At 72.1% G+C, this 56086-nt stretch carries 51 protein-coding genes and 1 pseudogene (2 of these 52 cut by a window edge); 28 read left to right on the top strand and 24 right to left on the bottom strand.

Translation table 11 applies throughout. The features are described 5' to 3' along the window. The 3 genes from ilvA to ACZ3YL_RS20155 all read left to right on the top strand — a co-directional run. Positions 1-1075 carry the 3' portion of a threonine ammonia-lyase gene (ilvA, locus tag ACZ3YL_RS20165; RefSeq protein WP_465658807.1) on the top strand. It extends 137 nt beyond the left edge of the window, so 1075 of the gene's 1212 nt are visible here — the last part of the coding sequence; the start codon falls outside the window, past its left edge; its stop codon occupies positions 1073-1075. A gap of 205 nt (positions 1076-1280) precedes the next feature. After that, a complete protein-coding gene (locus ACZ3YL_RS20160; protein ID WP_465658805.1) occupies positions 1281-2372 on the top strand; it encodes an ATP-binding cassette domain-containing protein in 1092 nt (363 codons plus the stop codon). Between the two features lies 1 nt (position 2373). Beyond that, on the top strand, positions 2374-3231 hold the full coding sequence (locus ACZ3YL_RS20155; RefSeq protein WP_188303144.1) for an ABC transporter permease: 858 nt from the start codon (positions 2374-2376) through the stop codon (positions 3229-3231). Positions 3232-3375: 144 nt separating this feature from the next. On the opposite strand, the gene greA is transcribed toward ACZ3YL_RS20155, so the two are convergent. Then, complete coding sequence (greA, locus tag ACZ3YL_RS20150) at positions 3376-3876, bottom strand: transcription elongation factor GreA (RefSeq protein ID WP_188303145.1); 501 nt, start codon at positions 3874-3876, stop codon at positions 3376-3378. A gap of 406 nt (positions 3877-4282) precedes the next feature. Further along, positions 4283-4696 carry a DUF4307 domain-containing protein gene (locus ACZ3YL_RS20145; protein ID WP_188303146.1) on the bottom strand — a complete coding sequence of 138 codons (414 nt, stop codon included), beginning with the start codon at positions 4694-4696 and terminating at the stop codon, positions 4283-4285. Between the two features lie 242 nt (positions 4697-4938). Between ACZ3YL_RS20145 and mca the strand changes: the two genes are divergently transcribed. The 3 genes and pseudogenes from mca to ACZ3YL_RS20130 form a co-directional block, all read left to right on the top strand. Continuing rightward, complete coding sequence (mca, locus tag ACZ3YL_RS20140) at positions 4939-5844, top strand: mycothiol conjugate amidase Mca (RefSeq protein WP_188303147.1); 906 nt, start codon at positions 4939-4941, stop codon at positions 5842-5844. 48 nt (positions 5845-5892) lie between these two features. Continuing rightward, on the top strand, positions 5893-6084 hold the full coding sequence (locus ACZ3YL_RS20135; protein WP_188303148.1) for a hypothetical protein: 192 nt from the start codon (positions 5893-5895) through the stop codon (positions 6082-6084). A 175-nt stretch (positions 6085-6259) separates the two neighbouring features. Then, positions 6260-6385 (top strand): annotated as a pseudogene (locus ACZ3YL_RS20130) (DUF255 domain-containing protein); the annotation flags it as partial. A 159-nt stretch (positions 6386-6544) separates the two neighbouring features. Here the strand turns inward: ACZ3YL_RS20130 and ACZ3YL_RS20125 are convergent. Beyond that, complete coding sequence (locus ACZ3YL_RS20125; RefSeq protein WP_465658802.1) at positions 6545-7231, bottom strand: response regulator; 687 nt, start codon at positions 7229-7231, stop codon at positions 6545-6547. Then, complete coding sequence (locus ACZ3YL_RS20120) at positions 7228-8673, bottom strand: sensor histidine kinase (RefSeq protein ID WP_465658800.1); 1446 nt, start codon at positions 8671-8673, stop codon at positions 7228-7230. Before ACZ3YL_RS20120 ends, ACZ3YL_RS20125 begins: the two co-directional genes overlap by 4 nt. A 204-nt stretch (positions 8674-8877) precedes the next feature. Between ACZ3YL_RS20120 and ACZ3YL_RS20115 the strand changes: the two genes are divergently transcribed. From ACZ3YL_RS20115 to ACZ3YL_RS20090, 6 genes are all read left to right on the top strand, one after another. Next, positions 8878-9447 carry a hypothetical protein gene (locus tag ACZ3YL_RS20115; protein ID WP_223241827.1) on the top strand — a complete coding sequence of 190 codons (570 nt, stop codon included), beginning with the start codon at positions 8878-8880 and terminating at the stop codon, positions 9445-9447. Continuing rightward, positions 9444-10118, top strand: a complete 675-nt coding sequence (locus ACZ3YL_RS20110) for a class I SAM-dependent methyltransferase (protein WP_465658798.1) — start codon at positions 9444-9446, stop codon at positions 10116-10118. Before ACZ3YL_RS20115 ends, ACZ3YL_RS20110 begins: the two co-directional genes overlap by 4 nt. 112 nt (positions 10119-10230) lie before the next feature. Beyond that, a complete protein-coding gene (locus tag ACZ3YL_RS20105) occupies positions 10231-12327 on the top strand; it encodes a thioredoxin domain-containing protein (RefSeq protein ID WP_465658796.1) in 2097 nt (698 codons plus the stop codon). A 139-nt stretch (positions 12328-12466) separates the two neighbouring features. Further along, positions 12467-13720, top strand: a complete 1254-nt coding sequence (locus ACZ3YL_RS20100; protein WP_465658794.1) for a GNAT family N-acetyltransferase — start codon at positions 12467-12469, stop codon at positions 13718-13720. A gap of 83 nt (positions 13721-13803) precedes the next feature. Then, positions 13804-15480 carry an alpha/beta hydrolase gene (locus tag ACZ3YL_RS20095; RefSeq protein ID WP_465658792.1) on the top strand — a complete coding sequence of 559 codons (1677 nt, stop codon included), beginning with the start codon at positions 13804-13806 and terminating at the stop codon, positions 15478-15480. A gap of 38 nt (positions 15481-15518) precedes the next feature. Next, positions 15519-16091, top strand: coding sequence for a hypothetical protein (locus tag ACZ3YL_RS20090; RefSeq protein WP_465658790.1), 573 nt, complete (start codon positions 15519-15521; stop codon positions 16089-16091). 10 nt (positions 16092-16101) lie between these two features. On the opposite strand, the gene ACZ3YL_RS20085 is transcribed toward ACZ3YL_RS20090, so the two are convergent. Further along, positions 16102-17070, bottom strand: a complete 969-nt coding sequence (locus tag ACZ3YL_RS20085) for a hypothetical protein (protein WP_317621120.1) — start codon at positions 17068-17070, stop codon at positions 16102-16104. Between the two features lie 216 nt (positions 17071-17286). Here ACZ3YL_RS20085 and ACZ3YL_RS20080 point away from each other — a divergent pair, with 216 nt between their 5' ends. Together ACZ3YL_RS20080 and ACZ3YL_RS20075 are read left to right on the top strand one after the other, a co-directional pair. Then, on the top strand, positions 17287-17946 hold the full coding sequence (locus tag ACZ3YL_RS20080) for a papain-like cysteine protease family protein (protein WP_188305509.1): 660 nt from the start codon (positions 17287-17289) through the stop codon (positions 17944-17946). 8 nt (positions 17947-17954) lie between these two features. After that, the gene (locus ACZ3YL_RS20075; RefSeq protein ID WP_465658788.1) at positions 17955-18806 is read left to right on the top strand and encodes a hypothetical protein; all 852 of its coding nucleotides are present in this window, start codon (positions 17955-17957) and stop codon (positions 18804-18806) included. A 95-nt stretch (positions 18807-18901) separates the two neighbouring features. On the opposite strand, the gene ACZ3YL_RS20070 is transcribed toward ACZ3YL_RS20075, so the two are convergent. Beyond that, positions 18902-19201 carry an acyl-CoA-like ligand-binding transcription factor gene (locus ACZ3YL_RS20070; RefSeq protein WP_223242420.1) on the bottom strand — a complete coding sequence of 100 codons (300 nt, stop codon included), beginning with the start codon at positions 19199-19201 and terminating at the stop codon, positions 18902-18904. Positions 19202-19451: 250 nt separating this feature from the next. Between ACZ3YL_RS20070 and ACZ3YL_RS20065 the strand changes: the two genes are divergently transcribed. Continuing rightward, positions 19452-20069, top strand: a complete 618-nt coding sequence (locus ACZ3YL_RS20065) for a hypothetical protein (protein WP_465658786.1) — start codon at positions 19452-19454, stop codon at positions 20067-20069. Here the strand turns inward: ACZ3YL_RS20065 and trhA are convergent. Then, positions 20040-20732, bottom strand: coding sequence for a PAQR family membrane homeostasis protein TrhA (gene trhA, locus ACZ3YL_RS20060; RefSeq protein ID WP_188305505.1), 693 nt, complete (start codon positions 20730-20732; stop codon positions 20040-20042). The two genes, ACZ3YL_RS20065 and trhA, sit on opposite strands and share 30 nt — an antisense overlap. A gap of 285 nt (positions 20733-21017) precedes the next feature. On the opposite strand from trhA, the gene ACZ3YL_RS20055 reads away from it, so the two are divergent. After that, the gene (locus ACZ3YL_RS20055) at positions 21018-22859 is read left to right on the top strand and encodes a phosphoenolpyruvate carboxykinase (GTP) (RefSeq protein WP_188305504.1); all 1842 of its coding nucleotides are present in this window, start codon (positions 21018-21020) and stop codon (positions 22857-22859) included. Positions 22860-23016: 157 nt separating this feature from the next. On the opposite strand, the gene ACZ3YL_RS20050 is transcribed toward ACZ3YL_RS20055, so the two are convergent. Continuing rightward, positions 23017-24231, bottom strand: coding sequence for a pyridoxal phosphate-dependent aminotransferase (locus tag ACZ3YL_RS20050; protein WP_465658784.1), 1215 nt, complete (start codon positions 24229-24231; stop codon positions 23017-23019). Between the two features lie 272 nt (positions 24232-24503). Between ACZ3YL_RS20050 and ACZ3YL_RS20045 the strand changes: the two genes are divergently transcribed. After that, positions 24504-25217: a prepilin peptidase gene (locus ACZ3YL_RS20045; protein ID WP_465658782.1), complete on the top strand. Its 714-nt coding sequence runs from the start codon at positions 24504-24506 to the stop codon at positions 25215-25217. Positions 25218-25392: 175 nt separating this feature from the next. Here the strand turns inward: ACZ3YL_RS20045 and ACZ3YL_RS20040 are convergent, their stop codons facing one another. Next, the gene (locus ACZ3YL_RS20040; RefSeq protein WP_465658780.1) at positions 25393-26994 is read right to left on the bottom strand and encodes a chitinase; all 1602 of its coding nucleotides are present in this window, start codon (positions 26992-26994) and stop codon (positions 25393-25395) included. A 400-nt stretch (positions 26995-27394) separates the two neighbouring features. Here ACZ3YL_RS20040 and ACZ3YL_RS20035 point away from each other — a divergent pair, with 400 nt between their 5' ends. From ACZ3YL_RS20035 to ACZ3YL_RS20020, 4 genes are all read left to right on the top strand, one after another. Next, entirely contained in the window at positions 27395-28189 is a 795-nt protein-coding gene (locus ACZ3YL_RS20035) for an isoprenyl transferase (RefSeq protein WP_188306933.1), read from the top strand. 306 nt (positions 28190-28495) lie between these two features. Then, on the top strand, positions 28496-29830 hold the full coding sequence (locus ACZ3YL_RS20030; protein WP_188306934.1) for a PhoH family protein: 1335 nt from the start codon (positions 28496-28498) through the stop codon (positions 29828-29830). Positions 29831-30280: 450 nt separating this feature from the next. After that, the gene (locus tag ACZ3YL_RS20025) at positions 30281-31021 is read left to right on the top strand and encodes an aggregation-promoting factor C-terminal-like domain-containing protein (RefSeq protein ID WP_188306935.1); all 741 of its coding nucleotides are present in this window, start codon (positions 30281-30283) and stop codon (positions 31019-31021) included. A 531-nt stretch (positions 31022-31552) separates the two neighbouring features. Further along, positions 31553-33082, top strand: coding sequence for an AI-2E family transporter (locus ACZ3YL_RS20020; RefSeq protein ID WP_465658775.1), 1530 nt, complete (start codon positions 31553-31555; stop codon positions 33080-33082). Here ACZ3YL_RS20020 and ACZ3YL_RS20015 read toward each other — a convergent pair. The 5 genes from ACZ3YL_RS20015 to ACZ3YL_RS19995 all read right to left on the bottom strand — a co-directional run bounded on the left by ACZ3YL_RS20015 (position 33079) and on the right by ACZ3YL_RS19995 (position 36717). Next, on the bottom strand, positions 33079-33366 hold the full coding sequence (locus ACZ3YL_RS20015) for a hypothetical protein (RefSeq protein WP_188308242.1): 288 nt from the start codon (positions 33364-33366) through the stop codon (positions 33079-33081). The genes ACZ3YL_RS20020 and ACZ3YL_RS20015 overlap by 4 nt on opposite strands. Positions 33367-33483: 117 nt before the next feature. After that, positions 33484-35091 carry an alpha/beta hydrolase gene (locus tag ACZ3YL_RS20010; RefSeq protein ID WP_465658772.1) on the bottom strand — a complete coding sequence of 536 codons (1608 nt, stop codon included), beginning with the start codon at positions 35089-35091 and terminating at the stop codon, positions 33484-33486. 12 nt (positions 35092-35103) lie between these two features. After that, positions 35104-35484 carry a WXG100 family type VII secretion target gene (locus ACZ3YL_RS20005; RefSeq protein ID WP_188309592.1) on the bottom strand — a complete coding sequence of 127 codons (381 nt, stop codon included), beginning with the start codon at positions 35482-35484 and terminating at the stop codon, positions 35104-35106. 135 nt (positions 35485-35619) lie between these two features. Then, positions 35620-36162, bottom strand: a complete 543-nt coding sequence (locus tag ACZ3YL_RS20000) for an alkyl hydroperoxide reductase (RefSeq protein WP_465658770.1) — start codon at positions 36160-36162, stop codon at positions 35620-35622. 3 nt (positions 36163-36165) lie between these two features. Further along, a complete protein-coding gene (locus ACZ3YL_RS19995) occupies positions 36166-36717 on the bottom strand; it encodes a peroxiredoxin (RefSeq protein WP_188309594.1) in 552 nt (183 codons plus the stop codon). 209 nt (positions 36718-36926) lie between these two features. On the opposite strand from ACZ3YL_RS19995, the gene ACZ3YL_RS19990 reads away from it, so the two are divergent. Then, entirely contained in the window at positions 36927-37862 is a 936-nt protein-coding gene (locus tag ACZ3YL_RS19990; RefSeq protein WP_188309595.1) for a LysR substrate-binding domain-containing protein, read from the top strand. Positions 37863-37871: 9 nt separating this feature from the next. On the opposite strand, the gene ACZ3YL_RS19985 is transcribed toward ACZ3YL_RS19990, so the two are convergent. Further along, positions 37872-38495 carry a TetR/AcrR family transcriptional regulator gene (locus tag ACZ3YL_RS19985; protein ID WP_188309596.1) on the bottom strand — a complete coding sequence of 208 codons (624 nt, stop codon included), beginning with the start codon at positions 38493-38495 and terminating at the stop codon, positions 37872-37874. Between the two features lie 144 nt (positions 38496-38639). Between ACZ3YL_RS19985 and ACZ3YL_RS19980 the strand changes: the two genes are divergently transcribed. Then, the gene (locus tag ACZ3YL_RS19980; RefSeq protein WP_188309597.1) at positions 38640-40823 is read left to right on the top strand and encodes an MMPL family transporter; all 2184 of its coding nucleotides are present in this window, start codon (positions 38640-38642) and stop codon (positions 40821-40823) included. A gap of 41 nt (positions 40824-40864) precedes the next feature. On the opposite strand, the gene ACZ3YL_RS19975 is transcribed toward ACZ3YL_RS19980, so the two are convergent. The 3 genes from ACZ3YL_RS19975 to ACZ3YL_RS19965 form a co-directional block, all read right to left on the bottom strand. Further along, the gene (locus tag ACZ3YL_RS19975; protein WP_188309598.1) at positions 40865-42709 is read right to left on the bottom strand and encodes an ATP-binding SpoIIE family protein phosphatase; all 1845 of its coding nucleotides are present in this window, start codon (positions 42707-42709) and stop codon (positions 40865-40867) included. A gap of 68 nt (positions 42710-42777) precedes the next feature. Next, on the bottom strand, positions 42778-43542 hold the full coding sequence (locus ACZ3YL_RS19970; RefSeq protein WP_465658767.1) for a class I SAM-dependent methyltransferase: 765 nt from the start codon (positions 43540-43542) through the stop codon (positions 42778-42780). Positions 43543-44024: 482 nt separating this feature from the next. Beyond that, on the bottom strand, positions 44025-46988 hold the full coding sequence (locus tag ACZ3YL_RS19965; RefSeq protein ID WP_465658765.1) for an AfsR/SARP family transcriptional regulator: 2964 nt from the start codon (positions 46986-46988) through the stop codon (positions 44025-44027). Positions 46989-47203: 215 nt separating this feature from the next. Between ACZ3YL_RS19965 and ACZ3YL_RS19960 the strand changes: the two genes are divergently transcribed. After that, a complete protein-coding gene (locus ACZ3YL_RS19960) occupies positions 47204-47482 on the top strand; it encodes a hypothetical protein (RefSeq protein WP_188309600.1) in 279 nt (92 codons plus the stop codon). A 488-nt stretch (positions 47483-47970) separates the two neighbouring features. Here ACZ3YL_RS19960 and ACZ3YL_RS19955 read toward each other — a convergent pair whose 3' ends face one another. After that, positions 47971-48189, bottom strand: a complete 219-nt coding sequence (locus ACZ3YL_RS19955; RefSeq protein WP_465658763.1) for a hypothetical protein — start codon at positions 48187-48189, stop codon at positions 47971-47973. A gap of 137 nt (positions 48190-48326) precedes the next feature. Here ACZ3YL_RS19955 and ACZ3YL_RS19950 point away from each other — a divergent pair, with 137 nt between their 5' ends. Further along, complete coding sequence (locus ACZ3YL_RS19950) at positions 48327-49085, top strand: GntR family transcriptional regulator (RefSeq protein ID WP_188309602.1); 759 nt, start codon at positions 48327-48329, stop codon at positions 49083-49085. A gap of 87 nt (positions 49086-49172) precedes the next feature. Here ACZ3YL_RS19950 and ACZ3YL_RS19945 read toward each other — a convergent pair whose 3' ends face one another. Then, positions 49173-50840: a fumarate hydratase gene (locus tag ACZ3YL_RS19945; RefSeq protein ID WP_188309603.1), complete on the bottom strand. Its 1668-nt coding sequence runs from the start codon at positions 50838-50840 to the stop codon at positions 49173-49175. 146 nt (positions 50841-50986) lie between these two features. Between ACZ3YL_RS19945 and ACZ3YL_RS19940 the strand changes: the two genes are divergently transcribed. Then, positions 50987-51742: a DUF1707 SHOCT-like domain-containing protein gene (locus ACZ3YL_RS19940; RefSeq protein WP_317621490.1), complete on the top strand. Its 756-nt coding sequence runs from the start codon at positions 50987-50989 to the stop codon at positions 51740-51742. Between the two features lie 262 nt (positions 51743-52004). After that, entirely contained in the window at positions 52005-52433 is a 429-nt protein-coding gene (locus ACZ3YL_RS19935; protein WP_317621491.1) for a WhiB family transcriptional regulator, read from the top strand. A gap of 144 nt (positions 52434-52577) precedes the next feature. Here ACZ3YL_RS19935 and glpX read toward each other — a convergent pair whose 3' ends face one another. Next, positions 52578-53618 (bottom strand): class II fructose-bisphosphatase, encoded by a 1041-nt coding sequence (gene glpX / locus ACZ3YL_RS19930; protein WP_188309604.1) that lies wholly within the window; start codon positions 53616-53618, stop codon positions 52578-52580. A gap of 215 nt (positions 53619-53833) precedes the next feature. On the opposite strand from glpX, the gene ACZ3YL_RS19925 reads away from it, so the two are divergent. Further along, positions 53834-54370: a DUF4245 domain-containing protein gene (locus tag ACZ3YL_RS19925; protein ID WP_317621492.1), complete on the top strand. Its 537-nt coding sequence runs from the start codon at positions 53834-53836 to the stop codon at positions 54368-54370. Positions 54371-54444: 74 nt separating this feature from the next. Here the strand turns inward: ACZ3YL_RS19925 and ACZ3YL_RS19920 are convergent, their stop codons facing one another. The 3 genes from ACZ3YL_RS19920 to xseA all read right to left on the bottom strand — a co-directional run. After that, entirely contained in the window at positions 54445-55047 is a 603-nt protein-coding gene (locus tag ACZ3YL_RS19920; RefSeq protein ID WP_188309605.1) for a malonic semialdehyde reductase, read from the bottom strand. A gap of 141 nt (positions 55048-55188) precedes the next feature. Then, the gene (locus ACZ3YL_RS19915; RefSeq protein WP_465658759.1) at positions 55189-55449 is read right to left on the bottom strand and encodes an exodeoxyribonuclease VII small subunit; all 261 of its coding nucleotides are present in this window, start codon (positions 55447-55449) and stop codon (positions 55189-55191) included. Between the two features lie 152 nt (positions 55450-55601). Next, positions 55602-56086 carry the 3' portion of an exodeoxyribonuclease VII large subunit gene (xseA, locus tag ACZ3YL_RS19910; protein ID WP_188309607.1) on the bottom strand. 754 nt of this gene lie beyond the right edge of the window, so only the last 485 of its 1239 coding nucleotides appear in the window; its start codon lies off the right edge, out of view; it ends in the stop codon at positions 55602-55604.

The raw sequence follows: 56086 nt of genomic DNA, 5'->3' as shown, positions 1-56086 counted from the left end.
GAACCTCCAGCGCACCGGGTCGTTCAAACTGCGCGGGGCGTACGTGCGGATCGCGGGACTCTCGCCGGTGCAGCGGGCCGGCGGGGTGGTGGCGGCCAGCGCCGGGAACCACGCCCAGGGGGTGGCCTTGGCGGCCTCGCTGCTGGGGGTGCGCTCGACCGTGTTCATGCCGGTCGCGGCGCCGCTGCCGAAGGTCGCCGCCACCCGCGACTACGGTGCCGAGGTGCGGTTGCACGGCACCACCGTGGACGAGGCGCTGCAGGCCGCGCAGCGGTACGCGGAGGCGACCGGCGCGGTGTTCATCCACCCCTTCGACCACTGGGACGTGGTCACCGGCCAGGCGACCGTCGGCCTGGAGATCCTGGAGCAGTGCCCCGAGGTGCGCACCATCCTGGTCGGGGTGGGCGGTGGCGGGCTGCTGGCCGGGATCGCGGCGGCGGTCAAGCCGCTGCGGCCGGACGTCCGGGTGATCGGGGTGCAGGCGGCGGCCGCGGCCGCGTACCCGCCCTCGCTGGCGGCCGGGCGGCCGGTGTCGCTGGAGCACTACGCCACCATGGCCGACGGGATCATGGTCGGGCGCCCCGGGGACATCCCGTTCGAGGTGGTCAACACGCTGGCGGACGGCGTCCGGACGGTCTCCGAGGACGCCCTGTCGCGTGCCCTGCTGCTCGGGCTGGAGCGGTTGAAGCTGGTGGTCGAGCCGGCCGGGGCGGCCCCGATCGCGGCGCTGCTGGAACAGCCCGACTCCTTCGAGGGCCCGGTGGTGGCGGTGCTGTCCGGTGGCAACATCGACCCGCAGCTGATGCAGCGGGTGCTGCGGCACGGGTTGGCGGCGGCCGGGCGCTACCTGTCGCTGCGGGTGCGGCTGGCGGACAAGCCGGGCTCGCTGGCGGACCTGCTGGGGGTGCTGACCAGGGTGGACGCCAATGTGCTGGACGTCGCGCACGTCCGGACCGACCCGCGGCTGGGGCTGACCGAGGTCGAGGTGGACCTGCACCTGGAGACCAAGGGGCCGGAGCACTGCGCGCTGGTGGTCGGCGAGTTGCGGGACGCGGGGTACGTGGTCGCCGGCTGAGCGCCCGGCTGCGCCGGCGGATCCCCCTTTCCGCCGGGCCCGTCCGGTCAATCCCCTTGACGCGATGTATCGCGAGTTGCCAGACTCGCGATACATCGCGTTCGCGTTCTGTGTCGGTGGCCGAGAACCGAGTCGCCCATGCGCCCGTTCGAGGGGCAAAGTGGGACAGATCGCTCACATTCGTCCGAGGAGATGAGGCAGGCCCATGGCGCCAGCCATCCAAGCCGAGAACCTGGTGAAGACCTTCGGCGACGTACGAGCCCTGGACGGCGTCAGCCTCGACGTCCCCGAGGGCACGGTGCTCGGGCTGCTCGGCCCGAACGGCGCCGGGAAGACCACCACCGTGCGCGTCCTCACCACCCTGCTCCGTCCCGACTCCGGCCGCGCGGTGGTGGCCGGCGTGGACGTCCTCAAGCGCCCGAACCAGGTCCGCAGCCTGATCGGACTCTCCGGCCAGTACGCGGCGGTCGACGAGTACCTGACCGGCTTCGAGAACCTCACCATGGTCGGCGAGCTGTACCAGATGCGCACCCGCGACGCGAAGGCCCGCGCGCTGGAGCTGTTGGAGTGGTTCAACCTCACCGAGGCCAAGGACCGCACCGCCAAGACCTACTCCGGCGGCATGCGCCGCCGCCTCGACCTCGCCGCCGCGCTGGTCGTCCGCCCGCCGGTGATGTTCCTGGACGAGCCGACCACCGGCCTCGACCCGCGCAACCGGCTCGCGCTCTGGGAGGTCATCGAGACGCTGGTCGAGCAGGGCACCACGCTGCTGCTCACCACCCAGTACCTGGAGGAGGCCGACCGGCTCGCCCACGACATCGCGGTGGTCGACCACGGGCGGGTGATCGCCCGCGGCACCGCCGACCAGCTCAAGGCGCAGATCGGCGGCGAGCGGATCGAGGTCGTGGTGCACGACCCGGGCCTGGTGGCGGACGCCGTCGCGGCCCTCTCCGGGTACGCGCTGGGCGAGCCGGCGGTGGAGAGGAACACCCGGAAGATCACCGTGCCGGTCAGCGGCGGCGCCCGGGTGCTCGCCGACGCGATCCGCGAGCTGGACGGCCGGGGCATCGAGATCGACGACATCGGCCTGCGCCGCCCGACCCTGGACGACGTCTTCATCACCCTCACCGGCCACGTCGCCGAGGCGGCCGAGGAGGACGACGGCGCCGGCGCCAAGGGCCGCGGCCGGGGTGGCCGGGGCCGGGGAAAGAGCGGCGGCGGAGCGGACGGCGGCGAGGGCGGCGAGGGCCAGGGGCCCGACCAGCAGCAGGCCGTCACGGCCGGAACGGAGCGCTGAGATGAGCACCGCCACCGAGCACGCCATCGGCGCACCGATGCCGACGCCCCGCCGGGGCCTGTCCGCGACCCTGCACGACTCCTGGGTGGTCGCCAAGCGCAACCTGCGCCGGATGTCCCGGATCCCCGAGATCGTGGTGTTCGGGCTCATGCAGCCGGTCATGTTCGTGCTGCTGTTCTCGTACGTCATGGGCGGGGCGATCAAGATCCCCGGGACGAACTCCAGCTCCGACACGTACATCCAGTACCTGATGGCCGGCATCTTCGCCCAGACCGTCACCTTCGCCGTCGCCGGCGCCTCGGCCGGCATCGCGGAGGACATGACCAAGGGCCTGGTGGACCGCTTCCGCTCGCTGCCGATGGCCCGCTCGGCGGTGCTGGTCGGCCGCACCCTCGCCGACCTGTGCCAGACCGCGTTCACCCTGGTCGTGCTGGCGCTGGTCGCGCTGCTGGTCGGCTGGCGGATCCACGAGGGGGCGCTCAAGGCGCTCGGCGCCTTCGGACTGCTGCTCCTGCTCGGCTACGCCTTCTCCTGGATCGGCGCGCTGATCGGCCTGTCGGTGCGCAGCCCCGAGGCGGCCACCTCGGCCGGGCTGATCTGGCTGTTCCCGCTGACCTTCGTGTCCAACGCCTTCGTGCCGGTCAGCTCGATGCCGAGCTGGCTGCAGGGCGTGGCGTACTGGAACCCGTTCAGCGCGACGGTGCAGGCCTGCCGGGACCTCTTCGGCAACCAGGTCGGGCCGGTGGACAGCGCCTGGCCGATGCAGCACGCGGCGCTGGTGTCGGTGCTGTGGTCGCTGGTGATCACGGCGGTGTTCTCCTGGCTGTCGGTGCGCAAGTACCGCTCGGCCGTGGGGTGAACCGCTTCCTCGGACGTGGAACGCCGTGAACGGGCTGAACGCCTGAGGGCGGCTGCGGGTCCAGGGGACTCCGCAGCCGCCCTCGGCGGTGCAGTGGTGCAGTGGTGCGGTGGTGCAGTGAAGCGTCAGGGGTCGGGGGCCGGATCAGCCGGCGTGCGGCACGACCTTGACGACCTTCACCATGGCCGGCTTGCCGTTCGGCAGCTCGTAGGTGGCCTCGTCGCCGATCTTCTTGCCGTCGATCGCGCGGCCCAGCGGCGACTGCGGCGAGTAGACGTCCAGGTCGTCGGCGCCCGCCACCTCGCGCGAGGCGAGCAGGAACTCCATCAGGTCGTCCTCGTCACCGTCGAACGCGACCGTGACGATCATGCCCGGGGCCACCACACCGGAGTCGGCCGGGGCCTCGCCGACCTTGGCACGCTCCAGCAGCTGGGTCAGCTGGCGGATGCGGAGCTCGTACTTGCCCTGCTCCTCCTTCGCCGCGTGGTAGCCGGCGTTCTCCTTGAGGTCGCCCTCCTCGCGCGCCGCCTCGATCTTCTGGGCGATCTCGATGCGCCAGGGTCCGGTCAGGTGATCCAGCTCCGCCTTGAGCTGGTCATAGCCGGCCTGAGTGAGCCAGGTCACGTTCTCGCTGGTCTGGGTCACAGGTGCTCCTCGTAGGTGCTGGGGCTGTGCTGAGGGTGTGCGTCGTCAGCAGGGTCGACGGTGATTTCGGTCTTAACTACAAAGCAACGCCCGCTCCCGTACCATCCGGTGCGGAAAGGGCGAAACCACGAGCCTAACAAGTCCTGCCGACAAGCGGGAGAGGCGTTGTCGTGGCATTGACGGTGGCGTTGCGCCACGGTGTACGGCAACCGGGTGCGGGACTCCCTACGGATGCCCGTTCTGCCGAACGAATATGCGTCGCCGGGCCGTTCCCGGTCGCTGCGCGGGCCGTCGCCCGCTCGCCGTGCAAGCCGTCGCCCGCCCACCGTTCGGGCCGTTCCCCGGCCGGGCCGTTCCCCGGTCGATGTGCAGACCGCTCCCCGGCCACTTCACGGACCGTCCCCGGTCACTTCGCCGGGGTGCAGCCCAGCAGTTCGGCGGTGGTCCCCCGGGCGGTGGTGCGCAGGGTGACGGTGGCCTCGTAGCTCGACCCGGCCGCCGGGACCGGGAAGTCGGCCACCCCGACCACCGCGTGGTCGTCGCTCTGCGAGCGGACCGTACAGGTGCCGGCCGTCCCGTCGCCCTTGCGCACGGTCAGGTGCAGCTGCACCTCGGAGTCGGAGAGCACCTGGAAGGTCGGCACCGAACCGTTGATCTTCGACTCGCGCAGCAGGTAGGAGCCGCCCAGCCAGGCGATCAGACCCAGGCCGAGCACACCGCAGACCGCGCCGATCGTCTTCAGACGGCGGTCCGACTCGCTGTCGCCGCTGCGGCCGTAGCGGCCCTCGGGCAGCCGCGGGGCGGTGCTCTGTGCAGTCATCGGACTCCGTCCTTTCCTGGGGAGGGACCGTGCGGGCGGTGCGGGGGAATGCGACGGACCTCCAGTCCGTCACTATAGGAGGGGCTCGCCCGCGGCCGGTCCGGCGGGGGCGGGGCTCGGCCGCGCCGGAGTCCGGCGCCGAAGGCCGGCCTTGCGGCGACGCGGTCCCGAAGTGAGCGGTTCGTACGGTGGGCAGACCGGACTTCGCGGAACGCCCGACGATGTGGAAGGAACGCAAGGCGTTGACTGAGCAGTTGCGACTGATGGCGGTGCACGCCCACCCGGACGACGAGTCCAGCAAGGGCGCGGCCACCATGGCCATGTACATCGAGCAGGGTGTGGACGTGCTCGTGGCCACCTGCACGGGGGGCGAGCGCGGGTCGGTTCTCAACCCCAAGCTCCAGGGGGACCCGTACATCGAGGCGAACATCCACGAGGTGCGCCGCAAGGAGATGGACGAGGCGCGGGCGATCCTCGGCATCAAGCAGGCCTGGCTGGGCTTCGTCGACTCCGGCCTGCCGGAGGGCGACCCGCTGCCCCCGCTGCCCGAGGGCTGCTTCGCCCTGCAGGACGTCAAGGAGGCGGCCGAGCCGCTGGTCCGGCTGATCCGCGAGTTCAAGCCGCAGGTCATCACGACCTACGACGAGAACGGCGGCTACCCGCACCCGGACCACATCATGACCCACAAGATCACCATGCTGGCCTTCGACGCCGCCGGTGACCCGGACGCCTACCCCGAGGCCGGCGAGCCCTGGCAGCCGCTCAAGCTCTACTACAACCACGGCTTCCCGATGGGCCGCATCCGCGCCCTGCACCAGTACCTCACCGAGCACGGCCACGACTCCCCGTACGGTGAGTGGATCGCCGGCTGGGAGAAGAGCGGCCGCAAGGAGCGCGAGATCACCACCCGGGTGCGCTGCGACGACTGGTTCGAGACCCGCGACCGCGCCCTGATCGCCCACGCCACCCAGATCGACCCGGACGGCCCGTGGTTCCGCGTCCCGCTCGACGTCCAGCGCGAGGTCTGGCCCACCGAGGACTACGAACTCGCCCGTACCCTGATCGACGTGGACCTCCCGGAGGACGACCTGTTCGCCGGACTGCGCACCCCCAGCCTGGCGGCCGAAGCCGCCGACGCGCGCGACTGACCCACCCCCGACGGCCCGGCTCGGCGTGAGCCGGGCCACCATAGAGATATGAGTGCCCCCGTGAACCTCATCCACATCGCCGCTGACCTCGCCGTCGACGACGCCAAGGTCACCCCCGGTCTCCTCGGCTTCGTCGTCTTCGCCGCCCTCGGCGTGGCGACGTGGTTCCTGGCCAAGTCGATGAACCGGCAGTTCAAGAAGGTCGACTTCACGGAGGAGCCGGAGGCCCCCAAGGAGTGACCCCGCGGGCCTGCGGGCCTGCGGCTTCGCGCGTTTGCGAGCTCCGGGCTCTCGGGTCAGGGCGTGACGACAGTCGGACCGGCTTGGGGGAAGCCGGTCCGGCGGGCCGTGCGCCTCGGCCCGGCCGGGGCGGCCTGACGGGTGCGGGGCGTCCGATGCGGGGGATGGGGCGGCGCCGAACCGTCTCGCGGACGCGACCTCGCCGTGCCTGCTGCGGCATGCCGAGAACCCGGTCGACTGGTGGCCCCGGAGGCCCGAGGCGTTCGAGGAGGCGCGGCGGCGTGGGGTGCCGGTGCTGCTGATCCCGGCCCGTGCCGGCGAGATACGCGGCCTTCGGTGTCGATGTCCGGGGCAAGCCGGAGCCGCTTCGACTCGAATCCCGCTGCGGCCGGGGGGGTGAGCCGGCGCATCCGGAGGACGCGGCGAACGCGTGGCCGGCGATCGTTCCTCTCACCCTGCCCTACCGTCTACGCGGCACGAGTCCGGTCTCGTAGGCGATGATCGCCAGGTGGACGCGGTCCCGGGCCTCGAGCTTGGCGAACAGACGCGCGACATGCGTCTTCGCCGTCGCCGCGCTGATCACCAACCGCTCGGCTATCTCAGCGTTCGACAGGCCCTGTCCGACCAGTGCCAGCACCTCGCGCTCCCGGTCGGTGATCCCCGCGATGAGACGTGAGTCCGGGTCGGGCTCGGTGTCCGGTGCGGGGGCCACGGGGGTGGCGGAGGTTCCGGCGAAGTCCGCGATCAGCCGACGGGTCACGCTCGGCGCGATCAACGCGTCGCCGGCCGCCACCACGCGGATCGCGTCCAGGATCGCGTCCAGGGCCATGCTCTTGAGCAGGAATCCGCTGGCACCGGCGCGCAGTGCGCCGTAGACGTACTCGTCGTCGTCGAAGGTCGTCAGCACCAGCACCTTGGGCGGGTCCGGTTCGGCGGTCGCCTGCCGGGTCGCCTCGATCCCGTCCATGCCCGGCATCCGGATGTCCATCACCACGACGTCCGGCCGCAGCTCACGCACCAGGCGCACCGCCTCGCGGCCGTCGCCGGCCTCGCCGACCACCTCCAGGTCGTCGGTGTCGCCGATCAGGATCCCGAGTCCGACCAGCATCAGCGGCTGGTCATCGACCAGCAGTACCCGCACGCTCATGCCGGGAGCCTAGCCGCCACCCGGAATCCGCCCTCCGGACGCCGGCCCGCGCTGAACTGGCCGGACAGCAACGTCACTCGCTCGCGCATGCCGAGCAGGCCGAAGCCGCTCCCGCCGGCCGCCGCCGAGAGCCTCGGACGGCCGGGCCCGTCGGGACCGTCGTCCCCGTCGTCCACCACCTCGATCGTCACTCCTGCCGGCTCGTATCCGACCGCGACCCGGCACGTCCGCGCACCGGAATGCCGCACCACGTTCGTCACCGACTCCTGGACGATCCGGAACGCCGCCAGCTCGATCTCCGGCGGCAGCGGACGCCGCTCGCCCCGCCAGGCCACGTGGACCCGCACCCCGGCGTCGGCCGTGCGTTCGGCGAGCTGCGGGAGATCGGCCAGGCTGCCGGCCGGTGCCAGCGGAGCGGCCTGCGGCATGGCGTCGTCCGGCTCGGCGCGGCGGAGCGCCCCGAGCATGCGCTGCAGTTCGAGCAGCGTCTGGCGGCTGGTGGACTCGATGCCGGTCAGCGCCTGCCGTGTCTGCTCGGGCTTGGTGTCCACGACCCGCGCCGCCGCTCCCGACAGCACCGTGATGATCCCGATGCTGTGCGCGACGCTGTCGTGCAGTTCGCGGGCGATCCGCAGCCGCTCGGCCATGACGACGCGGGCCGCCCTCTGCTCATGCAAGGCTTCGAGGTATTCACGGCGTTTGCGATACACCCCCCCGATGACCCACGCGACCGCGAGCCACAACGCGTACTGCCCGGCCCACCCGGCCGCCTCGCCGACGGAGCCCTCGGGGTTGACGTGGGTGAAGTTGACGAAGGCGGCCGCGACGGCCGCGACGGAGCCGACGGCGGCAGCCTTCGGCCGCCGGACGGCGAGGTACCCGCCCAAGGCGATGAGCAGGATGAACACGGTCAAAGGCCGCGCGCCGAAGATGTCGCTGAGGGCTGCTTCGCCCAGGACCGCCGCGAAGACCGCCGCCGGCAGACGGTGCACCAGCAGAACCGGAAGGGCGAGCACGACGCACAGACCGACCGTCTGGAAGGGCCCGAGGCCGGGAAACCAGAACAGGCCGTCGAAGTACCGAGCCTCAGGGACCGGCATCGTGAAGCAGAGCATCAGCGCGTAAAAGCAGGCGGTGGCCAACACCACGGCCTGTGGCCTCAGCCAGGTCACGCGCTTCGATGTCGGCAGACGCCGGAGAAGCTCATCCATACGGAGATCGTATTCAGCGGCTCCGGCTCCACGCGTCGCCCCGGGGATGTACGCGGGGTACACCCCCGGGCCGAAGGCCCGGGGAACGGTGACATCCGCCGGCCGACGCGACGGATCACGCTCTGTTCGTAGGTTCGTGACCATGACGAACACACCGATGATCGATCTTCGCGACAGGACGAAGAAGTGCGACGGCGGCCCGCCCGCGCCGGCCGGTGTGGCCTTGTCCACGACGATGCGGATGGTCCTGGGCCCGGACGCGCCCGATTCCGGCGCCCCTTTCGCCGATGGACGCCCCCGCACCAGGCGCTGCGACCCGCTCGAGCAGGTCTGGGCGCCCGTGGATGCCACCGCGACGAACCCGTCGCTCGAGCGCCGCGCACCGCACGTCCCGGCCGCAAGTGGCCTGGCATCACTGTGCTCTGAACCAGCGAGGTGACGGCCGTTTCCGGCCTGTCCGGCATCCTGCGCCGCCATGTTGGCGGGTTCTCCGCGGGCATGAAGCGGGGCCTGGAATGGCGGACCACCAACACGATCGATGTGCTCGGCAGCGCTGACCACGTGGGCTGGTCGGCGGTGCCGGACAGACCCGGTACCCGAAGCCCGCGACGTCTCGGCAGGGCCTTCGCCACCGTGGGCCTGATGATGATCCCGTGGGTTCTCTATCTGTCGATGTCCTTGCCGAAGCAGGCGATGGATGGTCACTGGGCCCTGGACTGGGTCGTTCTGGACAGTTGCGAGGCACTGGCCTTGTTCGCCACCGGTCGATTCCTGAAGCGGGCGGATAACCGCTGCACGCTGACCGCCACAGCGGCCGCTGCGCTCTTCCTGACGGACGCCTGGTTCGACGTCACCGCGGCGACACCCGGGGGCGCGTTGGCTGTCGCGATCGTCATGGCCGTATGCGCCGAAATTCCCGTCGCCATCGTGTGCACCGTCTTGGCCTTACGGCTGATCCGCCACCCATTCCCGCAGTCCGAAACCACTGAACAGGAATCACCGTGAACGCCACTATCAGTCGGATGCCGAACCGTACCCACCCGACACGCCACACCAAGATCGCGGCGGCGGCCGGTGTCGCTGCTTTGACGGCGGGAGCCTTGTGGTTCACCGATCAGGCACCCTACCCATACGCACAGCGTCGACTGCTCGATATTCAGCTTCCATTCCTGACCAAGACGGATCTGGACTCGATGCTCCAGCCGCGAGCAGGAGAACGCATCCTCGAACTGGGCCCGGGCACCGGCCTGCAAGCGTTGCACGTCGCACCACAGTTGGGCCCGAGCGGACGCCTGGACATCGTGGACATCCAGCAGGAAATGCTGGACCACGTCATGACACAGGCAGAGCGGGGTGACATCTCCACGATCCACCCGCACCGCGCGGACGCTCGTGAACTGCCCTTCGAGGACCACAGCTTCGACGCGGTCTATTTGGTCACCGCTCTTGGCGAGATCCCTGAACCGGAGCGAGTGCTGAGCGCGGCGACCCGCGTACTGAGGCCCGGCGGGCGATTGGTGGTGGGCGAGTTCTTCGACCGGCACTGGATTTCGTTCGGCCGCCTGCACCGGATGGCCGACCGGAACGGCCTGCACTTCACCGCGCGTCGTGGGCCCAGCTTGGCGTACATGGCCCGATTCCGCCCGTGCGGACGCACGGCGGCCACCAGAGGCTAGCTGCTGCAGCAGCCGACCAAGCGCCTGCTTCGGCGGATGCGCACCTTCGACACCAATCCGGGGATCAGCCGCCAGTCCGTTCCGTGGCCCCGGATACGGGAGGATGGGGGGCATGCCGAACCGTCTCGCGGACGCGACCTCGCCGTACCTGCTGCAGCATGCCGAGAACCCGGTCGACTGGTGGCCCTGGGGGCCCGAGGCGTTCGAGGAGGCGGAGCGGCGTGGAGTGCCGGTACTGCTGAGTGTCGGGTACGCCGCCTGTCACTGGTGTCATGTGATGGCGCACGAGAGTTTCGAGGACGCCGGACTGGCCGGGTACCTGAACGAGCGGTTCGTCGCGGTCAAGGTGGACCGGGAGGAGCGGCCGGACGTCGACGCGGTGTACATGGAGGCCGTGCAGGCCGCGACCGGGCAGGGCGGTTGGCCGATGACGGTCTTCCTCACACCCGACAAGGAGCCGTTCTACTTCGGCACCTACTTCCCGCCCAGCCCCCGGCACGGGATGCCGTCCTTCCGACAGGTGCTGGAAGGCGTGGACGCGGCCTGGCGGGACCGGCGGCAGGAGGTCGGCGAGGTCGCCGCGCGGATCAGGGCCGACCTGGCCGAGCGGGCCGCCGTCTACTCGGCCGGCTCCCACCACCCGCCGGCCGACGCCGACCTGCACCAGGCGCTGGTCGCGCTCAGCCGGGACTTCGACCAGGCCCACGGCGGCTTCGGTGGGGCGCCCAAGTTCCCGCCGGCCATGGTGATCGAGTTCCTGCTGCGCCACCACGCCCGGACCGGCTCCGAGGCGGCGCTGGAGATGGCCGTCCGCACCGGCGAGGCGATGGCCCGCGGCGGCATCCACGACCAGCTCGGCGGCGGCTTCGCCCGGTACGCGGTGGACGCCGGCTGGGTGGTGCCGCACTTCGAGAAGATGCTGTACGACAACGCCCTGCTGCTGCGCGCCTACCTGCACCTGTGGCGGGCCACCGGGTCCGGGCTGTGGCAGCGGGTCGCGCTGTCCACGGCCGACTTCCTGCTGCGCGAACTCCGTACGCCCGAGGGTGCGTTCGCCTCCGCGCTGGACGCGGACAGCCTCGACGAGGAGACCGGGGCGACGGCCGAGGGCGCCTACTACGTGTGGGAGCCGGGCCAGTTGGTCGACCTGCTCGGCCCGGCCGACGCGGCCACCGCGGCCCGGCTGTTCACGGTGACGGCGGAGGGGACCTTCGAGCACGGGACATCCGTTCTCCAACTCCTCACCGAGCCCGAGTCCGAGTCCGGGGCCGTTGCCGAGTTCGGGGCCTTCGCCGAGTCCGGGGCCTTCGCCGAGTACGAGGAGATCCGGCGGCGGATGTTCGAGGCGCGGGCGGCCCGGCCCGCACCCGCCCGGGACGACAAGGTGGTCGCCGCCTGGAACGGCCTCGCCATCGCCGCACTCGCCGAGACCGGCGCCCTGCTGGAGCGCCCCGACCTCATCGAGGCCGCCGAACGCGCCGCCGACCTGCTGCTCGCCGTCCACCTCACCCCCGACGGACGGCTGCTGCGCACCTCCCGGGACGGCCGGCCCGGCACCAACGCCGGCGTCCTGGAGGACTACGCGGACACCGCCGAGGGCTTCCTCGCGCTGTACGCCGTCACCGGCGCGGCCGAGTGGCTCCAACTGGCCGGCGGCCTGCTCGACACCGTGCTCAAGCACTTCACCGACGAGACCTCCGGCGCCCTGTACGACACCGCCGACGACGCCGAGGAACTCATCCGCCGCCCCCAGGACCCGACCGACAACGCCACCCCCTCCGGCTGGACCGCCGCCGCCGGAGCCCTCCTCGGCTACGCCGCGTACACCGGCTCCGACCGGCACCGCACCGCCGCCGAACGCGCCCTCGGCATCGTCGGCGCACTGGCCGGGCGGGCCCCGCGGTTCATCGGCTGGGGCCTGGCCGTCGCCGAGGCCCTGCTGGACGGGCCGCGCGAGATCGCCGTCGTCGGCCCGGCCGGCCACCCGGCGACCGCGGCCCTGCGCCGGGCCGCCCTGCTCGGGACGGCGCCCGGCGCGGTCGTCGCGGTCGGCGAGCCGGGGGAGGCGGCCGCCGAGGTGCCGCTGCTGGCCGACCGGCCGCTGGTCGCCGGCGCGCCCGCGGCCTACGTCTGCCGGCACTTCGCCTGCGAGACGCCGACCACCGACCCGACGGTGCTCGGCGAGCGGCTCGGGGCGGTGCTCGCATAGCCGGGGTTCGAAGGGCCGGGGTCCGAATGGCCGGGTTCGATGAGTCGGGTTCGATGAGTCGGGTTCGAGGAGCCACGCTCGCATGGCCGGGCTCGGATAATCGCTGGCGGGCGGGCGTCGAGCGGGGCGAGGATGGGCCATGACCTGGACCTTCAGCACCTCGCTCGACGACTTCCGGTCTCACACCGGCGCGTTCCTGGCCGCCCGCCCGGCGGAGAACACCGTCCTGCTCACCCTCACCCACCGGCTCGCCGAGGCCGGGCTCGACGCGTTCGGGGAACGGCCGCCGGTCTTCGGCTGGTGGCAGGCCGATCCGGGCGGTCAGGTCCAGGGCGCCTTCCTGCGGACCCCGCCGTACGCCCACCGGCTCTCCTGCATGCCGGAGGCCCTGGCGGCCGAGCTGGCGCTCGAACTGGCCGACGCCGAGGGCGAGTTCGCCGAGGTGACCGGAGTCGGCGGCGGGGCCGGGGCAGTCCGTGCCTTCTCCGACGCCTGGACGGCCGCCACCGGTGCGGTCCGGTCCGGTGGCGTCGAGGAACGGCTCTACCGGCTCGGCGAGTTGACCGACCCGCCGCGCCCGCCCGCCGGCCGCCACCGGCTCGCCGAACCGGCCGACCGCGAACTGCTGATCCGCTGGCACCAGGAGTTCACGGCCGAGGTGAGGGTCCCCGGCAACGCCAACCCGGCCCGGATGGTGGACGACCGGATCGCGGCCGGCGGCTTCCACCTCTGGGAGGACGAAGGCCACCCCGTCGCCATGGCCGCCACCAGCCCCGTCCTCGCCGGAATGTCCCGCATCGGCCCGGTCTACACCCCGCGCGACCACCGCGGCCGCGGCTACGCCAGCGCGGCCACCGCGGCCGCGTCCGCCCACGCGCTCGCCCGGGGGGGCGGCGGAGGTGCTGCTCTACACCGACCTCGCCAACCCGACCAGCAACTCCATCTACCAGCAGATCGGCTACCGGCCGGTGGAGGACTGCCTGGTGGTGGACTTCCGGGCACCGTAGGGCGGTTACGCGTCCCTGGTCAGGTGGCCACCGGTCACACCGACCACCTTCGTCTCGAAGGGGTCGTGGGCCGGCGTCGCGGTCGGCGTCGCGGCCGGCGGCGGCAGGTGGTCGGTGTTCTGGTAGCTCTGGGCACAGGTGATCAGATGGCTCCCGGCCGTCTTCATGTCGGTGGAGAGCCCGTCCAGCAAAGTCTTCCAGGCGCCGCCGCACCCCGTCAGCGCCGCCCCGCTCTGCCAGCCGGCCAGGCTCCCGGCGGCCGTGCTGCTCGGCTCCGCGAGCTTCGCCGTGTCCTCGGGGACCTTCCCGGCCACCGTCAGCGCGTTGTTCCCGGCGGCGGTCAACTCGCCTGGTCTTACGGTGAATCCCGGATCCTGCCCCACTGATTCCCCCTGACATCCGTGTCGGCTGCGGACGCTATGGTAGCTGTGAGTGTCGTGGGGGACACAGGACGCACAGGGGGCCGGGGATGGACATCGCAAGCCTGCGGAACGCCAAACTGGCGGACCTGTACACGGCGGCGGGGGCGTACGACACGTTGGCCGCGGCGTTTCATCAGCACGTCGACGACTGGAAGAGCGGAACGACGGACCGGGTCCACGGATCCCAGTGGACCGGCCCGTCGGCCGACGCCGCGATCCCCGTGCTGGACGGTCACACCGCCAAGATGCGCGCGGCGACGACCGAGCTCAGCCTCATCGGGAAGGAGATCCGCGACTGCGCTGATGCCATGACGCTGGCCCAGGACCGCCTGAGCAAGGCGTTGTCCGACGCTCAGGCCAAGGGCTTCTCGGTCAGCGACACCGGCATGGTGAGCTGGCCGGCATCGACCAACCCCTACCAGGCCACCGACTGGGAGGCCAAGCAGAAGGCTGCTGCTGACGAGATCGGCAAGCAGATCGGCAAGGCGCTGTCCGAAGCGGACGAGGCCGACTCCGCCCTGACCGGCACGCTCAACAGGTTCGCGGGGCATGCCAAGGACAAGTCGGGCCTGGACGAGAAGACAGCCGGCGCCGATGCCTACGTGGACCAGTTCGGTGACGCGTCCAATCCGATGTGGCAGCGGGGCATGCCGGGCAAGGACGCCGCCCCGACGGAGGTCAACTCCTGGTGGAAGGGGCTCGGACCGCAGGGCCAGCAGTGGGTCCTCAGCCACCACCCGGAGGCGCTCGGCAATCTCGACGGCATCCCCGCGGAGATCCGGGACCAGGTGAACCGCAAGCACCTGGAGGACCTGATGGGTCCCATCAGGGTCAAAAAGAAGCTGGGCCAACCACTGGATTCCAGCGACAAGGCGAACCTCGCCCTCTACGGCCCGATCGGCGCCCGCCTCGCCGCGAGCCAGGGCGATCCGCCGATCTACCTGTTGGGCCTCGGCGACGAGGGCCAAGGCCGGGCGGTCCTCTCATACGGGAATCCGGACACCGCCACCGACGTCTCCGCGTACGTGCCGGGGATCACCACCACCATGGACAGCCTCGGGCTGGGGAAGAACGACGGGACCAACGAGGCCGAGAACGGGCTGAACCTCTACCGCGCCGCGAGCGGCAGGGCCCCGGCCGGCCACTCCGTCGCCTCGGTCGTCTGGCTCGGCTACGACTCGCCGGGGATGGACCTCGGAGCCGCGTCGACGAAGGCGGGCAAGGACGGGGCCCCGGCCTACGCGAACTTCCTGAGCGGTGTGCGGGCGAGCCACGAGGGCACCCAGCCTCCCCACGTCACTGCGGTCGGGCACAGTTACGGGTCGTACCTGGTCGGCCAGGCCACCAAGCTCGCCACCCAGCCGGGTTCGCACTACGTGCCTCCGGACGACGTGGTCTTCATCGGAAGCCCGGGCGTCGGTGTGGACAAGGCCTCCGACCTGAGGATGCCCCCCGGCCACGTCTGGGTCGGTGCGGCCGACAACGACATCGTGACGCACGCTCCGTCGAAGTTCAGCATTGACCCGGACGAGCGCTGGTACGGACGGGATCCGTCGAGCAAGCACTTCGGTGCCAACCGCTTCACCGTCGACGACTGGAGTCGCGGCAATCCCATCGACGCGCACACCAAGTACCTGAACGGGCGCGGCGGGCCCTCACTGGACAACATCGCGGCCGTCGTCACCGGCGGCGGGGGCGTCAAGCTCCAGGGGCAGCGCGGGTGAAGCGGCCACGGCGTGCGCTGGGCTGTTCCCTGGGAGCGGTGGTCGTGCTGGCCGCGGGGGCGGGGCTGTTCTACCACGGGTACGGTCCGATGGCACTGATGGACCGGGACTCCGTCCGGAGCGCGAGTGAGGCGAAGGGACAGCTCGACGACACCCTGCGGGCTGCCACGGGCGCGATCAGCCCGTCGCTGAGCTACTTCGGCGGTGTGTACGTCGTTGAGCGCGCTCCGGAGCACGCCGACGGCGAGCCGAGCCTGCGGTCCAGTGTCACGGCCTCGGTCTCCGTCCGGACGAGGGTGGCCCCGGCGAAGGTTCCGGTGCTGCTGGACCGGATGAAGCAGCTCTGGGACGGGCAGTGTCATTCCGGAGGCGCCTCGGAAGTCGGAGTGAAGCGCTACACGGACCTGTACTGTTCCGGGCGCGGAGACACTCTGTTCACGCTGTCGGTGGTCAGTTCCACGACCGACTTGACCGTGCAGGTGCTCATGAGCGCAGAGGCCTTCACGGTGCGCTACCAGCCCGACCGGGACTACGGCACCCCTCCGACCGGCGAGCTGCTGACCGGCCACGAGCCCGCCCCCGACGTCGACGATCCGTACTGGTCGCACTGACCGGGCCGGGTCACTCCCAGTCCCACCGGATCCCCAGGATGCACGGCCGGATCGCCGTCGCCACCAGGTGGACGCAGCGGTGCCCGTCGAGGGTCAGTTCCTCCGTCTCGTAGGGGGGTTGGCCGGGGGCGCGGAGGGCGATGCGGTGGCAGCGGACGGGGAGGGCGGTGGGGTGGAAGGTGATCTGGAGGACGTACTGGCCGGCGCCGGAGTTGAAGCCGCGGACATACTCGCAGGTGGGGGTCGGGGAGGGGGCGTCGTCGAAGCCGTAGCCGAGGAGGTGGGTGTCGCCGGCGCGGAGGCGGCGGTCGAGGAGGAGTTCGGCGGCGATCAGATGGTGGGTCTGGTCGCGGCGGATGCGGCCGGGGCGGCAGTTCTCCTCGGCGCGGACGCCGACGAGGGTGGTGTCGCTGCCGGGGTCGCCCTGGTGGAGGGCGAGGTAGCGGTCGATGCCGTCGCGGTGGGCGCGCAGGGCGTGTTGGGAGTCGCGGCGGGTGAGTTGGCGGTCGGGGCCGATGCGGATGCGTTCGATGTGGGTGATGGTGTGGAGGCCGGTGTCGCGGGGGCCGGCGAGGGTGGCGAGGAGGTCGTCGACGGCGGTGGGCGGGGAGATCAGGTCGCGGTAGGGGCGTACGGGTGGCCCGGCGGCGGTGGCGGTGCGGCGGGGGCCGAGGAGTCGGGTGAGGGAGTGTTCGGGCAGGTCGAGGACGTGTTCGAGGGCGGCGACGGCGCGCAGGGATTCGGGGCGTTCGGGGCGGCGTAGGCCCTGTTGCCAGTAACTGAGACTGGTGAGGCCGACGTTGACGCCGCGCAGGGCGAGGTGGCGGCGGATGCGGTGGAGGGCGAGGCCGCGGCTGGTGATGGCGGTGCGCAGGGCGTGGTGGAAGGGGCCGGTGCGCAGGGCAGCGGCGAGGTCGGCTGGGTCGCTCCGGTGGATGGCGGCCTCCTGGCGGGTGCGGACCGGGTTTTGACCGTGAATATTCACATCCGGGCGGCGGTTTGTCACCGGTCCGGGCAGCTCGCGGGGTGGTTCCGGGGGTGGCGTTCACATCCGCGCGGGCCCGTTCACAGCGTGATCGGCGCCCTTTCGGGGCCGTTGACCAGTCTCCTCGGGCGGCGCGATGCTCGGGGCGCGATCCGGACCGCGCCCCCCCACACAGCACTTCGCTCCACTCGTGCAAGGAGGCATTCCCCCATGCCAGTTCCACGGATAAGGCTGCGCCGCGCGGTCTCCCTGCTGGCCCTCGGCGTCCTGGGTCCGGCGCTGACCGCCGCGGTGGCCACTCCGGCGGTCGCCGCCCCCATGAACGTCCAAGGGCGGCTCGCCCAGGTCCGCCAGGCGGCCGCGCCGGGCAGTACGGCCGATCTGGCCGGCACGTTCAAGAAGCTCAACATCACCATGCAGCAGCAACAGCAGACCAACTGGTGCTGGGCGGCGAGCGGGAACACCATCGCCACCTGGTTCGGCTACAACTACAGCCAGAACCAGTTCTGCAACGCCGCGTTCGGCCGCTCGGTGGACTCCAACTGCCCCAACAGCCAGGCCTCGCTGGCGGATGTACAGAACGGGCTGGACTGGGTCGGCATCAATCCGGGTTCGTACGTCACCGGCTACCTGCGCTACAGCACCGTGCAGTCCGAGGTGGACGCCAACCGGCCGGTGGAGACGCGCATCCAGTGGAGTTCGGGCGGCGGGCACATGCACGTCGTGTACGGCTACGACACCAGCAACAACTGGGTCTACTGGGGCGACCCGTGGCCGTCCAACTACCGCTACAACTGGGCGGATTACTGGTACTACGTGAACAACGACACGTTCTCGTGGACCCACTCCCTGTACCGGATCGGCGCGTGAGGACGACCATGACCGAGCTCAGCAAGGCCCGTCGGGCCGCCGTCACCGCGCTGTTCGCCGCCGGCCTCGCGCTGGCGCTCGCCCCGGCCGCGCAGGCGGCCGGCTCCCCCCAGGCGGCCGGCGCCCCCGCGCCGGTGCCCGCCGCCGACCTGGCCCGGGCCCGGAGCGCCGTCCAGGATCCGTCGGTGCTCGACAAGGTGGGGCACTTCTTCGCCCGCAAGGGCGTCCCGCCGACCCAGCAGCTGACCATCGGCGCCGCGGAGGAGGCGAAGGCGGCGGACGACGCGGCGCCCCGGCTGGCCGGGGACACCGTGCCGGTCTACACCCTGGACGCCGGCTTCGTGGCCGGCACCCCGGGCGCGCCGGTGGCGAAGGCGGAGTTCACGGCGAGCAGGGTGGTCGCGGCGGACGGGCAGACCGCCTCGGTCTGGACGGTCCGGCAGGGCGGCGCCTGGCGGGTCGTCAACATCGCCTCCGGTGGCGACGAGAGCGACTACGCGGCGAAGGCGGCCGACAGCGGCGGCGGCACGGCCTTCCGGGAGCCGCAGGTCAACGCCTGGTACGTGCTGCGCGACGGCCGGGTGCTGCCGCTGGACGACGAGGCCCGGCGCTCGGTGGGCGCCGGCGGGGTGTCGCTGGCCGGGTACCAGAAGCTGGTGCACCAGCGGTACGGGGACAAGCTGCCCGGCTCGGCGTACGACCGGGAGGGCAAGGGCGGCGGCTACCCGCTGGAGGCCGCAGCGGACACGGCTGCGGGCGGCGACTCGGCGGTCCCGGCCGTGACGGCGGCCGCGGCGCTGGGCGCCACCGCCCTGGTGGGTGCCGGCGCGGTGCTGCGGCGGAGGAGGAACGCGCGCTGACGCGTGGCACCCACTGACCTGGAGCATCCGCTGACACCGGAGAGCGGCGACGGGGCCCGGCTGATCGAGCCGGGCCCCGTCGCCGCGTCCGCCGCTCACACCCCGGCGAAGCCGCTCTCCAGCAGCGCGTAGGTGCGGTCGACCAGCTCCGCGATGTCCTCCCGCCCGTCGCCCGCCGCCCAGCGCAGCACCGCCTCGGTGGTGGCCGCGCCGAGGGCGGCGGCGGTGACCCGCATGTCGTAGGTGGGCTCCTCGATGCCGGCCCGCCGGGTCAGCACGGTGAGGAAGAGCTCCTGGGGGCTGCTGCCGCTGCGGGTCAGCCCGGCGCGCAGCGCGGGGACCTCGGTGACCAGCCGCATCCGGGTGACCATCTCCTGCCGCTCGTGTTCGAGCAGCTGCTGTCAATGTAAGGATGGGGTGACCATATGACTACTCTGGGTCATGTGTCCTGGAAGTGCGGCTTCCGCACGAGGAATTGACGCAACGTTGATCTGTCGTTCGCCGCCCCGGGGCAGTCCCGGGTGACTGACGGTAGATACCATGTGGCAATCGGTCAGTGCTGGCCGGACGCGTGCCGAGAGCGGAGAAGGGGTGGGGCGGCAGGAGCCGACCACGAGCCCGGCGCCGGGAAAGGGGAGCCGAAAAGTGGCCGACAGTGACGACAGTCAGGCGAGTGCCCAGATGTGGGGCGCGGTCATGGTGGTGGGTGCCGCGCTGGCCGTGGTCGCGGCCTATCTGATCAAGGGGCCGCCGCTGGTCCTCGCGGTCGCCGGGATCGAGACGCTGCTGCTCATGGCGTACGTCGGCCGTCGTTGGCGGGCGATGCACCGGCAGGCCTCCCCGGCCGGCCACCGGCCCCGGCGCGGCATCCCGGACGCCGCCCACTGCGAGCGCTGCCGCCGGGCCCGGGAGGCGCTGGACGCCCGGCGGGCGCGCGGGCGAATGGTGCCGGCCGCCTGGGCGGTGCGCCCGGAGGTCGAGTCGGAGCTGCCGGGGTCGTCGGAGGCGCTGGAGTCGGCCGAGGCGCTGCACTCCCCGCAGGCGACCCGGACGACGCGGGCAACGCAGACGACGCAGGCAACGCAGGCAACGCAGTCGACGTCGGACGGCGCCGAGCACCCGTCGTACCCGCATGGCGCGCAGGGCCGGGCCGGGTACGAGCGGCCCTGGACGGCCGAACGGGCGGCCACCCGGTCCACGGACCGGACGACCGCCCGTCGGGGCACGCCGGGTTCAGCCGGTCGCGCTGTACGCCACCAGTGAGACCCCGACGTACTGCACGATGAAGGCGCCGAGGGTGAAGGCGTGGAACACCTCGTGGAAGCCGAACCAGCGCGGTGAGGGGTTGGGCCGCTTGAGCCCGTACACCACGCCGCCGATGCTGTAGAGCACCCCGCCGACGATCATCAGCACCAGGACGGCGGTCCCGCCGGCGTGCAGGAAGTCCGGCAGGAAGAAGGCGGCGGCCCAGCCCAGCGCGATGTACACGGGGGTGTACAGCCAGCGCGGTGCGCCGACCCAGAACACCCGGAACGCTATGCCGGCGAGTGCCCCGCCCCAGGCGACCCAGAGCAGTAGCTGCTGGTCGGCGCCCTTGAGCAGCAGCATCGTGAACGGCGTGTAGGTGCCCGCGATGATCAGGAAGATATTCGCGTGGTCCAGTCGCCGGAGCACGGCGTCCCCGCGCGGGCCCCAGTCGAAGCGGTGGTACACCGCGCTGACGCCGAACAGCAGCCAGGCGCTGACCGAGTAGATCGCGCAGGCGATCTTGGCCGGCGTGGAGTCGGCCAGGCAGATCAGCACGATCCCGGCGGCGACGGTGGCGGGGAACATCCCGGCGTGCAGCCAGCCCCGCCACTTCGGCTTGCCCTCCCGGCCCTCGGCCGGATCCTCCCCAGTGCTCTCCGCGAGCGCAGCAGCAGTCATGGCCAGCATGCTACCCGCTACCTACGGAACCGTAGGTTACTGCCGCGTAAGGAAGTGGCGCTCATCACTCTTGGACGTTTTGTAGTAATCGGAGTGTGGCGCCGCACACTCCGGTCGGGACAGGGATGGCTGATTACCGGCCCGTAATCATACTTACTGTAGTAAAAGATGCGTCAATTTCGCCGCAGTGCCGCATTGAGGGCCAGGACCCGGAGCTACGCTGCAAGCACCCTCAGACCCCCGCAACGCCGTCTCCTCGCCGAGACGGCGTGAAACGGAGCGATCGTGTCGTACGAGATCTCTGCTCTCAGCGCATCCGCGCCCACCCGCCACAAGCAGCTGCTCGCTTGGGTGAGCGAGATCGCCGAGCTCACCCAGCCGGACCGCATCGAGTGGTGCGACGGTTCCGACGAGGAGTACCAGCGCCTCGCGGATCTGCTGGTGGCTCAGGGCACCTTCAAGAAGCTGAACGAGGAGAAGCGCCCCAACTCCTACTACGCCGCCTCGGACCCCTCGGACGTCGCGCGCGTCGAGGACCGCACCTTCATCTGCTCCGAGCAGGAGAAGGACGCCGGCCCGACCAACCACTGGAAGGCCCCCGCCGAGATGCGGGCCCTCTTCACCGGTAAGGGTGGCCAGGGCGAGCAGGGCCTGTTCCGCGGTGCGATGAAGGGCCGCACGATGTACGTCGTGCCCTTCTCGATGGGCCCGGTCGGCTCCCCGCTGGCCGCGTACGGCGTCGAGATCACCGACTCCGCCTACGTCGCCGTGTCGATGCGCGTGATGACCCGCATGGGCCGGGCCGTGCTCGACCAGCTCGGCGAGGACGGGGACTTCGTCAAGGCCGTGCACACCGTCGGCGCCCCGCTGGCCGAGGGCCAGGCGGACGTCCCGTGGCCGTGCAACACCACCAAGTACATCTCGCACTTCCCGGAGACCAAGGAGATCTGGTCCTTCGGGTCCGGCTACGGCGGCAACGCCCTGCTCGGCAAGAAGTGCTACGCGCTGCGCATCGCCTCGACCATGGCCCGCGACGAGGGCTGGCTGGCCGAGCACATGCTGATCCTGAAGCTCACCCCGCCGTCCGGCGAGGTCAAGTACGTCGCGGCGGCCTTCCCGTCGGCCTGCGGCAAGACCAACCTGGCCATGCTCCAGCCGACCATCCCGGGCTGGAAGGTCGAGACCATCGGCGACGACATCGCCTGGATGCGTTTCGGCGAGGACGGCCGCCTGTACGCCATCAACCCCGAGGCCGGCTTTTTCGGCGTCGCCCCCGGCACCGGCGTGGACACCAACGCCAACGCCATCGACACCCTCTGGGGCAACACCGTCTTCACCAACGTCGCCCTCACCGACGACGGCGACGTGTGGTGGGAGGGCCTCACCGAGGAGCCCCCGGCGCACCTCATCGACTGGCGCGGCAACGACTGGACCCCCGAGTCCGGCACCCCGGCCGCCCACCCGAACGCCCGCTTCGCCGTTCCGGCCGCGCAGTGCCCGACCATCGCCCCGGAGTGGGAGGACCAGGCGGGCGTGCCGATCTCGGCGATCCTGTTCGGCGGCCGCCGGGCCACCGCCGTCCCGCTGGTGACCGAGTCCTTCGACTGGCAGCACGGCGTCTTCCTGGGCGCCAACATCGCCTCCGAGAAGACCGCCGCCGCCGAGGGCACCGTCGGCGAGCTGCGCCGCGACCCGTTCGCGATGCTGCCGTTCTGCGGCTACAACATGGGCGACTACTTCGCCCACTGGCTGAAGGTCGGCGCCCAGGCGGACGCCGCCAAGCTGCCGAAGATCTACTACGTCAACTGGTTCCGCAAGAACGCCGAGGGCAAGTTCGTCTGGCCCGGCTACGGCGAGAACAGCCGCGTGCTCAAGTGGATCATCGAGCGCCTGGAGGGCACCGCCGAGGGCGTCGAGACCCCGATCGGCGTGCTGCCGAAGGTCGACGGCTTCGACCTGAACGACCTGAAGCTGTCCGAGGAGGACCTCGACCTGCTCTTCACCGTGGACGCCGACATCTGGCGCCAGGAGGCCGCGCTGGTGCCGGCCCACCTGGAGCTGTTCGGCGACCACACCCCGAAGGAGCTGTGGGACGAGTACCGGAGCCTGGTCGCGCGCCTCGGCTGAGCCTGAGCCTCAGGCCGAGCGAGAGGCCGGCGCGCGGCACGAACCGCGCGCCGGCCGAGCGACGGGACGGCCGGAGTTCCGCCGGGTGGTCTTTCCCCGACCAAGGAGACCACCCGGGCCGGGACTCCGGCCGTAGTGCTGTTCCGGATCCGCGCGACTACGGCTGGGTGTAGCCGCTGAGGAAGTCGCCGATCCTGGTCACCGCGTCGGTGATCTCCTCCGGGCGCGGCAGCGTGACCAGCCGGAAGTGGTCCGGCTCGGGCCAGTTGAAGCCGGTGCCCTGGACCAGCAGGATGCGCTGGGAGCGCAGCAGGTCCAGCACCATCTGGGCGTCGTCCTTGATCTTGTGGACCTTGGGGTCCAGCCGGGGGAAGGCGTAGAGCGCGCCCTTGGGCTTGACGCAGCTGACCCCCGGGATCTGGTTGAGCAGCTCGTACGCGGCGTCGCGGGAGGCGAGCAGCCGGCCGCCGGGCAGCACCAGGTCCTTGATCGACTGCCGTCCGCCGAGCGCGGCGGCCACCGCGTGCTGGGCGGGCATGTTGGCGCACAGCCGCATCGAGGCGAGCACGTTCAGGCCCTCGACGTAGCTGCGGGCGCGCTGGCGGTCGCCGGAGAGCACCATCCAGCCGGAGCGGAAGCCGGCCACCCGGTACGCCTTGGACAGTCCGTTGAAGGTGACGCAGAAGAGGTCCGGGGCCAGGGTGGCCAGCGGGACGTGCTCGGCGTCGTCGTAGAGGATCTTGTCGTAGATCTCGTCCGCGTAGACCACCAGCTGGTGCCGGCGGGCGATCTCGGCGATGCCCTCCAGCACCTCGCGCGGGTAGACCGCGCCGGTCGGGTTGTTCGGGTTGATCACCACGATGGCCCTGGTCCGGTCGGTGACCTTGGCCTCGATGTCGGCGAGGTCCGGGTACCACTCGGACTGCTCGTCGCAGCGGTAGTGCACCGCGGTGCCGCCGGCCAGCGAGACCGAGGCGGTCCACAGCGGGTAGTCCGGCGCCGGGACGAGCACCTCGTCACCGTCGTCCAGCAGCGCGGTCATGGCGAGCTGGATCAGCTCGGAGACGCCGTTGCCGAGGAAGACGTCGTCGACGGAGAGCCCGTGCAGTCCGCGCTCCTCGTAGTGCATGACCACGGCGCGGCGGGCCGCGAGCAGGCCCTTGGAGTCGCCGTACCCGTGCGCGTTCGCGAGGTTGCGCAGGATGTCCTGGAGGATCTCCGGGGGCGCCTCGAAGCCGAAGGTGGCCGGGTTGCCGGTGTTGAGCTTGAGGATGCGGTGGCCCTGTTCCTCCAGCCGCATCGCCTCGTCGAGCACCGGGCCGCGGATGTCGTAGCAGACGTTGGCGAGCTTGCTGGACTGGATGACCTGCATGCCTGCCTACTTTAGGGGCTCGCCGGGGCCCCGCGTCGGCCGTCCGGGGGCACGGCTCACCAGGCCCGGATTGTCCTCCTTGGATCGGGAGGCAGGGACGTCGGGCGGCCTTTCAAACCGGTGGCCCAATGTCCGGAATGCTCATGTATGCGAGGAACGCCGTCGGATTCCGGCGCGGATTCCGGCACCGAACGAGACGGACGGCACACCACCCGCCCGCTCCGGACGGAAAGATGGGGCGCGGTGCGTCGACGAGGAGGGGAGTGCTGGTGGTGGCGGTCGTGACCGGGGCGGTGCTGGTCGGACTCCTGGTGGCCCCGCTGCTGCGCGCGCTGGTCGCCCGCTTCGCCGTGCCCGAGGGCGAACCCCGGTGCGAGGCCTGCCCGTTGTGCGGCCGCGCGGTGGGGGCGGCGTTGCCGCCGACCGGGCGCTGCCCGGGTTGCCGGGGCCGGCTGGGCGCCGGGGCGGGAACGGTGGAGGCGGTCGCGGCGGCGGTCGCGGTCGCGGTGGCGTACGCGGCGGACGGGCCGCAGGCGGCGGCGCTCGCCTGGGCGGGCGGGCTCGGCGTGGCCCTCGGCTTCACGGACGCCCGGGTGCGCCGGCTGCCGTACCGGCTGACCGGGCCGCTGCTGGCCGGGGTGGCCGCGCTGCTGGCGGTGGCGGCCCTGGCCGAGGGGCGCCCCGGAGTGCTGCTGCGCTGCCTGCTGGTCGCGCTGGCCGTCGGGGCGCTGCTCGAAGTCGCCGTCCAGATCGGCGCGTTGGGCCCCGGAGACTCCCCGCTCGGGCTCGCCCTGGGCGGGCTGCTCGGCTGGTACGGCTGGTGGGTCGCGATCGGCGGGCTGGTCGCCGCGGTGGTGCTCGCCGGGCTGTGGGGCACCCTGCGGGTCGCCGTCCTGCTGGTCCGCCGCCGCCCGTGGCGCGGGCTCGAAGTCCCGGTCGGCCCGTTCCTGCTGCTCGGCGCGCTCACCGCGGTGCTCGCCCGGTAGCGCGGAACCCGGTGGCGCGGAACCCGGTGGTGTGAAAGTCGGTGGCGCGAAAGTCGGTGGCGGGGAAACCGGTAGCGCCGAAGGGGCCCGCCGTACCGGAAGCGGTACGGCGGGCCCCGCCGTCGGCGCGCCGGCCCCACCCTCAAGGAGTGGCGCGCCGAAGGGAGTTGCGGCTCTAGGACATCTTGTGGACGAACGGGCCGACCACGTTCGAGAACGCGTTGCCGTTGTTGGCGTCCCAGTTGGTGGACCAGGTCATCGCGCCCCGGATGGTGGGCCACTTGGCCGGCGGCACGAAGCTGCCGCAGTTGTTGCCGGTGGCCAGGCAGTTGAGCGCGTTGTTCACCACCGACGGGTCGACGTAGCCGCCGCCGGCCGCCTTGCTGGAGGCGGGGACGCCGATGCCGACCTGGTCGGGCCGCAGGCCGCCCTGGATGTGGGTGCAGACCTGCGAGGTGATGAAGTCGACCGTGCCCTGGTTGTAGACCTTGCCGTCGCAGCCGTTCATGCCGCCCGAGTTGTAGAACTGGGTGTTGACGACGGTCAGGATGTCCTTGGTGTTCAGCGCCAGCTGGAAGTAGGCGCCGGCGGTGCTGTACATCCCGATGGTCTCGGGGGCCATGGTCAGGACGAAGCCGGGGCCGACCTTGGCCTGCAGGGCGTGCAGCGCGTCGCCCAGCGGGCCGGCCTGGACGCCGTTCTCCAGGTCGACGTCGATGCCGTCGAAGCCGTAGTCCTTGAGGATCGCGGAGGCGCTGTTGGCGAAGTTCGCCCCGGCGGTGCCGTCGGCGACGGTGATCGCGCCGTTCTGGCCGCCGATGGAGAGGACGACCTTCTTGCCGGCCGCCTGCTTGGCCTTGATGTCGGCGCGGAACTGGGCGTCGGTGTAGCCGCCGAGTGCCTTGGACAGGCCCGGGTCCAGGGTGAAGCTGATCGCGCCGGTCTGGGTCGGCACGGCGTCGGCGAAGGAGACCGCGATGATGTCGTACGCGTTCTGGACGTCGCTCAGGCGCTGCGGGGTCGAGCCGTTGTCGAAGTTCTGCCAGTAGCCGGTGAGCGCGTGGGCCGGCAGACCGGTGGCCGGCGGGGTGGTGGCGGTCGGGGTCGCGGTCGGCGTGGCCGTGGGGGTCGGGGTGGGCGTCGCGGTGGGCGTCGGCGTCGTGGTCCGGGTGGGAGTGGCGGTGGCCGTCGGCGACGGGGTCGGCGTCTGGGTGGGGGTGGCCGTCGGCGACGGGGTGGCGGTGCCACCCGGGCCGACCAGCGCGACGTCGTCGGCGAGGTAGGCGCCCTGCCCGTACCAGCCGTGCAGGTAGACCGTCACGCTGGTGGCGTTCGCCCCGGTGGTGAAGGTGCTGGACAGCTGGTTCCAACTGCTCTGGTTCGACCAGGAGGACGGGTCGGTGCCGCCGGTGCCGCGCGCCCCGAGGTAGACGTACGGGCCCTGCACCCAGGCGCTGAGGGTGTAACTGGTGTTGGGCAGCACGCTGATGGTCTGGGTGCACTCGGCGGTGTCGCCCGCACCCGGGGCGGCCTGCAGCGCACCGCTGCCGGAGTGGACCGGCGAGGACACCGCGGTCGCGCCGCCGGTACAGGACCAGCCGCTCAGTCCGCTCTCGAAACCGCCGTTGGTGACCAGGTTGCCGTCCGCCGCACTGGCACCGCCGGCGAAGAGGGCGAGGCCGCCGCCGGCCAGGGCGAGGGCGGTGGCGCCGGCCGCGAGGGCCGGGAGGGGGCTACGCCGGCGCCGGTGCGCGGGCTGGTTCAGCGAACGGGCCATGGGGTGACGCTCCTGGGGAAGGAGCGGCCGCCGCGGTGGGGGGCGCGGCGGCCGCGTGTGGGGGAGGGGAGGTCCGCAGGTGACTCTTGGGGGCGGGAGGAACCGCTTCCGCCTCGGGTCAAAAGCTGGACTAGACCATTGCCGGCCGTCAAGGACGCGACAACCGGTTTACGGCTCCCTTAAGGATTCGGAGACCGTTCCGTGTCCACCACGGCCACCCCGCCCCGCGATCCCCGGCGCACCCGCCCCGCGGGCCCGGACACGCCCGCCGCGACAGACTTCGCACAGGACCGTGACCAGACCGCTACCTGCGGCTTTACCGTGCACCTGCGTGCCGGAGTAGGCTGCGCCGGGGCCGGTGACGAACCGGCCCGAACGAGTACGGAGGGGCCGGGAAACCATGGGTCTGCGCGATGTCGCCGAACGGACGCCGGGGCTGCGCACCCTGCTGGGTGGGATGTACCGGCTGTACGGTCGCCGGGTCGAGGTCCACCTCGGTCGCACCCCCCACCACATCGGCGTGATCCTCGACGGCAACCGCCGCTGGGCCAAGGCCGCCGGCGGCAGCACCGTGTACGGCCACCAGCGCGGCGCCGACAAGATCAGCGAGTTCCTCGGCTGGTGCGACGAGACCCACGTCAAGGTCGTCACCCTGTGGATGCTCTCCACCGACAACCTGGACCGCCCGGCCGACGAGCTCGTCCCGCTGCTCGGCATCATCGAGGACGCCGTCACCGGCCTGGCCGCCGCCCGCCGCTGGCGGGTCAACCCGGTCGGCGCGCTGGACCTGCTCCCGCAGCACACCGCCGACGTGCTCAAGCGCGCCGCCGAGGAGACCGCCGGGATCGACGGCATCACCGTCAACGTCGCCGTCGGCTACGGCGGCCGGCACGAGATCGCCGACGCCGTCCGCTCGCTGCTCCAGGAGCACGCCGGGCGCGGCACCTCGATCGAGGAACTGGCCGAGATCCTGACCGTCGAGCACATCTCCGAGCACCTCTACACCGCCAACCAGCCCGACCCGGACCTGATCATCCGCACCTCGGGCGAACAGCGACTGTCCGGATTCCTGCTCTGGCAGAGCGCGCACAGCGAGTTCTACTTCTGCGAGGCGTACTGGCCGGCCTTCCGCAAGGTCGACTTCCTGCGCGCGCTGCGCGCCTTCGAACAGCGGCACCGGCGGATGGGCCTCTGATCCGGCGCCCGCCCGGCTCCTCCGGGGCCGAACCGGGTGTTCGTCCGCAGGCCGGACCGGGGCGCTTCCCGGGCTGGTCCCGGGTGGGGCCGACGCACATCCGGGTGGAATGACCGCCGTAGGCCTGGCCTACCCGGGCCCCGGGCGAGGCCAAACGTTCACCGGCAATGATCCGTCAGTTCGCCGAGGGCGCGAATGCACCGCCCCCCGCCTGGGAATACTCCAGTCAGTCCGGTCCCGAGGCCACCGGGGCAGCGGGGGCCGGCATGCCGCGGATGACGCAGGGTCATCCGCTCTGGAGGCCTAGTGGTCAGTTCCAAGAGCCGCCGGACGCCAGACCGGCGCACGTACGTTCTCGACACCAGCGTGCTCCTGGCGGACCCTCTCGCCATGACCCGCTTCGAGGAGCACGAGGTCGTCCTCCCGGTGGTGGTCGTCACGGAGTTGGAGGCCAAGCGCCACCACCCGGAGCTGGGCTACTTCGCCCGCCAGGCGCTGCGCCTGCTCGACGACTACCGCATCCGCCACGGCCGGCTCGACGAGCCGATCCCGGTCGGCGAACTGGGCGGCACGATCAGGGTCGAGCTCAACCACTCCGACGTGTCGATACTGCCGGTCGGCTACCGCGCCGGCGGCGGCGAGGCGGACACCCGGATCCTGGCGGTCGCCCGCAACCTGCAGGCCGAGGGCTACGACGTCACCGTCGTGTCCAAGGACCTCCCGCTGCGGATCAAGGCCAGCTCGGTGGGCCTGCTCGCCGAGGAGTACCGGGCCGAGCTCGCGATCACCTCCGGCTGGACGGGCATGTCCGAACTGCACGTCGGGGCCGAGCAGGTCGACGCGCTGTTCGCGGCCGGCCACGACGCCGCGGTGGACATCGACGGGACCGAGGAGCTGCCGGTGCACACCGGGCTGGTGCTCACCTCGGAGCGCGGCCGGGCGCTCGGCCGGGTCACCGGCGACGGGCGGGTCCGGCTGGTGCGCGGCGAGCGCGAGGCGTTCGGGCTGCGCGGTCGCAGCGCCGAGCAGCGGGTGGCGCTGGACCTGCTGCTCGACCCGGACATCGGCATCGTGTCGATGGGCGGCCGGGCCGGCACCGGCAAGTCGGCGCTGGCGCTGTGCGCGGGGCTGGAGGCGGTGCTGGAGCGGAGGCAGCACCGCAAGGTGATGGTCTTCCGGCCGCTGTACGCGGTCGGCGGCCAGGAACTCGGCTACCTGCCCGGCAGTGAGGCGGAGAAGATGGGCCCCTGGGCCCAGGCGGTCTTCGACACCCTCTCGGCGGTCACCACCCCGGACGTGATCGAGGAGGTCATCGCCCGCGGGATGCTGGAGGTCCTGCCGCTGACCCACATCCGGGGGCGCTCGCTGCACGACGCCTTCGTGATCGTGGACGAGGCCCAGTCGCTGGAGCGCAACGTCCTGCTGACGGTGCTGTCCCGGATCGGCCAGGGCTCGCGGGTGGTGCTCACCCACGACGTGGCGCAGCGGGACAACCTCCGGGTCGGCCGGTACGACGGTGTGGTGGCGGTGGTGGAGAAGTTGAAGGGGCATCCGCTCTTCGCCCACATCACCCTCACCCGCTCGGAGCGGTCGCCGATCGCGGCGCTGGTCACGGAGATGCTGGAGGACATCAACCCGTGAACCGCCCCTGATCCGGGCATAGTAGGACAATAGGGTCAACTGGCGGTGCGGGGCCCGCTCCTGACGGAGCGGGCCCCGTCCCTTTCATCACATCGAGTGCTTTCCGTCCGGGGAACTCCCCTGCGGTGAATGTGACATGCGCCACGCGGACGGGAATTGCGTCGACAGTGCCCGGTGCGGCATGGTGAGGGTTCTGTCAGGCCCCGCGTACGGCGCGGCAGGGCTTCCGGACTCCGGAAGTCAGGCCCCGGAAGGTCCGCCAACTCCGTTTGGTGGACGCACAATTGAAGACCGATGAGCCGTACGCCGCCCGATTCCAACGCCCGGTCGCCTCAAGTCGACCGGGCGCCGGGCCAGCACCTCCCGTGACCAGAGCATCTGCGGAGGTCCGTGCCAAGGGGCATGTTGCGCCCGCACGGTCACGCGTGGGCGATGCTGGAAGGAATCCATGTGACTCGGATCTCGGTCCGGGGAGTCGCTGTGGCCTCCGCCACCGCCGTCACCGCTGTCGGTGCCGTCGTGGGCATGGCCTCGGGCAGCGAGGGCAAGACGATGCAGACGGTCGACGTCGCCGGTGCGACCCTGCTTGCCGAAGTCCCCTCAGGCGCCCAGGCGCAGACCATGAGTGACAACATCGGCCAGCAGGCATCCGCCCAGCAGGCCTCCGCCGACGCCGCGGCCAAGGCCGCCGCCGAGCAGAAGGCCGCCGAGGAGGCCGCGCGCCAGAAGGCCGCCGCGGACGCCCAGGCGAAGGCCGACGCCCAGGCCAAGGCCGACGCGGACAAGGCCGCCAAGGCCGCCGCCGACCAGCGTGCCGCCGCCGATGCCGCCGCCAACCGCTCCAAGGCGCGCTCGGCGATGTCCGCGGTGGACGACAGCGCCCCGCCGGTCTCGGTCAGCCCCGGCTCCGTCCAGGACATGGCCCGGCAGATCGTCGGCAACGACGCCCAGTTCCAGTGCTTCAGCCAGATCGTGAAGCGCGAGAGCGGCTGGGACTACACCGCGACCAACAGCGGCTCCGGCGCCTACGGTCTGGTCCAGGCACTGCCCGGCTCCAAGATGGCCTCGGCCGGTGCCGACTGGCGCACCAACCCGGCCACCCAGATCAAGTGGGGCGTCGGCTACATGAACAGCCGCTACGGCAGCCCCTGCGGCGCCTGGTCGTTCTGGCAGGCCCACAGCTGGTACTAGGAGGGCCCGCCGCCCCGCGGGGCGGCGCACTCCGCACGGCCCCCGGCCGCTCGTCCCGTTCGACGAGAGACCGGGGGCCGCGGCGTTCTCCAGCGGCTGCGTTCTCCGGCGGCTGCGTTCTCCGGCGGCTGCGTTCTCTGGCGGCTGCGTTCTCCGGCGGCCGCCGGAAAGGGCGGGCCGCCCCGCCCGGGCTGCGCTGACCAGTGCGCCCGCGGGCGGTGCGGTCCTGGGTGCGGACGCGGGGCGCGGGGAGGGGTCCTGGTAGCTCCCCGCACCGGCCGGTCCGCCGGCGGTTGGTCCTTCTGGGTGACCGTTCGGTCCCGTTCGGACTCCTCCCCCTCAGCCTGTGGACGAAACCAACTGGAATCCGGCGGTTTGTCCAAGTTTGTGGAATGAGCGGATCGCGTCGAACCTCCTGGCGATCGCACCCGCCCCGCCCCCGCCGGGTAGCGTCATCCCCGACGGCCGTGGCAGGACCCACGGCGTACCGCCGCACTCGGCGGGTCCGGCGGGGAAGCGGTGGTAACGAGGATGGCGCGGGGCGGAAAGGCCTTCAAGGCCGTGGCCAAGGGCATGGCCGTGGTGGCGAGCGCGGCCGCCGTGATCGAACGGCGCCGACGCGCCGCGATGGCGGCCGACCCGCAGGAACTCGCCGCACCCGCCCTCGGCGAGGCACCCGGCCCGGTCCCGGTGCCGCGCGCCGACCCGGCCCCGGTGCCGGTGTCGGTGCCGGCGGTTGAGGCGGTGAACGCCGCGGGGGCCGCTGCCCCGGCTGCGGAGCCGGAGCCGGGGTCGGGGCCCGTGGCGGCCGTGCCCGTCGCGCCGCCCGCGCCCGCCGCGCACGCCGGACTCGGCCGGGAGTACCACCCCGGCCGGCCCGCCACCCCCGCCGAGGCGGTGCCCTGGGGTCTGCGGGTCGCCGCCGAGTCGACCTGGCGGCTGCTGCTGCTCGGCGCCGCGCTCTACGTCGTCTTCTACGTCGTCGACATGCTGCGGCTGGTCGCCTTCTCGGTGCTCGCCTCACTGCTGATCACCGCGCTGCTGGAACCCTCGGTCTCCTGGCTGCGCCGGCGCGGGGTGCCGCGCTCGCTCGCCGCGGGCGGGGTCTTCCTGAGCGGCCTCGCCGGGATCGGGCTGGTCGGCTGGTTCGTGGTGTGGCAGGTCTCCACCAACCTGCCCGACGTCACCAACCAGGTGAAGACCGGCGTCAACCAGCTGCGGGACTGGATGATCACCGGACCGCTGCACCTGACCCAGCAGCAGATCACCGACTTCGCCAACCAGATCACCAAGGCCATCACCACCAACACCGACCAGCTCACCTCGGCCTCGATCACCGGCGCGCAGATCGCCGTCGAGATCCTGACCGCGCTGCTGATGACCTTCTTCACCACCTTCTTCTTCCTCTACGACGGCGCCAACATCTGGAACTGGGCGCTGCGCGGCCTGCCCCGGCAGTCCCGTTTCGCGATGGCCGGAGCCGGCCCGAAGGCCTGGACGACGCTCACCGCGTACGTGCGCGGCACCGTCTGCGTGGCCTTCATCGACGCCGTCTGCATCGGCATCGGCATCGACCTGCTCGGCGTGCCGCTGGCCATGCCACTGGCCGTGATCATCTTCCTCGGCGCGTTCGTCCCGCTGGTCGGAGCCCTGGTCACCGGGACCGTCGCCGTCCTGATCGCCCTGGTCACCCAGGGGCCGTGGACGGCGCTGATGGTGCTGGTCGTGCTGATCGCGGTGATGCAGGTGGAGAGCCACATCCTCCAGCCGCTCATCCTCGGCCGGGCCGTCCGGGTCCACCCCCTCGGCGTGGTCCTCGGCGTCGCGGCCGGCGGCATCATCGGCGGCATCGGCGGCGCGGTGGTCGCCGTCCCGTTGATCGCCGTCACCAACACCGTGGTCGCCCACCTGCGCCGCCGCAACGAGGCCGGCCAGGCCGTCTTCACCGCCCTCGAAGCCGCCCGCGAGGCCGCCGAACGCACGGCGGCCGCCCAACCGGCAGGGGCTCAACCGGCAGGGACTCAACCGGGGGCGGCTCAGCCGGCGGCGGCCGCGGACTAGGGGAGCGCGGAAAGCACGGAGGTGAGGGCTGCCGCGATCGCCAGCCCCACCAGCGCGCCGGTCGCGATCAGGGCCTCCTGCTCCGCCCAGTGCGACCCGCGAAGCGACGTCCGCCGCAGCACCCCGCGGGTCAGTGCGGCTCCCAGCACCGGCCCGCCCCAGGGCAGCCCCACCACCCACAGCAGGGCGTAGTACCCGTGCCAGGGCGGGTGTTCGGTCGCGAAGATCGTCCAGAACACCGAGACGAAGCAGATCACCGTCCACCAGACGGTGGCCAGCACCATCCACCCGCACCCGCCGGAGCGCGGCTGCCCCCGGCCGCTCACCGGGCGGCCCGCGATCCCCGCCGCCGCGCCGGCGCCGCCAGGAGGGCGGCCGACGGCCGGCACGGCGGGCCGAGGTCAGTCATCGCGCCCAGCCGCCTCGGTGATCTGGCCGCCGTGGCCACTGACGATCCTTCCGATGTTGTCGACCGAGGTGTGGTCGTCGCCGGGGCCGTCGTCCCAGTAGGACGAGTGCGCGGTGAAGTCGGGAGACCCACCGTCCACGGCGAAGCGCCGGGCGCCGAAGTCCGCGCCAGCCGGGTCCCTGGTGTACCAGCCGAGGTGGGAGATGTGGTCCCAGGAGGCGGCGCCGACGTAGGTGTGATCGGCCCCTACCGAGAACTCCGAGGCGTGGAAGGCATCGGCGCCGGGGCTGCCGACGAGGACGACGTCGTCGGCGGCGATGCCGGCCGGTTTCCTCGCGGCGAGGCCGACCAGGAGGGAACCGAAGCTGTGGCCCTCGGCCGTGACATGGGCCGGTGCTCCCTGGTGCGTGACGCGTTGTCCTTGGAGGAACGCGCGGTAGGCGTCGACGCCGCCCTGGGCGCGACTCATGTCGCCGGCTTCCGCGAAGCCGAGTGGCGCGTCGTACCCCAGCCAGGCGATGGATGCCGTGCTGCGTGTCGAGTCGGCCCGCTGGGCCGCGTGGTACACGGCCAGTGCCCGGTCCGCGTCACCGCCGCCGATGCGCCGCAGCGTGGTGCCCAGGCCGCCGACCAGCGAGGTGACGTCCTGGGCGGTGTCGGGGTTCCCGAAGGAGAGGATGCCGCGGCCCTGTCCTTCCCCGCCGATGCCGAGCAGGAAGACCGGCGGTTCCGTCCCGTCGGTCCGGCGCAGCCGCTCGGCGATCCTGCGGTACCCGTCCAGCTTCAGAGCGCCGTGCGGGTCGGACGACGGGCCGCCCTTCTCGTACGCGGCGATGAGTTTCGGCAGGAGGATCCGGTTGGCCTGGTTCCTGGCGACGGCGGGGATGCCGTCGCGGTTGCCGACCAGGTCCGGATGCTCCTTGATGAGCCACTGCTGCTTGTCGGCGGGCAGTGCGCTCCACCAGGCGTTGACCTCGGTGGGCGACGCGTCGTCCTTGGGGACGCCGCCGAGCAGCAGCTCGTCCGGAGCGAGGGCCAGGTCGAGCCGGTCGCTGACGGCGGAGGCCGGGTCGAGGCCGGTGCCGTCCTGGGCGCGCTTGATGTAGTGCCGGAGTCGGGCGGCGATCGCCTGGTCGAGGGTGCCGGCCTCGGTGAGCGCGGTTGAGATACGGGTGGCGAGTGCTGTGGCGGTGCGCTCGCAGCTCTTCCGGTACTCGGGGTCGTGCTGGTCGGCGTAGCTGCCGGGCGGCCAGGAGACGGCGCCGCGGGCGTCGACGGACATACCGGCCGTCTGCACGTCGGTCAGTGCCGTGCGCAGCGCGGATTGGGCGAGGGCCAGCGCGTCGGCTCCGGCGCGGATGCTCCGGCCGATCTGTCCGATCTCGCTGTGGGCGGCCTTCAGCTCGCTGGTGCTGCGGCGCAGTGCCGGGCGGGCCGCGTCGGCGGAGGGCCCGGACCAACCGGCGGCCGCGATGCGGCCGTCGACGCCGTCGCGCCACGTGTCCAGGTGCTGTCCGAAGCAGCCGTGCAGCTTGTCGTAGGCGTCGGCGGCGGCGTACAGGTGGCTGAGGTCGCTGTCGCGCAGTGTGGCGAGGTCCATGCGGTCGCCCCCCTAACCGAAGTGCAGGACGAAGTTCTGCTTCTGCTGTGCGGTCGGGCCGGCTGGGGCGGTACGGGTGTCCGGGCCGAACGCCGTGCTGATCCGCTGGTCGGTGCTCCCGTAGCCGAGGCCCGCGTCGATGAGGCCCTGGCCCTGCCGTCCCATCGTGGTGTGCAGGTCCGTCAGCAGGGTGTTCCAGACGGTGGTGCAGGTGCCGAGCGCGGTGCCGCACTGGAGCCCGGGCAGTCCGGCCGCGGACTGGTTCGAAGCGTCGAGCAGTGCTTTGAGTTCACCGGGGATCCGGCCGGCCGTTTCGACGGCGGTGCTCCCGGCCTGCCGGAGTTCGTCCGGGTCGACGTGGAAGCCCCCGCCGTTTTCCGGGTGGTCGGACACCGCGGTTCCCCCTCGGACCGAATGTCGTGCACGGATCGCCTTGCACTGTAGCGGAGTTGAGTACCCTCCCGGGGCCCGGAAACGCCGACGGGCCCCTCCGGCAAGCGGAGGGGCCCGTCAGGGGTACGGGGTGCGTCAGGCGTTGACGGCGGCGAGGGCGGCCTCGGAGTCGAGGACGCCGGCCACGGCCTGCAGGACGGCGGCGATCTTCATCGAGGCCTGGATGACCTCGCGCTCGACGCCGGCCTTGCGCAGGACGGCCTCGTGCGAGTCGAGGCACTGGCCGCAGCCGTTGATGGCCGAGACGGCGAAGCACCAGAGCTCGAAGTCGATCTTCTCGACGCCCGGGGTGCCGATGATGTTCATCCGCAGACCGGCCCGCATCGTGCTGTACTCCTTGTCGGAGAGCAGGTGCAGCGTCCGGTAGTAGACGTTGTTCATCCCCATGATCGCGGCCGCGCCCTTGGCGGCGGTGTACGCCTCCGGGGAGAGGTTGGCCTTGGCCTCGGGCTCCAGCTCGCGGAGCAGGCCGGGGCTGCGGGTGGCCATCGCGCAGGACAGCACGGTGCCCCAGAGCTGCTGGGCGGGGAGGTCGGCGTTGCCGATGACCGAGCCCAGGTTGAGCTTGAGGTCCTTGGCGTAGTCCGGGAGGGCGGCCTTCAGGTCGTCGAGGGCCATGGGTCAGCCCGCCAGCAGGGCCTGGGCGTCGAGGGTGTCCTCGCCCTTGGTCCAGTTGCACGGGCACAGCTCGTCGGTCTGCAGGGCGTCCAGCACCCGCAGGACCTCCTTGGGGTTACGGCCGACGGAGCCGGCGGTGACCATGACGAACTGGATCTCGTTGTTCGGGTCGACGATGAACACGGCGCGCTGGGCGGTGCCGTCCTCGCCCTCGACGCCGCAGGCGCGCATCAGGTCGTGCTTGATGTCGGCCAGCATCGGGAAGGGCAGGTCGCGCAGGTCCTTGTGGTCCTTGCGCCAGGCGTGGTGCACGAACTCGGAGTCGCCGGAGACGCCGAGGATCTGGGCGTCACGGTCGGCGAACTCGTCGTTCAGCTTGCCGAACGCGGCGATCTCGGTCGGGCAGACGAAGGTGAAGTCCATCGGCCAGAAGAAGACGATCTTCCACTTGCCCTCGTAGGTCTTGTGGTCGATGTCGGCGAAGGCGCTCGCGGCCTCCAGGTCGACGCAGGCCTTGAGGTCGAACTCGGGGAACTTGTCACCGATCGTGAGCACGTGCGCTTCTCCAGAACATGAGACTGCGGGGAGTTTTGTCCGGATTCCGGACACGAACCCACCATTCCACATCGTGGACTGATCAGGGAAATAGCTACACTGGATGTGTCTGATCGGAGATTGCTATCAATACCGAATCGCCCACGTCGCGGCCCGGCGCCCGCAGGGGCGCCGCCGCCAAACCCGAGCCGACTGTGGGGAGCACCACAGTGCGCAGTCCGCGCACCCCGACGGTCGCCCAGCTCAGGGCCTTCGTCGCGGTGGCCGAGCACCGGCACTTCCGGGAGGCCGCCGCCGCGACCGGGACCAGCCAGCCGGCGCTGTCCGGGGCGGTCGCGGCGCTGGAGGAGTCGCTGGGTGCCCAACTGGTCGAGCGTACGACGCGCAAGGTGATCGTCACTCCCCTGGGGGAGCGCGTGCACGCGCACGCGCGCCGAGTGCTCGCCTCGCTGCAGGCCCTCACCGAGGAGGTCGAGGCCGCCCGCCGTCCGTTCACCGGACCGCTGCACCTCGGGGTGATCCCGACCGTCGCGCCGTACCTGCTGCCCATCGTGCTGCGGCTGGTCCGCGACCGCTTCCCGGAGCTGGAGCCGCACGTCCACGAGGAGCGCACCCCCTCGCTGCTGGAGGGCCTGGCCGCCGGGCGGCTGGACGTCCTGCTGCTCGCGCTCCCGGCCGGCGGCTCCTCGCCGACCCGGGACATCCCGCTGTTCGACGAGGACTTCGTCCTGGTCACCCCGCCCGAGCACCCGCTCGCGGGGCGGACCGACGTCCCGCGCGACGTGCTGCTCGACCTGGACGTGCTGCTGCTGGAGGAGGGCCACTGCCTGCGCGACCAGGCCCTCGACATCTGCCGGGAGGTCGGCGCCGACCCGGCCGGCTCCACCACCCGCGCGGCGGGCCTGTCCACCCTGGTCCAGCTCGTCGCCGGGGGCCTCGGGGTGACCCTGCTGCCCGCCACCGCGCTGGACGTCGAGGCCGGGCGCACCGACCGGCTGGCCGCCGTCCGCTTCGCCGATCCGGCGCCGGGCCGCCGGATCGGGCTGGCCACCCGGCCGGGTTCGGCCCGCAGCGCCGAGTACGAGCGCTTCGGTGCGGCGCTGCGCGAGGTGCTGGCCGAACTGCCGGTCCGGATCGCCGAATAGGGCCTTCGTCTAGCCCGCTGCCGGCGCGCCGAGGCAGAGCCCGACCGTGGTCGCCACCAGCAGGTCCAGCGCCGCCAGGGTCTCCGGGTCGGGACGTTCGCCCGGGTGGCGCCGGATCAGGTGGCGGGCCGTCAGCCCGTCGAAGCCGGCGAGGAAGTGGGCGGCGATCCGGTCGGCGGGCAGGGCGAGGGTCAGCCCGTGGGCGGCGGTGAGGGTGGCGAGCATCTCGGTGGCGGTGCCCTCCATGGCGCGCTGCAGCCCGAGCATGATCTCCCGGACGTCCGGGTCGCGCATCGCCAGCGTCTGGAACTCGCTGAGCAGGACGCAGCGCCCGTCCTCGCCGGTGGCGGCGTCCCAGAGTGCGTGCACGAGGGTGCGGACCTGTTCGCCGAACGGGCCGTCGCCGGGGGAGGCGGCGCGCACCTGGTCGATGAACTGGGCGGTCACCTCCTCGACGACGGCCCGGTAGAGGTCCTTCTTGGTGCCGAAGGTGTAGTGCACCGTCGCCTGGGCAACGCCCAGCTCGGCCGCGATCGCGCGGGTGCTGCCGGCCGAGATTCCCTCCCGGGTCATCAGGTCGATCGCGGCCCGGACCAGCTGGGGTCGGCGTTCGGAGGCGGGGACATGAGCCATTCAGCCAGGGTAGCGCCATGGTCGGGCAACTGTGTCGACCGATTGGATCGGTCAACTTTGTCACCTGACAAAGTTGGGTCTACCGTGGGACGGGTTCGCTCAGGCACCCGCCTGTCCGCCGACCGCACCACGAGGGGTCAGACCTTGGCCACGTACCTGTACCGACTGGGCCGCCACTGCTTCCGGAGAAGGCGCGCCGTGCTGGCCGTCTGGATCGCGCTGCTGATCGCCATCGGCGGGGCCGCGGGCGCCTTCGCGGGCAAGACCAGCGACGAGTTCAAGGTCCCGGGCACCGAGGCGCAGGCCACCCTGGACCGGATCAAGGGCACCTTCCCCGAGCAGGGCCACGGCTCCGCCCAGGTGGTCTTCGCCGCCGGGGCGCCCGGCGGCCTCACCTCGCCCGAGGCGGGCAAGGCGGTCGGCGAGGCCGTCGCCCGGATCGCCCACGTCCCCGGCGTGGCCGCGGTGCCCGACCCGTACGCCACCGGCGCCGTCTCCCCGGACGGCAAGGTCGCGATCGCGCTGGTCTCCTTCGACCACAAGCTCGCCGACGTCACCGACCGGCAGCGCGACGCGGTCAGGGCCGCCGCCGAGCCGGCCCGCGCGGCCGGCCTGGAGGTGGCCTTCGGCGGCGACGCGTACAACAAGTTCGCCCAGATCGAGGGCGGCTCCGAGGCGATCGGCCTGGTGGTGGCCGGGGTGGTCCTGGTGATCACCCTCGGCACCCTGGTCGCGGCCGGGCTGCCGCTGCTGACCGCGCTGGTCGGCGTCGCCGTCGCGATGGCCGCACTGCTGGCGCTGACCGGCTCCTTCGAGATCATCACCACCGCCCCGGTGCTGGCGCTGATGGTCGGCCTCGCGGTCGGCATCGACTACGCGCTGTTCATCCTGTTCCGCTACCGCCGCCACCTGGACGAGGGCCTGGAGCCGGAGGAGTCCGCCGCCCGGGCCACCGCCACGGCCGGCAGCGCCGTCGTCTTCGCCGGTCTGACCGTGGTCGTGGCGCTCGCCGGACTGGCCGTCGCCGGCGTCCCGTTCCTCACCGTGATGGGCCTGGCCGCCTCCGGCGCCGTCGTGGTGGCCGTCCTGGTCGCGATCACGCTGCTGCCCGCGGTGCTCGGCTTCACCGGCCGCGCGATCGACCGGCTGCCGATCTGGAAGCGGGCGCTGACCACCCACGGCAAGATCACCCTGGGTGAGCGCTGGGCCCGCTTCGTGGTCCGCCGCCCGTTGCCCGTCCTGCTGGTCGGCCTGGCCGGGCTGGGCACCATGGCGGTGCCCGCCGCGAGCCTGAACCTCGGCCTGCCGGGCGGCGGTTCACAGGCCGTCGGGACGGACGCCCGCACGGCGTACGACCTGGTCAGCGACGGCTTCGGCCCCGGCTTCAACGCGCCGCTGGTGGTGGTCGTGGACGCCCACGGCACGCCGAAGCCGGAGCAGGCGGTGCACGAGGTGGCCGGCCGGCTGCAGGGCCTGAAGGGCGTGCAGACCCTGCTGCCGCCGAAGATCGACCGGGCCGGTGGCACCGCCCTGGTGCCGGTCATCCCGAAGACCGGCCCGGACGACAAGGCCACCGCGGCACTGGTCGGCGAGATCCGCGACCAGCGCGACGGGCTCAGGGCGGCGACCGGCGCGAGCATCGCCGTCACCGGCACCACCGCCGCCAACATCGACGTCTCCGCCAAGCTCGGCCAGGCGCTGCCGCCGTTCGTCGCGGTGATCGTCGGCATCGCCCTGGTGCTGCTCGCGCTGGCCTTCCGCTCGGTGCTGGTGCCGCTCAAGGCGGTGCTGGGCTTCCTGCTCAGCATCCTGGCCTCGCTCGGCGCGGTGGTCGCGGTCTACCAGTGGGGCTGGCTGGACGGCCTGATCGACGTGCCGAAGGTCGGCCCGGTGGTCAGCTTCGTGCCGATCCTGCTGATCGGCGTGCTGTTCGGGCTGGCGATGGACTACGAACTGTTCCTGGTCTCCGGGATGAAGGAGCAGTACGTCCACGGCAAGGCGCCGCGCGAGGCGGTCGTCGGCGGGGTCAAGGGCGGCGCCCGGGTGGTGACGGCGGCCGCGCTGATCATGATCTCGGTGTTCGGCGCCTTCGTCCTCGGGCACGACCCGATCGTCCAGCCGATCGGCTTCGCCCTCGCGGTGGGCGTGCTGGTGGACGCCTTCGTGGTGCGGATGGCGCTGGTGCCGGCCGCGATGGCGCTGTTCGGCAGGGCGGCCTGGTGGTTCCCGAAGCGGCTGGAGAAGGTCGTGCCGAAGGTCGACATGGAGGGCGAGCAGCTGATCGCCCGGCTGGAGGGCGAGCAGGCGAAGGAGCCCGTGAAGGTGTGACGTCCGGGGTGCCCGGTGGGGTCGCCCCACCGGGCACCCCGCTACTGCGGCAGCCGCTGTTCGAACCAGACCACCTTGCCGGTGCCCAGCCGGGTCGCGCCCCAGCGGTCCGCGCACCGGGCCACTATCTGCAGCCCGCGCCCGCGTTCGTCCTCCGGACCGGTACGGCGCGGGCGCGGCAGCAGCGGGCTGTCGTCGCCGACCTCGCAGCGCAGCCGGGTGGTGCGCACCAGGCTCAGGGTGACCGGCCGGGTCGCGTGCTGGACGGCGTTGGTCACCAGCTCGCTGACCATCAGCTCGGTCGCCTCGCTCAGTTCGTCCAGCCCCCAGCGGCGCAGCGTGTGCGCGGCCAGCCGACGGGCCCGGCCGGGCGTCTCGTTGCGCGGCTGCAGGTACCAGTGGGCGACGTCCCCGGCCGGGATGCCGTCGAAGCAGGCGCCCAGCAGGGCGATGTCGTCGCCGCGGTCCCCCGGCGGCAGGATCCGCAGCGCCTCCTGGCACAGCTGCTCGGGGGACTGCCAGCGGGCCGCCGCGATCCGCGCGCGGAGCACCTCCAGGCCGTCGCTGAGCGGCCGGGTGCGGGTCTCCACCAGACCGTCGGTGAACAGCAGCAGCGCCGACCCGGGCGGCGCGGGCAGCTCGACCGAGTTGAAGTCCACCCCGCCGACCCCGATCGGCGCCCCGGAGTCCAGCTCCACCAACTCGGCCGTGCCGTCCGGGCGGACCAGCACCGGCGGGACGTGCCCGGCGTTGGCCAGCACCACCCGGTTGGCGATCGGGTCGTACACCGCGTACACGCAGGTGGCCAGGTGCTGTTCGCGGCCGAGCCGCTGGGCCTGTTCGTCCAGGTGGTAGAGCACCTCGTGCGGCGGCAGGTCGAGTGCGGCCAAGGTCTGTGCGCTGGTGCGGAGTTGGCCCATGATGGCGGCCGAGGTGAGCGAGTGGCCCATCACGTCGCCGACGATCAGGGCGACCCGGTTGCCGGGCAGCGGCACGGCGTCGTACCAGTCGCCGCCGACCTGCGCGCCGCGCTCACCGGGCAGGTAGCGCTGGGCGAGCCGGACGCCGTGCGACTGCGGCAGCCGCAACGGCAGCATGCTGCGCTGGAGTTCGTTGGCTATCTCCCACTCGCGGGCGTACCGCAGCGCGGTGTCCACGGCCAGCCCGGCCTGGGTCGCCAGGTGGGCGGCGGTCGCGGTGTCCGCCGCGTCGAAGGCCGGGCGGCCGGTGCGTTCAGGAGGCCGGCGGATCAGCACCAGCAGACCGAGGACGGCCTTGCGGCCGCGCAGCGGCAGGGCGACCACCGAGGTGCCGGCGGCCAGCCGGGCCAGCCCTCGGGTGCCGTACAGCTCGCGCAGCAGCGCCTCGGTGCGCTCGGCGGCCGGCGTGCCGAGGACGGCCGACTCGGCGGGGCGGCGGCTCAGCAGGATGTGCGCCAGCGCGCCGCCGCGGGTGACCGGGGTGGCCGGGCCGGTGTCGGCGGTCGAGCGGGAGCCGAAGCGTGAGCGGTGCCGGTCGTCGGCGCCGCTCTTGCGGCCGCGGCGGCCGATCCGGGTGCCGGTGCTGTGGTGTATCCGCAGCTCCTCCGGGAAGCCGGGTTCGCGCTCGACGTTGGGCAGCGGATCGCGCAGGTGGACGACGGCGGCGTCGGCGAGGGTCGGGACCAGCACCCGGCCGATGTTGCGCAGGGTCGCGGCCAGGTCGAGGGCGCTGTTGATCCGCCGGGTCGCCGCGTCGAGGTAGGCGAGGCGGTCCGCCACCCGGTCCGCCCGTTCCGCCGCGCCGGCGCGGTCCGGTCGTGCCGTCGGCGGCCTGGCCGGGAGATGGCGGCGCTGACCCGGGACGGCGGGCGGCTGCTCCGCCTCGGTCTTGAGCTGGTCGCGCACGGCTGCCTGTCCTGGATTCGGTGTGGTCTGGAGGTGTGGGCGGTGGGCCGTTCCAGCCCGCTGGTCGGTCAGCCGACGCGTCGACAGCACAGGAACAGCTGTTCCTCCGGCGGCAGCGTGGTACTGGCCGGCGCGTACGGATGCCCCGAGCACTCCTCGACGACGAAACCGGCCGCGACCAGAACCCGCTCCAGATCCTCCCTCAGATACCCACTGATCCGCAGCTCTCTGCCAAGGAACGGAAGCGGAACGTGATCCAGGTCCGCCTCGACCATGCCGAGCAGTAGCAGTCCGCCGGGGCGCAGGAGTTGGCGCAGCCGGCCGAGCACGGTCGGGATCTCGTCCTGCGGCAGCAGGATCAGTGAGAAGAACGCGGTGACGGCGGCGAAGGCGCCGCGGCCCGCGGGCCCCAGTCCGGGCGCGCCCCAGACCCGGTCGGCGCGCTCGGTGGCCAGATCGTAGAGGTCGATCCGGTGGAACTCGGCCGGGTACGGGCCCGCGGTCCGGGTCTGCCGGGCCAGCGTGAGCATCCCGTCCGAGAGGTCTATGCCGGTCACCCGCAGCCCGCCGGCGGTCAGCTGGCGGACGGTCGGCTCACCGGTGCCGCAGCCCACGTCCAGCACCCGGGCCCCCGGCTCGAGTTCGGCGAGCAGTTGCCGGCCGCACTCCAGCTGGCCGTCCTTGGCCGGGAAGGCCTCGCCGTACCCGGCGCCGATGGTGTCGAACGCGACCGCCTGGAGGGCCCGGGCCGCCCGGCGTCGTCGCACGTCGGGCCCGTCGTCGCCGGCGTCCTCGCCGACGGGGAACGCGTCGGATATCTGTCCGGTCGTCACGTTGAGAGGCACCCTTCCACCCGTGGCCTCCGGTCGGCTCCTCCGCAGCCTCCTGGGCCGCTGCCGGTGGCGGTACGTCACGCTCCCCGCATCACACAGACGGCCTGCACCCCGACACGTTGCCGGCAGACACTCGTGTGCGTACTGGCATCTGAGAATATGCGCGATCACTGCGCCATGGGGTCCCTTTCCGGCCAACTCGTCATGCTTGGGCCGATGTGGACCGGGTCCGCGGAAGCACGGGGGTGCGGGCCGGGTGGTGCGGCCGGGCCCGCACGCCGCACAGCGCGCCGGGGTTGCGGCGCTGACCTGCGGTTTCGCCGATCCGCAGGCTGACAATCGGACGTTTATCGAACGTCAATCGGTGGGGTGCACAGTGGGATCCAGCGCCGGGGAAGCGTTGAGGGCGCTCCCGCAGCCGGGGGGCTGCGGGAGCGCCGACGCGCGGATCGGGGGAGGTGCTCCGAGGGGGAGCGGAGGCCTCACGGCGCGGGGGGAGAAGAGAAGGGCTCGGTGTGCTGTCGGGAGATGAGGTCCGCCACGGGGGAGGCCTCCGGCACACCGAGCCGCGTGAAGATCGCGTACGCCTCCTGGAGGCAGGCGAGCCCACGGGCCGGCTGGGCGAGGGCGAGCAACGCCTCGCCGAGCGCGGCGTTGGCCAGGCCCTGGCAGTAGGCGGAGTCCATGTCCTGCCCGATCGCGAGTGACTGACCGGCGGCCTCGGCCGCCTCGGCGTGCTCGTCGGCGGCGAGCAGGGCGGAGGCCAGGCGGGCCAGGGTGTAGCCCTCCCACAGGGAGTTCTGCTGGGCGTGGTACAGCTGGTGGGCCTCCCTCAGGTGCGGGACGGCCTCGCCGCCGGAGAGCACCACGCCGAGCTGGTAGAGGGTCTGGGCGAGCAGGGGCCCGTTCTTGGACGCCCGGGCGGCGGCGACGCCGTCGTTGGCGGACTCGATCGCTGTCTCGATCATGCCGAGCCGGTGCTGGACCCGGGCGATGTTGCTGACGATCCGTGCTTCGCCCATGGCCGTGCCGACCGCCCGGCTGGTCGCGCGGACCTGTTCCAGGACCGGCAGGGCCTCGCCCGGGCGGTTGCCCATGCTGAGGATCACGCCCAGTGTGTTGGCCGTGGCCAACAGCAGGACGGTCGGCTCGTTCGGCGCCTGGTGGTCGAGGCTGCGGCGGAGTGACTGCTCAGCGCCCGGAAAGTCGCTGGTGACGTAGTGCAGGGCGCCGAGGGCGAAGTGCACGCGGGCGAGCACGGCGGAGTCGCCGCGACGCTCGGCCTCGCGCCCGACGGTCTCCAGGATCGGGCGCACCCGGGGGCCGTGCGCCGGGACCGGGCCGAGACCGTTGAGCAGGATCAGCAGGTCGATCGCCGCGTGCTGCGAGGCATGGGGCCCGTTCGCCGCCGCGGCGATGGCGCTCAGCAACAGGGCGCCCTCGGTTCGGAGCCAGTTCTGAGCGGAGGCGCTGGTCGGCATGCCGATCCCCGGGGAGGAGGGCGTGGTCAGCAGCTCCGGCTCCGCGTCGTCCGGTTCGATGGTCCGGGACGCGTTGCGGACGGTCGGGATCAACAGGTCGAGCAGCCGCAGGACCGCTCGTTCCTGCTCCTCGGTGTCCCCGATCCGCTCGTTCTTCCGCTGGGCGTAGAGCCGGAGGAGGTCGTGGTAGCGGTATCGGCCGGGGGTGAAGCACTCCAGCATGTTCGCTTCGACCAGCGACTCGGCGAGGTCCTCGGCGGTGTTCTCGTCCACGCCGAGCAGCGCCGCGGCAGCTGCCAGCGGGACGTCGGGGGAGTCGATCAGGGCGAGCAGCCGAAAGGCACGGGCCTCGGGGACGGACAGCTGCCCGTAGCCGAGCCCGATGGTGGTTTCCACGGCGAGGTTGCCCAGTTGAAGCTCGTCCAGCCGTCGGCGCTGGTCCGCTAACCGACTGGCGAGATCGGAGACGCTCCAGCGCGGGCGGCTGGCCAGTCGGGCGGCGGCGATGCGGACGGCCAGCGGCAGGAACCCGCAGGCGGTGACCACCTTCATGGCCGCCTCGGGCTCGGCGGTGACCCGGTGCTCGCCGACGATGGCGGCGAACAGCGCGAGGGCTTCGTCCGGGGTCAGCTCCTCGACGTCGAACAACTGGGCGCCCGGGATGCCGGCGAGCCGGGAGCGGCTGGTGGCGAGCACGGCGCAGCCGGAGACCCCGGGGATGAGCGACCGGATCTGCTCGGCATCGCGCGCGTTGTCGAGCAGGATCAGCATGCGTCGGCTGGCGAGCAGAGAGCGGTAGAGCGCGGCGCGCTGTTCGAGCGAGTCGGGGCTCTCCGTGACCCCGAGCGTGTGCAGGAAGTCACCCAGGACGGCCACCGGATCAGCCGGGGAGGCACCGGCTCCGCGCAGGTCGACGTACAGCTGCCCGTCCGGGAACTCGGACCGGACGCGGTGGGCGACGTGCACGGCGAGGGTGGTCTTGCCGACGCCGCCGATGCCCGCCAGTGAGGTGACCACCACAGCCTGGCCGGTGGCGTTCATCAGGACCGCGGACAAGTCGCTCACCAGGTTCGAGCGGCCGCTGAAGTCCGAAACGTCAGCCGGGAGTTGAGCCGGAGGGGGAGGAGTGGCCGGGCCGTCCTCGTGCGTGGCGGGAGCTGGGGCGGCCGGCAGGGTGAGTGCCGGGTCGGCCGCGAGGATGCGGTTGTGTATCGAGGACAGGCCCACGCCCGGTTCGACTCCGAGCTCCTCGATCAGGAGCTTGCGGGTGTCGGTGTAGACGCCGAGCGCCTCCGCTTGGCGTCCGCAGCGGTACAGCGCCAGCATCAGCAGCTCGCGCAGGCGCTCGCGCAGCGGGTGCTCGGCCGTCAGGTTGTTGAGCTCGACGACGATCTCGGCGTGCAGCCCGACGTCGAGAGCGGCGGCGCACAGTTCCTCGGCGGCGGCGACCTGGCGCTCGGCCAGCCGCAGTCGCTGGGCGTCCGCGTACGGACCGGGGATGCCGGTGAGCGGGCGGCCGCTGAACAGGTCCAGCGCCTGCGCCAGCAGTCGGTGCGCCTCGCGCTTGTCGCCCGAGGTGCGGGCGGTCGCGGCCTCGGCGGAGAGCCGCTCGAAGACCGACAGGTCGAGGGCCTCGCCCGGGATCCGCAGGGCGTAGCCGTCGGCGACCGAGACCAGCAGTTCGGCGGGGCGACGCACCTCCCGCCGGGGCTCGATGACCGACCGCAGGCGGGAGACGTACGTGCGGAGCGCGGCCACGGCCTGGGTCGGGGGGCGTTCGCCCCAGAGCGCGTCGACCAGGTCCTGCGTGGTGACCGGGCGCCCGGAGTGCAGCAGCAGGGTGGTCAGAACGGCCTGCTGCTGGGGGGAGCCGAGGGAGAGGGGCTTGCCGTCGAGCCAGGCCTGGACCGGACCGAGGACTTGGAAGCGCAGCGCAGGGGTCTGCGGCGTCTCCCGAAACTGCATGAAGTCCCCCGGTGGCCTGTGGTGTCGATTCCGCGAAATGGGCGCTCGGCGGTCCGCCGTAGTGGTTCAGCTTAGGCGGACGCCAGACTCTGTCGGATCGCCCCGCAAGTCGCACGATGTTTATCGGACATTTAATCAACCCTACGATACTGTCCCCGCGCCCGCGCCACGGAGGTCGGGCTGAACGCATTTGATGACCGAAAGGCGGCCGCCCAATGGCCAATGACCAGAGCGAGACCCCGGTGCCGTCGACTCCCGGCAACGGGACGAAGACCGAGGCCCCGGCCACCGCTGTGGAGGCGGGCAAGGCTGTCGAGGGCGCGGTGACCGCTTCCTCGAACACATCCGAGTACGCCGCGCCTTCCGACGCGCAGAAGACGGCGATAGAGAACGACCTGTTCGGTGGTGAGGGCGCGGAGGACCCCAACGCGCCGGCCACCGGCGAGCCGGGCAAGACGTACGAGCCGGAGAACATCATCTTCGGTCACCCGTAAGCCGTTCCAGCCGACGGCCCCGCGCCTTCGTCCGGGTGCGGGGGCACTTGGCGGCAGTTCCGGGGTGTCGGATCTGACGGAGCGTAGGATCGAACTCGAGTTCGCCAGCGGGCGGGCCTGAGGAGTTGGAGGGGTTGCATGAGCAAGCTTCGTCGGGTTGCTGTGGTCGCCGTGTCGACCGTTGTCGTGACTGCCGGCTACGTGGCCACTGCCACGGGGGCCTTCGCGAGCATCATCCTGGGCCACCCATAAGCCGTTCCGGCCGAGTGCCCCCGTGCCCCCGTCCGGGCACGGGGGCACTGTCGTGATGTGCGCGCCAATTCGTGTGCGGGTCCATCGGTGGCCGATTCCCGTCCGCGACGTACGCATGGTGACCGGGATCATCCGTAACGTGCTCGGGCGGCGCCCCCGAAGCGTTCCGGAATTCCGGATTCACCGGGAAGATTACCGGCGCCTCGAATGCCGTGGTTTGCGTGGTTTTGCCGCAATTATCGAGGCTGATCGGATTCGGCCGAATCGCGGGGCTCGGGGGCCAGTGAGACGTCGTTCGGTTCGGCGGTCCATTCGCGGCCGCCGTGCTCGGGGCGCAGGTAGTGCTCGCCGCCGATGGTGCCCATGTAGATGCCGGTGCGTCCGGTCCTGCGGTCGAGGACGAGTTCGCCCACCTGTGGCCGGTAGGCCCGGGCGTCGTGCTGTCGAGTGCTCACCGTGCTGCTCCTCGCTCTGGTAGGCGACTGGCCAGCATCTCTAGAGAAGCTAATATCTCTAGAGATGTCAACGGTCGTATCTCCTTATCAGCGGCCGCGGGCGCGCCTACGATTCATCCGAGGGAGAGGGAGCGGCGATGACCGGCAGCAGTGGCGACAAGCAGCCCAAGTACCAGCGGATCGCCGATTCCCTGAAGGCGGCCATCGACGCCGGCCACTACCGCGCGGGCGACCGGCTGCCCGGCGAGAACGACCTGATGGACGAGTACGGCGTGGCCCGGATGACCGCCCGCCAGGCACTCGGCGTGCTGCAGAGCGAGGGCATCGCGGAGGCCCGCCGGGGTTCGGGGGTGTTCGTCCGGGACTTCCGGCCGCTGCGCCGGCGCGGCATCCAGCGGCTGGCGCAGGGGCAGTGGGGCTCCGGCCGGTCGATATGGTCCGCGGACATCGACAACCGCAGCCTGGTGGTCGACCAGGTGTCGGTCACCGAGCGGGGCGCGCCCGAGCACGTGGCCCGGGTGCTCGGGGTGGAGCCGGGCGTCCCGATGTGCGTGCGGCACCGCCGCTTCGTCCTGGACGGCAAGCCGGTGCTGCTCTCCACCTCCTACCTGCCGGCCGTCCTGGTCGCCGGCACCGCGATCACCCGCGAGGACACCGGCCCCGGCGGCACCTACGCCCGGCTGGCCGAGATCGGCGCGAAGCCCGTGCACTTCCGCGAGGAGGTCCGCTCCCGGATGCCCGGCGGCGAGGAGGCGGCCCGCCTCGAACTCTCCGCGGGCACCCCGGTCATCCTGATCTGCCGCACCGCCTTCGCCGACGAGGGGCAGGTCGTCGAGCTCAACGAGATGATCCTGGACGCCGCCTCCTACGTCCTGGAGTACGACTTCGACGCCTGAGCGCCGCGCGGACGCCGCTGCCGCCGGAACGCCGCCGCCCCGGGCGCGGCGGGCGCGACCGGGGCGGCGGGACGGGACCGGGAGCGGCTACTCCTTGGAGCGCACCCGCAGGTTGGTGATCAGCGGGCCCTCGGTGGTCTCGCGGAAGAAGTCGTTGCCCTTGTCGTCGACGACGATGAAGGCCGGGAAGTCCTCGACCTCGATGCGCCAGACGGCCTCCATGCCGAGCTCGGCGTACTCCAGCACCTCGACCTTCTTGATGCAGTCCTGGGCGAGGCGGGCGGCCGGGCCGCCGATGGAGCCGAGGTAGAAGCCGCCGTGGGCGGCGCAGGCGTCGGTGACCTGCTTGCTGCGGTTGCCCTTGGCGAGCATGACCATGGAGCCGCCGGCCGCCTGGAACTGGTCGACGTAGGAGTCCATCCGGCCGGCCGTGGTGGGGCCGAAGGAACCGGAGGCGTAGCCCTCGGGGGTCTTGGCCGGGCCGGCGTAGTAGACCGGGTGGTCCTGGAGGTACTTGGGCATGCCCTCGCCGGCGTCCAGGCGCTCCTTGATCTTGGCGTGGGCGATGTCGCGGGCGACGACGAGCGTGCCGGTGAGCGAGAGCCGGGTCTTGACCGGGTACTTCGACAGCTCGGCGCGGATCGCGGGCATCGGCTGGTCGAGGTCGACGCGCACCACGTCGTCGTCGAGGTGCTCGTCGGTGGTGTCCGGCAGGTACTTCGCCGGGTCGGTCTCCAGCTGCTCCAGGAACACGCCCTCGGCGGTGATCTTGCCGAGCGCCTGGCGGTCGGCGGAGCAGGAGACGGCCATCGCGACCGGCAGCGAGGCGCCGTGGCGCGGCAGCCGGACCACGCGCACGTCGTGGCAGAAGTACTTGCCGCCGAACTGGGCGCCGATGCCGATCTTCTGGGTCAGCTCGGTGACCTTGGCCTCCAGCTCCAGGTCGCGGAAGCCGTGGCCGGTCCTGGCGTCGCCGGAGGTCGGCAGGCTGTCCAGGTAGTGCGCCGAGGCGTACTTGGCGGTCTTGAGCGCGAACTCGGCGCTGGTGCCGCCGATCACGATCGCCAGGTGGTACGGCGGGCAGGCGGCGGTGCCGAGGGAGCGGATCTTCTGCTCCAGGAACGAGAGCATGCTGGCCTCGTTCAGGATGGCCTTGGTCTCCTGGTACAGGTACGACTTGTTGGCCGAGCCGCCGCCCTTGGCCATGAAGAGGAACTTGTACGCGTCGCCGTCGGTGGCGTACAGCTCGATCTGGGCCGGCAGGTTGTTGCCGGTGTTCTTCTCGTCCCACATGGTCACCGGGGCCATCTGGGAGTAGCGCAGGTTGAGCTTGGTGTACGCGTCGAACACGCCGCGGGCGATGGCGGACTCGTCCGCGCCGGAGGTCAGCACGGACTGGCCGCGCTTGCCCATGACGATCGCGGTGCCGGTGTCCTGGCACATCGGGAGGATGCCGCCGGCCGAGATGTTGACGTTCTTCAGCAGGTCGAGCGCGACGAAGCGGTCGTTGGGGCTGGCCTCCGGGTCGTCCAGGATGCGGCGCAGCTGGGCGAGGTGCGCGGGGCGCAGGTAGTGGGAGATGTCGTGCATCGCCTCGGCGGTGAGCAGGCGCAGCGCCTCGGGCTCGACCTGGAGGAAGGTGCGGCCGCCGGCCTCGAAGGTGGAGACACCCTCGGAGGTGAGCTTGCGGTACGGGGTCGGGTCAGCGCCCAGGGGGAGCAGGTCGCTGTACTCGAAGTCTGGCGTGGGAGCCATCGGGGCGGTCCTTAGGGGTCCAGTGGTCCGGCTGCGTCGGCGAAGCACCATCCAGGGTAGGACCCGCCGGCGGGACGCCTGCGGACAGGTCAGCCTTGCGTGACCGGGCTCACTCGGGCTGCAGTGCGAGCGACTAGGCTTGGGCCGTGGACAACTCGCCGTCACAGGACGACCCGGGGCAGCCGACGGTGCCGGCGCCCGTACCCCTGGCCAAGCCCGAACTGACGCCCCAGCCGAGGCCCGAGGCCAACGCCCCGGTGGCGCAGGCCGAGATGCGGGTCTCGGACGCCGACCGCGAGCGGATCGCGGAGTTGCTGCGGGACGCCTACGCCGAGGGCCGGCTGGACGCGGACGAGCACGCCGAGCGGATCGGGGCCGCGTACGCCGCCAAGACCTTCGGTGACCTGGTCCCGTTGACCAGGGACCTCCCGGCCCACCGGTCGGTGTCCTTCGACAAGCCGCCGCTGGACGCCGCGGCGCCGGCCCCCGCGGCGGCCCGGCCGCTGCCGCCCGCGCGGCACGAGGCCCCGTCGGTGGTGGCGATCTTCGGCGGCGCCGCCCGCAAGGGCCGCTGGCGGGTGGGCTCGCACCTGACGGCCTTCACCGCGTTCGGCGGGGTGGAGATCGACCTCTCGGACGCCGTCTTCGAGTCCCCCGAGGTGGAGATCACGGTGACGGCGATCTTCGGCGGGGTCGAGATCCGGGTGCCGGAGAACGTGAGCCTGCTCGGATCCGGGGTCGGCATCTTCGGCGGGTTCGACGTCCGGGAGCAGACCGCGGCGGATCCGTACGCTCCGGTCGTACGGGTCAAGGGCGTTGCCCTGTTCGGGGGTTGCAACGCCAAGCCGCGCCGGGGCAAGAAGCTCAAGGAGTGGGTCCGCAAGCAACTCGGTGCGGAATAGCCCGAATTGACCTGTCTCGTGCCCGGTTGGGAATCAACTCCCGGTCGGGCACGCGGCGTTGTGCCCGGAGCACTCCGTAGTCGATTGCGTGCAGTGTGCATGAATCGCGGCCGGGCGGGGTAGTTCCTTCCGCACATCGCTTCTTGTACGGCTGTGCACCGGAGGCGGCCCAGCGGCCGTCCCGGGCGTTGGACAGCGGGGGTTCGCAGCCGGCAGGGGAGCGAGGTTCCCCGTGTCCGAGAGCCTCGTCAGGAGTACGGCCGTGCTGCATCCGATCGAGTCCCGCACCACCTCGCCAGTCGCCGCCGCCCAGGTGCTGGAGCGCCGGCCGGACGTCCGCCCGCAGCCGCAACCCCCGGGCGGCTCCCAGGGCTCGGCCGCGGGCGAGGACAATCCGTGGCACACCGGTGCGGCCTGTCGGCGGGACGAGGTGGGGCTGTTCTTCGCGCCCTCGAAGGAGCCTACGGCGGCCCGGCTGTCGCGGGAGGAGCAGGCCAAGCAGGTGTGCGCCCGCTGCCCGGTGCTGCTGGAGTGCCGTGAGCACGCGCTGGCCCAGCCGGAGCCGTACGGGGTCTGGGGCGGGCTGACGGCGGCCGAGCGGCGGGTGGTGCTGGCCCGGCGGCGGCGCCGGGACGCGGAGCTGCGCGAGGCGGCCCGGGTGGCCACGGCCGGGCGCCGGATAGCCGGTTGACGCCGGGCCGAAGACCGGTCCGGTACCCCGGCCGCGAGCGGCACCGGTGCCGCAGCCGGCGCCGTGACGGCGGCCGGAAACGCCGCGCGGCCCCGGCGGAGGGGGATTCCGCCGGGGCCGCGCGCCGAAGCGTCCGCGTCCGGGTCAGTTGGCCCGGTCGAAGTCGATCGCGCTGTAGGCCCGCAGCTTCGACAGCTTGTGGACGGAGTTGATCTCGCGGATCGTGCCGCTCTTGGAGCGCATCACCAGCGAGCTGGTGGTGGCGGTCTCCGAGCGGTAGTGGACGCCGCGCAGCAGCTCGCCGTCGGTGATGCCGGTGGCGACGAAGAACACGTTCTCGCCGCTGACCAGGTCGTTGGTGGTGAGCACCCGGTCCAGGTCGTGCCCGGCGTCGAGGGCCTTCTGCCGCTCGGCCTCGTCCTTGGGCCACAGTCGGCCCTGGATGACGCCGCCCATGCACTTCATCGCGCAGGCCGCGATGATGCCCTCGGGGGTGCCGCCGACGCCCATCAGCAGGTCGATGCCGGTGCCCTCGCGGGCGGCCATGATGGCGCCGGCCACGTCGCCGTCGGAGATGAACTTGATCCGGGCGCCCGCTTCGCGGATCTGCCGGACCAGGTCGTCGTGGCGCGGGCGGTCGAGCACGACCACCGTGACGTCCTCGACGGCGCTGCCCTTGGCCTTGGCGACCCGGCGGATGTTGACGGCCGGCGGGGCGGTGATGTCGACGAAGTCGGCGGCCTCCGGTCCGGCCACCAGCTTGTCCATGTAAAACACGGCGCTGGGGTCGAACATGGTGCCGCGGTCGGCGACGGCCAGCACGGCCACCGCGTTGTTCATGCCCTTGGCGGTGAGCGTGGTGCCGTCCACCGGGTCGACCGCGACATCGCACTCGGCGCCGGTGCCGTCGCCGACCCGTTCGCCGTTGTAGAGCATCGGGGCTTCGTCCTTCTCGCCTTCGCCGATGACGACTACGCCGTTCATCGAGACGGTCGAGACGAGGGTGCGCATGGCCTTCACGGCGGCACCGTCGGCCCCGTTCTTGTCACCCCGGCCGACCCACCGGCCGGCGGCCATAGCGGCGGCCTCGGTGACCCGGACGAGCTCGAGCGCGAGGTTCCGGTCCGGAGCCTCGGGCGCGACCTCCAGGGCGCTGGGAAGGTGGTGCGGGTACTGCGTGGTCATCGTCGTTACCTCTCTGTACGCGACGGCCAGTGAGCGCCCGACTACTGCCTGGTCGAACGCCGTGGTGAGGGTAGTGCGATCGTATCTGCCCATGAGATGACTGTCTGTGGCGCAGGTCGCCACCCTGTGGCGGAAACCACCGGTTCGTCCCGCTTCACCCGTACGTGCACACCCCGGGTGGACCCGCCGGAATGTGGATGAGTCACCATGAGGGGGTGGCTGCACAGAGCAAGGGCATGAGGGGTCGGCAGACCGTACGGGACATGGTCCTGTCGATGCTGGCGGTCGGTTTCGTCGTCTGGATCGGTTACCTGTTCCTCCCGCACGACGCGAACAGCGATCCGGTGCACGTGGTCTCGTACAAGGTGGAGGCGGCCTCGGCGAAGCGCGCCGCGCCCTATCCGCTGCTCTCCCCGGAGGGGTTGTCCGACAAGTGGCGGGCCACCTCGGTCAGTTACACGCCGGCTGGCATCAACAACGGCAAGGGAAACGCCTGGCACCTGGGCTTCGTGACGCCCTCCGGCCAGTACGCGGCGGTCGAGCAGGCCGACGTCCCGCGCGAGAAGCTGCTCGCCGACAAGGTCGAGGGCGCCCAGCCGGACGGCACCTCGGACGCCGCCGGGCACGCCTGGGACCGGGTGCAGGGCGAGAAGGCCCGCGCGCTGGCCGTCCAGACCGGCTCGGCTACCACCCTGATCACCGGCACCGCCTCCTACGAGGAGCTGGCCGAGCTGGCCCAGGCGCTCAAGTAGCGCCCCGGCCCGCGGACGCGGAAGGGCCCGCGCCGGACGAACCGGTGCGGGCCCTTCGCCGTCGCGGGGCGCGATCAGACCGTGGTGACGACCTCGTCGTACGCCAGGCGCGGGGAGCGCGGGAACCAGGCGTCCTCGCCCGGCTTGCCGATGTTGACCACGGCCAGCACCGAGTGCTCGCCGTCGCCGAAGAACTCCTTGTTGATGCCCTCGGCGTCGAAGCCGGTCATCGGGCCGGCGGCCAGGCCGGCGGCGCGCACGCCGATGATGAAGTAGGCGGCCTGCAGGGCGCCGTTCAGCGCGGCGGAGGACTCACGGGCGGAGCGCTCCGAGAAGAACACGTCCTTGGCCTGCGGGAAGTGCGGGAACTGGGTCGGCAGCTCCTCGTGGAACTCGTTGTCCGCGGCCAGGATGGCGACCAGCGGGGCGGCGGCGGTCTTGGCCTTGTTGCCGTCCGACAGGTGCTGGACGAGACGCTCGCGGCCCTCGGCGGAGCGGACCAGGACGACGCGCAGCGGCTGCTGGTTGAAGGCGGTCGGGCCGTACTTGACCAGGTCGTAGATGGCCTGGACCTGCTCCTCGGTGACCGGCTCGTCGGTGAAGGTGTTCGCGGTGCGGGCCTCGCGGAACAGCAGGTCCTGGGCGGCGGCGTCGAGTACCAGGGCGTCGGTGGTCATGCTTCTGCACCTCATGCGGGAGGGGGGGTCGTCGGTGTGACCGGCGCGGCCGATCAGTTCTTCCAACATAGGTGAAGATTCAACGATTCCCCAAGCGATTGTGACTTGCCTCACAACCGCCTCGGTGTGACCCGAGCGGGATCACTCCCCGCCCGGGGCCTCGCCCTCCTCGGCGGCCAGCGCGGCGTCCAGCCGGGCCCGCGCGCCGTCCAGCCAGCGCTGGCAGACCTTCGCCAGCTGCTCGCCGCGCTCCCACAGCGCCAGCGACTCCTCGAGGGAGGTGCCGCCGTTCTCCAGCTGCCGGACCACGTCCAGCAGCGCGTCCCGGGCGTGCTCGTAGCCCAGCGCGTCGTCCGGGGTCGTCGGTGCCGCCGCGTCCTGCTGCTCCTGCTGCTCTGCCATGCGTGCCAGCGTAGGGGCTGGCGCCGACAGGAAGGGCTTCCACGGGCCGAAACCCGGGTGCACCCGGCGGTGCGCGGCGCTGGTCGCCGTCGCATGACCGAGGTACGACCCGCCGTCCCCGCCGACGCGCCCCAACCGGTCCGGCAGCGCTCCTACTGACCCCGCTCCTCCTGACCCCGCTCCTCCGGGGCCACCGTGACGTCGAAGCCGCCGCCCGACACCCGGGCGTGCAGCCCCTCCCCGGCCACGACCTGCGCCGGGTCCGTCACCACCGAGCCGTCCGCCCGCTGCAGCACCGCGTAGCCGCGCTCCAGGGTGGCCGCCGGGGAGAGCGCGACCACCCGGGCCAGGGTGTGCCCGAGGTCGCTCTGGGCGTGGTCCAGCCGGTGCCGCAGGGTGCGCCGGGCCCGCTCCAGCAGACCCTCCACCTCCTGGCCGCGCCCGTCCAGCATCCGGTGCGGGGCGGCCAGCGCCGGGCGGCTGCGCAGCCCGTCCAGCCCGTGCTGTTCGCGCTCGACCCGGGACCGCACGTGCCGACGGGCCCGGTCGCGCAGCTGGCGGACCTTGGCCAGCTCCTCGCCGACGTCCGGAACCACCCGCTTGGCGGCATCGGTCGGGGTGGAGGCGCGCAGGTCGG

The organism is Kitasatospora sp. NPDC023176, assembly GCF_055560495.1.
Note: the sequence above shows the minus strand (reverse complement) of the source record. Positions and strands in the feature narration are given on the sequence as shown.

What these genes read in the sequence shown, in the direction of transcription:
- ACZ3YL_RS20160 (WP_465658805.1), top strand. Translation starts at nt 1,281, where the DNA reads ATGGCGCCAGCCATCCAAGCCGAGAACCTGGTGAAGACCTTCGGCGAC.
- ACZ3YL_RS20155 (WP_188303144.1), top strand. Translation starts at nt 2,374, where the DNA reads ATGAGCACCGCCACCGAGCACGCCATCGGCGCACCGATGCCGACGCCC.
- ACZ3YL_RS20145 (WP_188303146.1), bottom strand. Translation starts at nt 4,696, where the DNA reads ATGACTGCACAGAGCACCGCCCCGCGGCTGCCCGAGGGCCGCTACGGC.
- ACZ3YL_RS20135 (WP_188303148.1), top strand. Translation starts at nt 5,893, where the DNA reads ATGAGTGCCCCCGTGAACCTCATCCACATCGCCGCTGACCTCGCCGTC.
- ACZ3YL_RS20125 (WP_465658802.1), bottom strand. Translation starts at nt 7,231, where the DNA reads ATGAGCGTGCGGGTACTGCTGGTCGATGACCAGCCGCTGATGCTGGTC.
- ACZ3YL_RS20105 (WP_465658796.1), top strand. Translation starts at nt 10,231, where the DNA reads ATGCCGAACCGTCTCGCGGACGCGACCTCGCCGTACCTGCTGCAGCAT.
- ACZ3YL_RS20100 (WP_465658794.1), top strand. Translation starts at nt 12,467, where the DNA reads ATGACCTGGACCTTCAGCACCTCGCTCGACGACTTCCGGTCTCACACC.
- ACZ3YL_RS20095 (WP_465658792.1), top strand. Translation starts at nt 13,804, where the DNA reads ATGGACATCGCAAGCCTGCGGAACGCCAAACTGGCGGACCTGTACACG.
- ACZ3YL_RS20080 (WP_188305509.1), top strand. Translation starts at nt 17,287, where the DNA reads ATGCCAGTTCCACGGATAAGGCTGCGCCGCGCGGTCTCCCTGCTGGCC.
- ACZ3YL_RS20075 (WP_465658788.1), top strand. Translation starts at nt 17,955, where the DNA reads ATGACCGAGCTCAGCAAGGCCCGTCGGGCCGCCGTCACCGCGCTGTTC.
- trhA (WP_188305505.1), bottom strand. Translation starts at nt 20,732, where the DNA reads ATGACTGCTGCTGCGCTCGCGGAGAGCACTGGGGAGGATCCGGCCGAG.
- ACZ3YL_RS20050 (WP_465658784.1), bottom strand. Translation starts at nt 24,231, where the DNA reads ATGCAGGTCATCCAGTCCAGCAAGCTCGCCAACGTCTGCTACGACATC.
- ACZ3YL_RS20040 (WP_465658780.1), bottom strand. Translation starts at nt 26,994, where the DNA reads ATGGCCCGTTCGCTGAACCAGCCCGCGCACCGGCGCCGGCGTAGCCCC.
- ACZ3YL_RS20035 (WP_188306933.1), top strand. Translation starts at nt 27,395, where the DNA reads ATGGGTCTGCGCGATGTCGCCGAACGGACGCCGGGGCTGCGCACCCTG.
- ACZ3YL_RS20020 (WP_465658775.1), top strand. Translation starts at nt 31,553, where the DNA reads ATGGCGCGGGGCGGAAAGGCCTTCAAGGCCGTGGCCAAGGGCATGGCC.
- ACZ3YL_RS20015 (WP_188308242.1), bottom strand. Translation starts at nt 33,366, where the DNA reads ATGGTGCTGGCCACCGTCTGGTGGACGGTGATCTGCTTCGTCTCGGTG.
- ACZ3YL_RS20010 (WP_465658772.1), bottom strand. Translation starts at nt 35,091, where the DNA reads ATGGACCTCGCCACACTGCGCGACAGCGACCTCAGCCACCTGTACGCC.
- ACZ3YL_RS20000 (WP_465658770.1), bottom strand. Translation starts at nt 36,162, where the DNA reads ATGGCCCTCGACGACCTGAAGGCCGCCCTCCCGGACTACGCCAAGGAC.
- ACZ3YL_RS19985 (WP_188309596.1), bottom strand. Translation starts at nt 38,495, where the DNA reads ATGGCTCATGTCCCCGCCTCCGAACGCCGACCCCAGCTGGTCCGGGCC.
- ACZ3YL_RS19965 (WP_465658765.1), bottom strand. Translation starts at nt 46,988, where the DNA reads ATGCAGTTTCGGGAGACGCCGCAGACCCCTGCGCTGCGCTTCCAAGTC.
- ACZ3YL_RS19960 (WP_188309600.1), top strand. Translation starts at nt 47,204, where the DNA reads ATGGCCAATGACCAGAGCGAGACCCCGGTGCCGTCGACTCCCGGCAAC.
- ACZ3YL_RS19950 (WP_188309602.1), top strand. Translation starts at nt 48,327, where the DNA reads ATGACCGGCAGCAGTGGCGACAAGCAGCCCAAGTACCAGCGGATCGCC.
- ACZ3YL_RS19945 (WP_188309603.1), bottom strand. Translation starts at nt 50,840, where the DNA reads ATGGCTCCCACGCCAGACTTCGAGTACAGCGACCTGCTCCCCCTGGGC.
- glpX (WP_188309604.1), bottom strand. Translation starts at nt 53,618, where the DNA reads ATGACCACGCAGTACCCGCACCACCTTCCCAGCGCCCTGGAGGTCGCG.
- ACZ3YL_RS19920 (WP_188309605.1), bottom strand. Translation starts at nt 55,047, where the DNA reads ATGACCACCGACGCCCTGGTACTCGACGCCGCCGCCCAGGACCTGCTG.
- ACZ3YL_RS19915 (WP_465658759.1), bottom strand. Translation starts at nt 55,449, where the DNA reads ATGGCAGAGCAGCAGGAGCAGCAGGACGCGGCGGCACCGACGACCCCG.